Here is a 57,671-nt window from a genome sequence, read left to right as displayed (position 1 = left end):
GATTCATGCCCGGATGGCGCAAAATATCCAGCAAAGAGCCTGCCGCACCGGTTTTTAAATCACTCGCACCATAAACCAAACGTTTGATACGGCTGTGCACCATAGCCCCTGCGCACATTACGCAAGGCTCAAGCGTGACATACAGCGTTGCATTTAGCAGCCGATAGTTTTGCACTATCTGCCCGCCCTGCTGCAATGCCATGATTTCAGCATGCGCGGTTGGATCGTGCCGAGTGATTGGACGGTTCCAGCCCTGACCAATCACCTTATCATCCAGCACCAAAATCGCACCGACGGGCACTTCGCCCTGATCCCACGCTTTTTGCGCTAAGGCTAACGCCTGCTTCATCCAGTAAGCATCATTTAGTTCGCTCACGTGCTCACCTCCATTAATTCAGGGCGCGCATTATACCCTTCTTATCTGAAGTTGCATCTTTGACTTTAATCATAGCGGGCAATCCCTTAGTTCCAGCCAGTTTCACCCTTGAAAGAACGTTTTCTCAATATAGCGGGGAGTGCGCAAAGTTTTACGCGCTCCGTTGGCGTAGTATGCATAAGGCGAAAGCCGTTATTTGATAATCACAAAGGAGATGTATCACGATGTTTGGTCAAACTCGAATGGTAAAAAAAGCGCTGATTGCCAGTGCGCTGCTGATGGCTTCAACTTCACTGTGGGCCGCAGAGCATTGGATTGACGTGCGTACTCCGGATCAGTATCAAGAAACTCATGTGAAGGGCGCGGTGAATATTCCGTTAAAGCAGCTAGATCAGCGTATTAGCGAAGTATCACAGGATAAGAACGACACTCTGCATCTTTATTGCAATACCGGCAATCAGTCAGGTAAAGCAGAGAAAATGCTGCAAAAAATGGGCTACAAAAATGCCGTTAACGAAGGCGGCTTGAAAGACGTTGAAAAAACGCAAACCTTGGTAAAATAATCACACCTTATCCCCTGATGCCAGATAACGACGCCTCAGGGGGTTATCATTTATCCCCCCTCGCTAAAGCACCGTTTACACCCGCGTAAAGATTGGTTAGCAGCGCTAACACGTTTATTTACATCCTTATGTTTATAAATGCCATACATCACACATGCCACAAATATATAAATCATCAATATATTAATTTTGCTATTATTTTATTCCTGCCAAATTTTGAGGAAGATCAGATTTCATCTACCCCTTGGGTAGTATCGTGATTGTTAATTTTCTCACATTAAGGAATGACCCGATGACAACTTCAACCTTCTTTATCCCTTCAGTGAATATGATTGGCGCTGGCTGCCTAGCCGAAGCTGCAACTACGATGAAAGGCTATGGCTACAAGCACGCGCTGATTGTTACCGACAACGTATTGAACAAAATCGGTGTTGTCGCCAAAGTTCAGGCTTTGCTATCTGACATGGGTATTAAGAGCGAGGTGTATGATGGCACCCATCCAAACCCAACGACGATCAACGTCGCTGAAGGCTTAGAGATTCTGCGTCAACATCAAAGTGACTGTGTTATTTCCCTTGGCGGTGGTTCTCCACACGATTGCGCAAAAGGCATTGCACTGGTCGCTGCCAACGGAGGTGACATCCGTGATTACGAAGGTGTTGATCAGTCTGCCAAACCACAGCTACCGCTGATTTCCATCAATACCACTGCAGGCACGGCGTCTGAAATGACGCGTTTTTGCATCATTACCGACGTTGATCGCCACATTAAAATGGCCATCGTGGATAAGCACGTCACACCAATTCTGTCAGTAAACGATCCAGAACTGATGGCCGGTATGCCTAAAGGCCTGACCGCGGCTACCGGTATGGATGCGCTGACCCACGCCGTAGAAGCCTACGTGTCTATCGCCGCTAACCCAATCACAGATGCCTGCGCGCTGAAAGCCGTCACCATGATCAGCCAGTCGCTGCGTCATGCGGTGGAAAACGGCAGCAACATGGAAGCGCGTGAAACCATGGCCTATGCACAGTTCTTGGCCGGTATGGCGTTTAACAACGCATCACTCGGCTATGTGCACGCGATGGCGCACCAGTTGGGTGGTTTCTACGATCTGCCGCACGGTGTGTGTAATGCGGTTCTGCTGCCACACGTGCAGATCTTTAACGCGAAGGTGTCTGCTGCTCGCCTGAAAGATATCGCCGCGGCGATGGGCGTTGATGTGAGCAAGATGAATGACCAGCAAGGTGCGGATGCGTGTATCGCAGAAATCCGTAAACTGGCAAAAGACGTCAACATTCCAGCCGGTTTGACCGAACTGAACGTGAAAGAAGAAGATCTGCCAACGCTGGCAACCAATGCCTTAAAAGATGCCTGTGGTTTCACTAACCCTATTCAGGCTACGCACGAAGAGATCGTCGCTATCTTTAAAGCCGCGATGTAATTACGCTATCTAGCCTCCCCTTTGTACGGGGAGGCTTGTTTTATTCACTCTAACTGCTGTAACTCTCCCGTAGGACTCACACGGAAGCGGTGCTCGCAAAATGACAATAGCGGGTTATCTTGCTGGCTATCACTGTATCCACTGTAAAGTTTAAGCGGCTTACCCAGCTCCTTTTCTAGCTGCACCACTTTTTCCGGCCCTAAACAACGCAGCGTCAGCACCCAGCCACCACGGCGACGCACCATGCGGCTACCGATCATGCGCACCTGATGAATAAAAGGTTCATCAGCATAGACTTGTTCAACCAAGCGCTGAGGAGAACCGGTAATCAACCATACTTCTGCCGTTTGGCTGCTTAAATACTGTTTCAAACGCCCCATGACAACCGGAAAAGGCACCACATCACGCTTAAACACCTGCACAAACTGGCGCTCAAGCGCATTCAACCGCGACTCTCGATGACCAAACGTGATGGCCCAAAGCAGCAGGCTTATTGGCCAGCGCGTTGCTCTTCCCTGAACGATCAAAGCGAAGGCAATCACCGGCAACAGAGGGATCACTAACAGCAGATTTTGTGGCATATGCCAAAGCATAAAGCGTAAAAAGCTGCCGAACATATCTTGCTGATGCAGAGTGCCATCAAGGTCAAAAAAGACCACGCGTTGTGCTTTTGTCGCTGACTGGCTGTCGGTCAAAATGGCTCCTAGGGAAAGCAAAATTCCATCTTCTCGTTTAAATCGGGTCAATTCGTTGAAATGGGTCAACAGTGTTAACGGTACCCAGCATCCCATAAAGATACAACCACGTAGCTAAACTAACGCTAACGCGGGAGGGATAACCCGAGTGAAAAAATTGGTGTATGGCGCGTCAGGGAGTATAATCCTGCGCCCACGCGAGTATTTATCCGCCCCACATTGAGTGGTTTATTTGAAACCGCCCTGCAACGTTATGAGAGAGTTATGGCCCTACTGATCACAAAAAAATGTATCAACTGTGATATGTGCGAGCCGGAGTGCCCGAACCAAGCGATTTCCATGGGAATGGATATTTACGAGATTGATGCAGAGCGCTGCACCGAATGCGTAGGCCACTACGATGAACCGACCTGTATGAAAGTCTGTCCTATCGACAACACGATTATTCGCGACCCAGCTCATCTAGAAAGTAATGAACAGCTGTGGGATAAGTTCGTTGTACTGCATCACGCCGATAAAATTTAAACACTTCAGGGCTGAGCCCTGAAGTGTATTCGTTTATGCTCAGTTTGCGCAGCCGCCTTTAGCATCAAAACGTGGCTGACCGTCAGGAACTAACGCTTTTTCCACCAGACCTTCTTCCATCGATGGCGTTACCGCGAAGTGCCCTTGGATTTCCAAGAATACAGGTTGTCCCGGCTCGGCCTGCGCATGGCTATAGCCTTGCTCCAGCGCAATGTTATTGCTGACAGGGAATTGCTTACCGGTAGCACAATCACGGAAAATCGCCGCATCCGCCATATAAACATACATGCCTTTAAACGTCATTGGCGTGACGGGTAAAGGGGCATCCGTGGCTTTCAAGGTGTAATTCAGCGCGGAATCGATGTCGTTACCGCTGGTATCCAACATCGTCAAGTTATTGCCTTTTGGACGAAAATAGCGCTTATTGCCATCGGTGCCGGTCAGCACTAACTTATCCGCGGTACGCTGCCAACTGCCATATTCCGCAAAAGTTTGATCGCCATCGCGTGCACCACGATAGATCTCTTTCAGTACAAAGGTGCCGTCTTTTTCCAAGAACAGCGACGTATCCATGCCCTCGCAGTCAGCACAAGGCAATACGCCCTGAAAACTTTGCGCCATCGGCTTGAGAGGTTGTTCTACATATTGGGAACGAGCGTTACACCCGAACAGTGCCATCGCACCCGCTGCCAAAAACAGCGAAATAGCCAATTTTTTCACAGTTGTTCTCCTACTGTGGGTCCCTATTATTTTAATCTTCGGTGACATACTAAGCACAAACGCTAATCCGCACTCACCTTGCCACGTAAAGATTTCGTCACCCCACGTCGGGTTTTACTTTCTACCCGCTTACGTTTTGCATTTCGACTCGGCTTCGTTGGGCGACGAACTTTCTCCACCACGCCTGCCGATTTAATTAATTCCGTCAATCTTGCCAGCGCCGCTTCGCGATTCATCTCCTGACTCCGATATTCCTGCGCCTTGATGATAATGACGCCGTCGGGGGTAATCAGATGATGACTCATCGCCAGTAAACGCTCTTGGTACAAAGGCGGTAAACTGGAGCTGCGAATATCAAAGCGTAGGTGAATCGCCGTTGAAGACTTATTCACATTTTGGCCACCGTTGCCCTGCGCGCGGATCGCGGTGATTTCAATTTCGTCATCGCTTACTGAGACGGTGTTGGTAATCTGCAACATCTCAGACTCCCGCAGGCTTCCAGTGATCAAACTGGATTTCAACGTTGTTTTGCGCGTCAGACAGCCAGATTGCGCCTTCCTGTATTGTTGCCTGTAATTCCATGGTGCGGTTAGCAAACTTAGGCAGCAGCGCCATAATTTCGTCGCTAACAAAACGGATAGATAGTGCTTTAAGCCCGCTCAGTTTTGCCTGATTTTGTTGCCACCACACGCGGCCAGCGCGTTCACTATAAGCGTAGAGCACCACTTCCTGCGATAACGAACAGGCTTTTTTAAGACGTTTCTCATCGGGTAAGCCGAGTTCAATCCACAGATCGATACCGTTGTAATCATTACGTAGCCATAATTCTGGCTCATCGTCGGCGCATAATCCTTTGGTAAAAGTCAGGCGCTCGTTTGCATGGCAAATCCAAGCTAAAAGCCGCAGCATCATGCGTTGTTCAGTTTCTGATGGATGCTGCGCCAGCGTCAGGGAGGCGTCATGATAAAAATGACGATCCATATCTGCAATATTGACGTTAGCTTTGTAAATCGTTGCCTTTAATGCCATAAAATCCTCTCGTATAATTGTTAACAGTGTACCGTATCCCCCTTCTGGCAACTAGTCAGAGTGGGACTGTCACGTGTAAAGAACAGATTTATTACATCGCGCAGCAACTCAGCCTGCTTTCTAGTGAGGGCGGCTGTGCTATAGTCGATGAGATAAGCAGAGCTTATCCTCGTGCCGGTTTTTTCAGACTAACCGTCACAGGGATAAGCTTTAGAGGAGGTTAAATTTGCAGCAATATTCTGAGTTAGTACGCCGTATGTACGCCCAGATCGGTAGTGGAGATTTGGGATATATACCTGATGCGTTAGGTTGTGTTTTAAAAGCTCTGGATGAGGTTGCAGCCAACGAAGCGCTGCCCTCTGCCGTTAGGGAACAGGCGGCCTATGCCGCCGCTAACTTATTGGTGAGTGATTATGTCGAAAATTGAAGAGTATCAGCCAATCAACTGTGACGATTACGACAATTTGGAACTCGCCTGCCAGCATCATCTGATACTGGCGCTAGAACTGCGCAACGGAGAGAAGTTGCAAGCCAAAGCCAACGATCTGATTTCACGTAAGCACGTAGAATATCTGGTTATTGAGCAAGACGGCGAGCCACGGGAGTTACGTTTAGACCACATTGCTAGCTTCAGTCATCCTGAAATTGGCACTGTCAACGTAAGCATGTCTTAACCCCTTTCGGCACACCTCTCCATCAAGATAGATTGACGAAACAGATAGACGAAGGGCGATGAGATTTCATCGCCCTTTTCATTATGGTTTCAGACTCGCGTAATAAGCGGCTAAATCGCTGATATCCTGCTCGGAAAGATTGCCAACATAGGCTTTCATCACTTCAGCTTGTCCACCTGAACGCCCGCCGCTTTTGTAATCTTTCAACGCCTGCTCCAGATACATCGCGTTCTGCCCTGCTAAATTAGGATACATCGGCACCGTCACTTTGCCTTCCATCCCGTGGCAAGCCACGCAGGTCATCGCTTTATTTTTGCCTGCAGCCGCATCACCCGCCGCAAATGCAGGCAGAGAAACCACCGCTGTCAGCACTACCGCAGCCATTAATTTTTTCATCATTATTATCTTCCTCGACATTGCCATCACTGTAACCAACGCATCTGTAGCTTGAAGTATGACGGAGATTTATCCTCAACGTAATTGGTACCCCATCACTCAGACGAATCTCCTAAATAATTCGGGCTACAAAAAGGCGGCAAACACGTGACAAATTCGTCAGGAACGAATTTGACCAGCCAGAGGCTGGCCTCCGGTGAGAGGCGGGATGCCTCTCATTCATCCCTAGGAGCTTACGCAAGTAAGTGACTGGGGTGAACGTGTGTAGCCAACGCATTTGTAGCTTGAAGTATGACGGAGATTTATCCTCAACGTAATTGGTACCGTATCAAGGCAGCAAGCGAGCGCATCCCGATGAGCTTACATCAGTAAGTGATTCGGGTAAGCAAGCGCAGCTAACGCCGAGACGGTTTCAAGTACGAAGAGGATTTACATCCAGTCTTTGGTCCAGTGTATATTCCACACCGGCCGATCCGCCATCCCCTGCCCATCTTGGGTAATGAAAACGCCGAGTGCTGCGATTAGCGTTTCACCATAGTAGAGCATAGGCGTTCGTTCACGCTCCCATGGCGGAATGTTATGCTCCTGCCAGATTTTTTTTATCGGGCGTGAATGGCGACGTCCGACGATGCGTAGTGTGCCATGAGCAGCAAAGCGGATTGAGACGGCCTCATCCGTTCTTGGAGCACGCACACATATTCCGCGCTCACCGAGCTGTAGTTCCCCTAGACCATCTGGCAGCGACAGCGTCTCTCGGGGGTCCCACGCGATGACTTCTGTTTTGAGCGAACGCAGCGGAGGCAGCAGGTAAAGATGCTGGCGATAACGGCGAACCTGATTTTTACCGAGTTGAAGCTGCGGCTCTGCGTCTTCGCGTGCGGTTGCCACTTCGTGCCAGAGGCGTTGCAGCTGTTCACGAGTCGGCATCATCACACCAAAGCAGGCGATCCAGCGGCGCAATAACGCGTAGCGTTTGGCTTCTGACATTGGCAACAGACCTTCGATATTTAGCGAGTCATCTTCGCTCATCAGAGACTGTAGCGAGTCTAACAGTAGCTCATCCAGCAGCTGTTCTTGCTCGGCACACAGGCTGGCGCTGCGGGCAACGGCTTCAGGAAAGTGTGGCCAGCGGTTGCGTAGATTTGGGATCACGCGCAGGCGAAGAAAGTTGCGATCGAAGCGATCGTCTTGATTGCTGTCGTCTTCGACCCATTTGAGATCGTAGCTGGCAGCGTATTCTTCTAGCTGGGCACGACTGATATCGAGCAGCGGACGCATCTGTTCGGTGCTGAAAAACGGCATGTGGCTGGCCATGGCGGAAAGTCCGGTTGGCCCACTTCCGCGTTTAAGCGCCAATAAAAAGGTTTCACACTGATCGTCAAGATGCTGCGCGGTCAGCAGGGTTTCGTGATTGCCGATAAGTCCAGCTATCGCGTGATAGCGTGCATCACGCGCGGCGGCTTCAACGCCGCTGCGCTGGGCATCCACTTTAACCCGCAGAACATGCAACGGTACCTGCCATTGCTGGCACACTGACCTGCAGTGATCGACCCATAAATCAGCATAGCGGCTGAGCCCATGGTGGACATGAGCAGCCCGTAGCTGTAGATGAGGGAAGTTCTGCATACGTAACTGAACGAGCGCATGCAGTAAAACGGTGGAATCAAGCCCACCGCTGAAAGCAACCATCAGATGCGAACGCCCCTGAAGTTTGCTGGCAATTCGCATCTGGATTTCTGAGCTATTCATGACACTTTACGGCGCGGTCACCGCCCTGAAAGATTGAATATCAGAACGTTAACCATCCGTTCTGTCGGAAGCAAGCCCTTATTCGCACGACTCGGCGGTAACTGCGTTGCGGCGTACCATAAACATATGACACAGCCAGATCACCGCAACCAGCCCAACGCAGCCAAGCGCGCCCCATGCGATATCGCTAAACACGCTGATATACGCCATCACGGAGTGTGCCGTCGCTTCCCCGCCTTGTTCAAATGAAACTTCGGCGGTTTGATTAGCGATAATACCCGCAAGATAATTGGCTATCGATCCAGTCGCCAACATGTAGATCCCGGTAAGGACGCCCGTCACTCCCGGGATTTTCAGCCTAGTGATCTGTGCCATCGCCACTGGATCGATAAAGAGTTCTGCGCATCCCATCACCGCTAGACCTAAAACGGTTAATGCCATTGAACCTTGGCCATGAACCGCCGCCCAGCGAGCGTTGAAGGTAAGAATGCCGAAGCCCGCGCTGATCAGCGCCAGTCCAAGGGCAAACTTGCCCCAAATGCGCAATATACGGTTGCCGTTGCTATTTTCGCGAACCAGCCAAGCCAGAACAACACCGCTTAGCATGACGGCAAAACCGTTAACCGATTGGAACACCGCCGTAGGAATGGTGAAAGAGAACCATTGGCGATTCACAAAGCGGTCGATGAACAAGCTGATTGAGCTGCCGCCCTGTTGGGCAAACGCCCAGAACAGCGTACCGAGCAGCATTAAAATCACAATTTGCAGCAGGCCTTTACGCTGATCTGGCTCTGCTCGACGATAAATGCTCACCATAATAATAATGGCCGCAGCGCACACCAGCGCCAACGCGTAGCTTGACCAGTCGCGCCAGAAAAGAACCGCGACAAAGAGTGGAGAAAGAACCACCGCCGCCAGCAACCATCCCCAGTTAGGAATGCGCAGCGTTTTATTTTTCATACCCTGATGGTTCACACCAACGGTATGGCGGAAATGTTTGTGTCCGCATAAGAAGATAATCAAACCGGCAAACATGCCGATTCCGGCTAATGCGAAGCCGACGTGCCAGCCATACTGTTCTGCAGCAAGGCCGCAGGCAATGGGGGCAACGATCGAACCAATGTTTCCAGCGGCATACAGCAAGGAGAAACCGCCGTCACGGCGCGGATCTTCAGGAGCATAAAGCTCGCCCAGCAGGCAGCTGATATTGGATTTGAACAGCCCGTAACCACACACGATGATGGCTAAGGCTAAATAGAGAGATGAAGGTGAAACCGCACTAACGCCCAGAACCACATGGCCTAACGTCATCAGAATGGCTCCGGCTATCACCGCCATTCGATTACCCAGCAGCTTATCTGCAAGGATCCCACCGATAATTGGGGTAACGTAAACCAATGAAGCGTAAGCACTATATAGACTGAAAGCGTGGGTGTCGTTATACCCAAGCTGATGGGTGAGATAAAGGATCAGTAACGCACGCATGCCGTAAAAGCTGAAATATTCCCAGATTTGCAATGCTACGACATAGTAGATAGCGCGCGGTTGTGAGGGTGTTTTCATGTCATCTCCCATTTAAGGGGGTTGCATAATAAAAGGGGGCGCCCTTTAGCAGGACGCCCCCTCAGTCAGTCAATTACTTCTGTTCTTTGATAACTTTAACAGTGTAGCGACCGTCAGCCTGACGATATGCACCGTGGATATCAGTTTCAAAGCCTGGGTAATGTGCACCGATTTCGCACAGCATCTGCAAGAATTCCAGAACTGGACGGCTTTCTTCGGTCAACATTTCACCTGGCATTACCAAAGGAACTCCTGGAGGATATGGCAGGATCATGTTGGCATTAACTTTGCCGATCATCTCTTCCAGATAAACTTCTTCAGTCTGGCCACGCAGTTCTTTTTGGAACGCTGCATGTGGGTTCATTACCATGGTTGGCAGCACTTCAAATGCGCGGTACATCAGGTCCGGCAGGTTGTGATGCTGGATCAGCGCATGGATGCCCTGTGCCAAGTCCTGAATACGCATGTTTTCATAGAACTCTGGATCTTCACGATACAGTGAAGGCAGCATGTTCTTAACGCGCAGGTTCAAGTCGTATGAACGTTTGAACTCGGTCAGCGCACGCAGCAGGCTCAGTGCCTTAGTTTTGTCGATACCGATGCTGAACAGGAACAGCAGGTTGTATGGACCTGTTTTCTCAACGATGATGCCGTGTTCGTCTAAGTATTTAGAAACGATAGACGCTGGGATACCGGTATCAGCCATTGAGCCATCTTTCTGCATCCCTGGAGTCAGCAGAGTGACTTTGATTGGGTCCAGATACATGTGGTCGTTGTCGATATCTTTAAAGCCATGCCAGCTGTCTTTGGAATCCAAAGGCCAGCATTTCGCTTCGTCGATACCTTCTGGCTGCCATACGTCGAAGAACCAGCCTTCAGACTCGGAGTTCAGACGTTTGATTTCTTTACGGAAACGAATCGCGCGTTCGATAGAACCGTTGATCAGGCGTTTACCGGCGTTACCTTTCATCATTGCAGCAGCGGTTTCGGTAGAAGCCACGATGCCGTAGTGAGGAGAAGTAGAGGTGTGCATCATGTAGGCTTCGTTGAAGGTTTCTTCGTTGATATCACCTTTAACGTGAATCATTGAAGCCTGAGAGAATGCTGCCAGCAGTTTGTGAGTAGACTGAGTTTCATAAATAACTTTGCCTTCTACACGGCCACCGCTCATACCACACAGGCCTTTGTAGATAGGGCTGAAGTTGGTGTAAGGAACCCATGCTGAGTCAAAGTGGATGGATTTAACGTCCAGCGCTTCTTTGATGTAGTCAGTGTTATACAGCAGACCGTCGTAGGTAGAGTTGGTCACTACGGCGTGAACTGGCCAGGTTGCATTTGGAGTCTGTGCAACGCGTTCAGCGATGGTGTCGTGCTGGAATTCACTCTTAGGAATACCACCCAAGATGCCGTAAGCGTTACGGGTTGGACGGAAGTAGATAGGAGTGATGTCGCTCATCATCATCAGGTGAGTCAGAGACTTATGGCAGTTACGGTCAATCAGAACGGTGCTGCCAGCAGGTGCTGAGTACATACCAACGATTTTGTTCGCGGTAGAAGTACCGTTAGTCACCATGTAGCTGCGTTCTGCGTTGAAAGTACGCGCAATGTATTCTTCAGCTTCTTTGTGTGGACCTGAGTGGTCAAGCAGAGAACCCAGTTCACCCACAGAGATGGAGATATCAGATTTCATCGCGTTAGCGCCGAAGAAATCATAGAAGATGCTGCCCACTGGGGATTTCTGGAACGCAGTACCGCCCATGTGACCCGGAGTACAGAAGGTGTATTTGCCTTCTTTAACGTAGTTGAACAGTGCTTTGGTCAACGGAGGCAGAATTTCGTCGATGTATGCGTCAGTGCTCTGACGGATTTTCTGTGCGATATCCTGAGCTGCGCCCAGTGCGTATTCGAAGAACTCAACGTTCAGACGCAGATCGTTAAGGGTAACATCCAGAGTAGAGTGGGTGTTGGCAAAAGCATAGACAGGCAGATGTTCGTTCATCGCGCTGATTTCTTCGCACAGATCGAGATTATAAGTATCCCAGTCGAAGATAACGCCGCACAGACGTGCGTTGTTGTCGATGAGTTTCAGCAGGTCTTCACGGTCGTTTGGGTAAACAATCTGAAAATCGAGTGCTTCCAGTGCCTTGTGCAGTTCACGGATAGGCTCTTCTTTGAAGTAAACGCCCATGTGATTCAAGATGGCAATAATATTCATACTCTAATTCTCCAGGCAAAAAGCTGGCCCCTCTCTACTTTTCAGTAGAAGTACTTCAAACAGAGAGAGGCTGGATAAATTAATGGTCTTGCTGTGTGTAATCGAGAGGATTACTCAATTCGTTGTGTACGTGGCGGTTAGCCAAGTCACTTATGCGTTGCTGTCTGCGCTAGCTTGTGGTTTGCGTGAGTTCATTTTACGTGCATAGAACATCAGGATAACCAGGCTCACGATGAAGGTACCGGACAGTTCGAATGAACCCGCACCCATCAGAGCGATAAAGCAGAAGCAACAACCCAGAACCGATGCAACCAGGCTCAGCAGGTTTTTCACGTTAACGCCTTCGAAACGAATCAGGTCGATACATGAGTAGAAGTAAGGCAGCATAGTCAGCAGAACCGCGATACCAGTCAGTTCACCGAACAGGTCAGACGCTTTACCGCCGCTGGCGCTCATTACAGTGATCAGAATCATCAGTACGGTCATTTTCACTGCGGCTAACAGCAGGCCTTTCTTAGGAATGCCGTTTTTGTCCAGCTCGCCGTACACTTTAGGGAAGTTACCGTCTTTAGCAGCACGCACACCGGCTTGACCCACCAGCATCATCCAAGAACCTAAAGAGGTTAAACATGCAAATGCGGTGAAAGCAGAGACCACTGGAGCAGCCCAACCGCCAACCATCGTTGAAGCGCTCAGTGCGAACGGTGCACCAGAAGCAGCCATTTGGCTTGCTGGGTAAATACCCGCGATAACCTGAGTTGCTGCGATATAAACGATACCTGCCAGAGCAGTACCTAACATGGTTGCCAGTGGAACGGTACGAGATGGGTTTTTCACCATACCAGTACTTACCGCTGCAGATTCAACACCAACGAACGCCCACAGGCACAGCAGGATACTTTTGATAACCGCGTGGCTATCAGTACCGCCAGAAGTGTTCCAGTTAGCGTGATAAGTAGCAGGGTCAAACCAAGCCCAACCAGCGATAGCGGTACCGATAACTGGAATTAACACCAGAACCAGACCGATAGTGGTTAAACGGCTTACCCAAGTACCACCCAGCATATTCACAAAGGTGAAGATCCATACAATGGCGATGCATGCTGCGCCAGCTGCAATTGGACTATTCAATACTGGGAAGAAAGTAGATAGATAAGAAACTGCGGTAATACCGATTGCTAAATTACCAATCCAGTTTGCATGGTAATAAAGAACACCGGTTTGGAAACCGAATGCCGGACCAATTTCACCAGCATAAGCAATAGGGCCACCTTCCTGAGGATTCTTAGTAGCCAAACGTGCATATACATACGCTAGAGACATTGCACCGATTAATGAAATGATCCAACCAAATATTGCGATGGAACCGAGACTCGCCAGGTTCGCAGGTAATAGTGCAATACCGCTCCCCATCATATTACCAGCTACTACGCCGGTGCAGGCAATTAGCCCGATTTTCTTGCTTGATGACATGGTCAGTTGCTCCTGATTAATTTTCAGAAAAGTCGTATTCACTCATTACCGCAGTTAGGTGTTCGACTTGATGGGATGCATGTTACTGACCGGCAAAATAAAAGTCCTAAAGGTAAAGTTAAATTATCAGCGTGTCCCAAGAAATGACATCTTGATATTTTTATTCACATGATAAAAAAACATCAAGAAACGCAAAATTAAACCATTAAAAACAGCATGTTGACATAAAAATTACCCATGTCTTTTCAAGATAAAAAACTGCATTGCGAAACAAAATTAACACATAATAAGACACAAAAAAACAACACATTTAATGCATATATTTTTCATTGTCAGTAAGGAATTCGAGGAAGGTTTATAATTCTTTGGGGGTAAAAAAAGCCTGCTCCTTTATAAGGGAACAGGCCAGATTAAATATCATACAAATTAATTGTTATCGGAGAAGTCGTAATTCGCTAAGTAAGGGGCAACGCGGATAACATTGGTTTGGAAGACGCCATTTTTTATCCAATCCAAGGTATTATTTCCTGGGCGTAAATTGAAGGCGGTAATATAAGCATCCGCAGCAAGGTTATTTTCCCCTTTCAACTCGTAGACTTTACCAAGTAAGACATAATTTAACCAAGACATCTCTAAATCTATGCCTTTATTAATCATATTAAAGGCTTCATCAACTTTACCCTGACTTAAATAATCGACCGCATATATCTGCTGAACAATCGCGCTATTCTGCAATAAAGGGATCGCCTCAACGTCAGTAATTTCTTTACGAAGAGCGGCGAGATCTGATGCATTAAACGGCTGGTATGAATTCAGCAATATATCTACCAGCGCTTTTTCTGCACGCGCATAGATAAAGTCCGGCGATTGTTTTGTAATCTGGGCAAGTAAGGTACTGGCCTGATTTAATGAATCGCTGTCCCCCTGAATCAAAAGCTGATGTGCCTGATAATAGAGCTGCAGTACCTGACTGTGCTGCGGCACCAGCGTCTCAATTCTTTGTACCATGCTAGAAGGTTGAACCACTTTTAGCGTTTGGAACATGCTATCGATGAAGTCCTTCTGCACCGTCAGCAAATTATCCGTCGTAATAAAGTAGCGTTTCTCCAGCATCACTGAGCTATCAGCGTTATCAATCAGACGCACAGACAAGAAACATTGCTGCGCGCGGTAGTGCCTCTGATTCACAAACTCAATGAACATAGATTTGCCTGAACTACTCGGCCCACCGTAGTTATAGTTGGTTTGATCGTGCACTAAAAACGTTGAATGGGTATTCAAGCCTTGCGCTAGCATTTCACTCAAGCCGACTACGTACGAAAGCTGATTCGTCCAGTTGGTGCAACTGTTCCCACCCTGAATACGGATATCAATATCACGCGGATTCAGCAGCATCGGCGCAGGTGCCACAGGCACTCGCTGGTTAAAAACAGCTAAACCAACAAGCGAAATACACAGCACCAGCGAGGATAGAAATGCTACCCAGACCCAAAAACGTGAACGCCACAGCTTAGATGAACGTTTTTTATCACCCGCATCTGTTGGTACAGCGTCTGGACTGGCCGTTTGGACATGGCTAAGCGATGATTGCTCAGGATGAACATCTGATGTAGGTGCAGTATTCGATATCGCGCTGCCATCTTCCGGCTCATGCTCAATGACCACTTTAACCGGCGTTTGAGTCGGTAAGATAAAATCAGCCCCGCCCTCTTCGCACCAGATAACCGGTTCAACCAGCTTATAACCACGTTTAGGCACCGTCACGATGTACTCAGGCGCGTCAGGTCGCCCGTCTTTTAAATATTTCCTCAGCTCAGAGATACACTGAGTCACCACATGATTGGTGACAATATTACGTTTCCATACGTTATCAATTAGTTCATCCCTGCTTAGTACCGTATCGGGATGATGAGCAAAGTAGCTCAGCATATCGATGAGGCGAGGCTCTAACACTAATAAACGACCATCACGGGTGATCTTATTATCAGCGGCTAAAACCAACCATTCGCCAACGCGGAAAGTTTGCTCTTGCATGGTGTGCTAAGGCTCAGAGGGAAATGGAAAGAAGCGCGCAATAGTAGCACAGCGGGACTTGTTACACAGTAAACCGCAGCATCCTATGCACTTTTGGTATTATATTTTCAGCAATTGGTACTATTTTTCAAGTCATCACTCACTTGATAGAGCTCAAGCGGCAGCCCATCAGGATCAGAGAAAAATGTAAATCGACGTTCCGTATAGGGATCAATGCGTACCTCTTCACAATGCACCGCGTGCTTTTCCAAGTGTTTTACCGCACGATCAATATTATCGACGCTAAATGCCAAGTGGCGCAAACCGCAGGCTTCAGGCCGAGATACTCGAGCGGGAGGCTTGGGAAATGAAAACAGCTCAATCGTATAGTCCCCGTTAAGCGCTAAATCCCCTTTCCAAGAATCACGCTCTGCACGATAAACTTCGCTCAGTAACGTAAAACCTAAAACATCACAGTAGAAAGACTTACTGCGTTGATAATCCGACGCAATAATTGCGATGTGGTGGATTTTATTGAGTTTCACATAGCCTCCAAATGCAAACGATTCTCGGGAAAATTACCCCTTAACCATGTAGAAAGCAATTTTACGCTGACAAAAAGCGCTTCATAAAGTGTAAGCCAAACAAAAGAAACTGAACGAACGATAAAAACAACAAAGCCCGGCATAACCGGGCTTTAGAATGAACATCACTCGTGATGAAGATCAGCAGTAACCGTAGTTCATCAGACGCTGGTAGCGACGATTCAACAGTTCTTCTGTTTCTAACACATCAAGATCGCCTAAATCAGCTAACAGCTGTGCTTTCAGGGATGCAGCAATCGCAGGAACATCGCGATGTGCACCGCCCAAAGGTTCAGGGATAACGGAGTCAATCAGCTTTAGTTCTTTCAGACGCGGAGCAGTAATCCCCATCGCATCTGCGGCTAATGGCGCTTTATCGGCGCTCTTCCACAGAATTGAGGCGCAACCTTCCGGAGAGATAACGGAGTAGGTGCTGTACTGCAGCATGTTAACTTTATCGCCAACGCCGATAGCCAACGCGCCACCAGAACCACCTTCACCAATCACGGTGCAGATAACTGGCACGGTCAAACCTGACATTTCACGCAGGTTACGAGCGATAGCTTCGGACTGACCACGCTCTTCAGCACCCACGCCAGGATATGCTCCTGGGGTATCGATGAAGGTAATGATTGGCAGTTTAAAGCGCTCGGCCATTTCCATCAGACGCAAAGCCTTACGGTATCCTTCCGGCGCAGGCATACCAAAGTTGCGGCGGATTTTCTCTTTGGTTTCACGTCCTTTCTGATGACCAATAATCATCACCGCGCGACCATTCAAACGAGCCATACCACCGACAATCGCCTTATCATCAGCATAGGCGCGATCGCCTGCCAACTCATCGAAGTCAGTAAAGATATGCTCGATATAATCCAGCGTATAAGGACGACGCGGATGGCGCGCTAACTGCGCAACCTGCCATGCACCCAGATCAGAAAATATCTTACGCGTCAGTTCAACGCTCTTATCACGCAGGCGCTGTACTTCTTCGTCGATATTAATATCTAATTTTTCGTCTTGACGGCTGACTGAAGTTAGCGAGTCAATTTTCGCTTCAAGTTCTGCAATCGGCTGTTCAAAATCCAGAAAATTCAGACTCATAGTATTCCTATATTAGTCAAATTCCAGTTCAACCTGTTCATTACCCACTAGAGTACGAAGGTCAACTAGCAGGCGATCTGTCGGCGTTACCCGCCAGGCCGCGCCAAATCTTAACTTAGCGCGTGCATTATCACGTTGATAGTATAAATGCACTGGAATCGTCCCCGACCGATGTGGTTCCAACGAGTCACGGAGACGGTTTAAAAGCTGGTCATCAATTTGCCTGTCAGTCAGCGAGATAGCAAGCCCACGCGCATATTTTTCGCGTGCTTCACTGATGTCCATTAGCTCGCGGGCGATCATTTTAAGCCCACCGCTAAAGTCATCAAAGCTGACCTGTCCGCTGGCTATCAGGATACGGTCTTTTTCCAGCAAATGTTGATATTTATCGAGCGCATCGGTAAATAGCATCACTTCGAGACGGCCGGAACGGTCATCCAGTGTACAAACCCCGATGCGGTTACCCCGCTTGGTGGTCATAACTCGCGCTGCTACTACGAGTCCAACCGCAGTGGTCATTTTGCCCCGATCCGTCGGATGCATATCTTTTAGGCGCATGCCACCGGCGTAGCGCTCTATCTCCTTCAGGTATTGGGTGATGGGGTGTCCTGTTAGGTATAAACCCAGCGTTTCACGTTCGCCATCCAATACCACCTGAGCAGGCCACGGCGCAACGCTGCTATAGGATTTCTCAACTTGTTCAGGTGCTTCGGCCAGCACGCCAAACATATCCACCTGACCAATCGCCTCTGCTTTGGCGTGTTGGTCAGCGGCTTTCAATGCGTCATTTAGCGAATTCATCAGTGCGGCACGATGCGGACCTAAACGGTCAAACGCACCAGACATGATGAGCTTCTCCAGCATACGTCGGTTTAGCTTTTTAGTGTCTGTTCTAGCACACAGATCAAATAACTCTTTGAAATGTCCGCCTTCGTTACGTGCGTCGATGATAGCCTCAATCGGCCCTTCACCCACACCTTTAATCGCACCAATGCCGTAGACTATCTCGCCATCGTCATTCACATGGAAATGATACTGCCCGCTGTTGATATCCGGCGGCAGCACTTTTAGCCCCATGCGCCAGCATTCGTCTACTAAGCCAACGACTTTTTCGGTGTTATCCATATCGGCAGTCATAACCGCAGCCATAAACTCGGCCGGATAATGAGCCTTTAACCAAAGCGTTTGATATGAAACCAGCGCATAGGCAGCGGAGTGAGATTTGTTAAACCCGTAGCCGGCAAATTTCTCCACTAGATCGAAGATTTTAACCGCCAGTTCACCATCAACGCCGCGCGCTTTAGCTCCGTCTTCGAACCCACCACGCTGCTTAGCCATTTCAACGGGATTCTTTTTGCCCATTGCACGACGAAGCATATCTGCGCCGCCTAGCGTATAACCGGCGAGCACCTGTGCAATCTGCATAACCTGTTCTTGATACAGGATAATGCCGTAGGTCGGCTCGAGCACCGGTTTCAGCGACTCATGCTGCCACTGAACGTCAGGGTAAGACACCTCTTCGCGCCCGTGCTTACGGTCGATAAAGTTATCAACCATCCCTGACTGCAAAGGACCGGGGCGGAAAAGCGCCACCAATGCGATCATATCTTCGAAGCAGTCAGGCTTCAGACGTTTGATTAAATCTTTCATGCCGCGCGATTCAAGCTGGAATACCGCTGTGGTTTCCGAGCGTTGCAGCATATCGAAGCTTTTTTTATCGTCGAGCGGAATGGCCGCAATATCGATTGGCTCTTCGCCCGTTTTAGCACGGCGGGCATTAATCATCTCAAGCGCCCAGTCGATAATCGTCAGCGTTCGCAGGCCCAAGAAGTCAAACTTAACCAGACCAGCGTACTCTACGTCGCTTTTATCAAACTGTGTGACAGGGTGATTACCTTCAGAGTCGCAGTATAGCGGCGCAAAGTCAGTAATTTTGGTCGGTGAAATCACCACCCCACCGGCGTGCTTACCGGCGTTACGCGTGACGCCTTCAAGCTTACGCGCCATGTCGATCAGCGCACGAACCTCTTCGTCAGCCTCATAAATTTCTGGCAGCTGCGGTTCGGCCTCAAAAGCTTTCGCCAGCGTCATGCCCGGCTCTGGCGGTACTAGTTTTGATATACGATCGACAAAACCATACGGATGCCCTAACACGCGGCCAACGTCGCGGATAACCGCTTTCGCCGCCATGGTACCGAAGGTAATAATCTGCGATACCGCGTCACGTCCGTACATTTCAGCCACGTGATCGATAACCCGGTCACGTTTTTCCATGCAAAAGTCGACGTCAAAGTCAGGCATGGAAACACGTTCTGGGTTCAAGAATCGTTCGAACAGCAGATCGAACTCCAGCGGATCCAGATCGGTGATTTTCAGCGCATAGGCTACTAACGACCCCGCACCAGAACCACGACCGGGCCCTACTGGTACGCCATTATCTTTCGACCACTGAATAAACTCCATCACGATCAGGAAGTAGCCGGGGAATCCCATCTGGTTGATAACTTTAAGTTCAACCTCTAAACGCTCGTCATATTCAGGACGGCGTTTGGCGCGCTCTTCAGGATCGGGGAATAAAAACTCGAGACGTTCTTCCAAGCCCTGCTTGGATTTTGCCACCAAGAAGTCTTCTGTCGACATCTCGCCAGTCGGAAACTGTGGCAGGAAATACTCACCTAACCGGATCGTCACGTTACAACGCTTAGCAATCTCTACGCTGTTTTCAAGCGCTTCGGGGATGTCGGCAAACAGCTCACACATCTCTTCTTCGCTGCGCATGTACTGCTGAGCGCTGTAGTTTTTAGGCCGTTTTGGATCGTCTAAGGTGAAACCGTCATGGATAGCGACGCGAATTTCATGAGCATCGAAATCACCGGTTTCTAAAAAACGTACATCGTTGGTAGCCACCACCGGAAGATCGCGCTCTTCAGCCAAGGCCACGGCAAAATGCAGATAGCTTTCTTCATCAGGGCGGCCCGTGCGGATAAGCTCCAGATAGTAGCTATCGGGGAAATATTGCTGATAAAAATCAACGCACTCATGCGCTAGCTGCTGGTTGCCACGCAGCAGCATTTTGCCCACGTCACCTTGGCGTGCGCCTGACAGCAATATCAGCCCTTCACGGTATTCAATCAGCCAATCACGGTCGATAACCGGGCCATCGGCACCATACCCGCGTTGATAGGCATGTGAAATAAGCAGGGTTAGGTTTTGATAGCCGGTGTTATTTGCCGCCAATATGGTCAAATGGGAAAGCTCATCGCCCAGCATTTCGCTCTTAACCAATACATCGGCGCCGATAATTGGCTTAATTCCAGCCCCGTGCGCCGCGCCATAAAACTTCACTAGCCCGCACATATTAGTATGGTCAGTAATCGCAAAGGCAGGCATACCCAGCGCAGCCACTTTCTTAACCAATGGGCCGACTTTCGCCAGCCCATCGATCATGGAATAGTCACTGTGAACGCGCAAATGTATGAAACGTGGTTCTGCCATATGTCAATTACTCGTCTAAAAACCTGTTACTAAAGAGGTAAATACATGGGGGCTAATTAAATAAGCCCAAGAACACGTTTAACCGGCCCAAAGCTGCGACGGTGGTGTTCTGTTGCTCCCAACTGCGCTAAGCGCTCAAGATGGAAAGCCGTTGGATAGCCTTTATGCTGTGCAAAACCATAGTCTGGGAACTGAGCATCCAGAACTTGCATTTCACGGTCGCGGGTGACTTTAGCCAAAATAGAGGCCGCACTAATTTCAGCCACACGACTATCACCCTTCACCACAGCCCGAGAAGCCATCGGCAATTTCGGGCAACGATTACCATCGATCAGCACAAAATCAGGTTCGATCGACAATCCCGCAACGGCTCTTTGCATCGCAAGCATAGTGGCATGCAGGATGTTCAACTCATCAATTTCGTGCGGCTCTGCGCGGCCTAAGCTCCAGCTCAACGCTTTCTCAATAATTTCTTCATACAGCGCGTTACGGCGCTTTTCGCTTAATTTCTTCGAATCGGCCAAGCCCACAATCGGACGCGCAGGATCGAGGATCACTGCCGCAGTGACAACCGCGCCAACCAAAGGTCCGCGTCCTACTTCATCAACGCCTGCAATTCGCTGCGCGATAGGATAGACAAAAATGTCACTCACTGAATTGGTGCTCATTGAATTACGGCCTATTGATTAACTTATTGATTAACTAAAGACAGCACCGCATCGGCCGCTTGTTCATCGGCGCCGCAGCGGATACTTTGGTGCAATTCGAGGAAGGTCTTTTGCAAGACTTTAGTGGCTTCACCACCTTCTAACAGCGGCAGTAAAGCAGCGGCTAATTTTTCAGGCTGGCAATCGTGCTGTAGCAGCTCTTGTACCAACTCACGGCGCGCCAACAGATTCGGCAATGAAACATAATCGGTTTTCACCAGACGCTCAGCCAACCAGAAGGTGAACGGTTTCATGCGGTAGCCAACCACCATTGGGCATTTCGCCAGCATACATTCCAGCGCCGCCGTACCAGAAGCTAACAGCGCCGCATCGCTGGCGTACATCGCATTACGTGCCTGTCCATCGAGAAGATGAGCGGTTAATTCTGGTGCAACTTCAGCTTTAATGCGTTCAAACTGTTCGCGACGCTTGGCGTTGACCAGCGGTACAACGATTTCTAATGCCGGATACTTCTCCCGCAAGATCGTCGCTGTTTTTAAGAAGTCAGCACTCAACATTTCAACTTCAGCGCTACGGCTGCCCGGCAGTAACGCTAAACACAATGCATCGGGAGCAATACCCAATGCTTGACGCGCGGCCTGTTTATCCGGGTTGAGCGGCATTGCATCAGCCATCGTATGACCAATGAAACGGCATGGAACATTGAATCTGTCATAAAACGCTTTTTCAAAAGGCAGAAAGGCTAAAACCAAATCGGTTGCCTTGCCAATTTTGAAAACACGCTTCTGTCGCCACGCCCACACTGAGGGGCTGACATAATGAATGGTTCGAATACCTTTCTGCTTTAAGCGGCCTTCCAGCGTGATATTAAAATCGGGCGCATCGATACCGACGAAAACATCGGGCTTTAGCTCAGTAAAGCGTTGGGTCAGTTCACGGCGAATTTTAAGTAGACGAGGCAGGCGTTCGAGAACTTCAACAATCCCCATCACCGCCAGCTCTTCCATTTCAAACCAGGCTTCACAGCCTTCGGCTTGCATCAAAGGACCGGCTACGCCGACAAAACGCGCATTGGGGTGACGCGCTTTCAGAGCACGGATTAAACCCGCACCAAGGATATCGCCGGAGGTTTCCCCGGCGACCAGACCAATCGTCAGCGGACGCGAAACGCGATCCACCGACAACGAGTCAGAGGCTATCTGAGATAACGTCATAGCTTAGCGGATAATGCCGCGAGTCGAACGCTCAAAGAAATCAACGAACAGCTGAACAGCGGGTTGCTGTTTGGCTAACTCGGCAATTTCTGGCTTGGCTTCTTCTAGCGTTTTTCCGCTACGATAGAGGATCTTGTATGCATTACGAATCGCATGCAGAGACTCTTTTTCGAAACCACGGCGCTTCAGGCCTTCAATATTCAGGCCGAACGGCGTTGCATGGTTACCCTGTGCAATCACATACGGAGGCACGTCCTGCGCGACGCCAGAACAGCCGCCGACCATCACATGCGCACCAATCACACAGAACTGGTGAACCGCTGTCATTCCACCGATGATCGCAAAATCATCAACCGTAACATGACCACCTAACGTTGCGTTGTTAGCGAAAATACAACGGTTACCGATGACACAATCGTGCGCGATATGCGCATTAATCATCAGCAAGTTATCGCTACCTACTTTCGTTAGGTTACCGCCCTGTGCAGTACCACGATGAATGGTGACACTCTCGCGAATACGGTTACGATCGCCGATTTCTACGCGTGTAGGTTCGCCAGCATATTTCAGATCCTGATTCACTTCACCAATAGAGGAGAACTGATAGATCTCGTTATCACGGCCAATTTTAGTAATGCCATTGACGACGACATGGGACTTCAGCACGGTACCTTCGCCGATTTCCACTTGGGAGCCGACGTAGCAAAAAGGACCGATATGCACACCGGCACCAATGACTGCGCCGTCTTCGACTATGGCACTTGGATGGATAAAGGCGGTTGGGTCAATCACGTATTAGGCCTCCCGGCTACGGGCACACATCATTGAAGCTTCGCAAACAATCTTACCGTCTACTTTGGCAACACCGTTAAAGCGAGCTACGCCGCGGCGCTCTTTGAGGAATTCAACTTCCAGAATCATCTGGTCGCCCGGCTGAACGGGACGTTTAAAGCGAGCATCGTCAATACCAGCAAAATAGTACAACTCGCCTGGCTCCAGTTTGCCCGCGCTTTTGAATGCCAGAATACCGGTGGCCTGAGCCATAGCTTCTAGAATCAACACGCCTGGGAAAATCGGTTTGCCAGGGAAGTGGCCCTGGAAAAACGGCTCGTTAAAAGTAACGTTTTTCACTGCACGCAGGAATTTGCCTTCTTCAAAATCAAGAACGCGATCCACTAAAAGGAACGGAAAACGGTGCGGCAGTAACTCTAAAATCTCGGAAATATTGAGAGTATGAGTGTCAGTAGTCAAAATACTCTTCCTGTAGGAAAACTAATTGTCATCAACAACACGGCCCGCCTCATGTCCATATAAAGACAATGATGCAGGCCGCAAATCGTTTTATACCCAGTAAAACAGGGTAAATGCCAGGAATATGTATTCACTGACAAAGGTATGGCTTTAGTCGTTAGTCATTAGTGACTTTCTTTTCAACGGCTTTTAGACGCTTATTGATTTCATCAATATTCATCACCAGAGCTGCCGTTTTACGCCATGCCTTGTTGGGTTGCAGCGGAATACCAGAGGAATAAATACCCGGTTCAGTGATAGGACGCATCACCATACCCATTCCCGTTACCACGGCTTTGTCGCAAATTTCCATGTGACCATTGATCACACTTGCACCGCCAATCTGGCAGTAGCGACCAATCTTAAGACTGCCCGCCATGATAACACCGCCAGCAACTGCTGTATTGTCGCCAATCATAACGTTATGTGCAATCTGGCATTGATTGTCGATAATTACGCCGTTGCCAATGATGGTGTCATCCAAAGCGCCACGGTCAATGGTGGTACATGCGCCAATTTCAACGCGATCGCCGATACGTACCGTGCCGAGCTGTGGAATTTTAATCCAATTGCCGCGATCGTTAGCATAACCAAAACCATCAGCGCCGATAACGGTTCCTGACTGAATCAGACATTTCTCACCGATTTCGATTTGATGATAAACGCTAACGTTGGCCCACAGGCGTGTGCCTGAACCAATTTTCGTGAACTTACCGACGAAGCAACCAGCACCAATGATGACGTTGTCGCCTAGCACGACGCCCTCTTCAATAACCGCATTGGCGCCAACAGAAACATTGTTGCCAAGCTGAGCCGTTGCATCAATCACCGCACTCGGTGCAATATCTTTTGCCGGAGCCGGTGTTGTATCCATAATCTGTGCCATCAGTGCATAGGTTAAGTAAGGGTTTCTTACTACCAACGCCGCCGATGTACAGAAAGGCAGATCCGCTTCAGTCAACACCACAGCGCTTGCATTGCAAGCAGCTAATTGTTCACGGTAGCGACTGTTAGATAAAAAAGTAATTTGCTGCGATTTTGCCGAATGCATTGAAGCAACGCCGGTGATGACGATATCGCCATCACCGTGAAGCTCTGCATTCAACTGCTGAGCGAGATCAGCGAGTCGAATTGAAGCCATGCCTTATTTAACCTGTTTCAGCACTTGTGCAGTGATGTCGTTGGAAGAATCAGCATAAGCAACAGCATTTGCATCAATAACCAGATCGTAGCCTTTGTCTTTAGCAACGGCACGAACTGCATCCTGAATGCGGCTCAACAGCTTATTACGTTCTTCGCCCTGACGACGACGGTTATCCTGCTCAAAAGCCTGTGCTTTCTGAGAGAAAGCGTCACGCTGTGCCATGATGTCTTTTTCCATCTTGGTACGATCGCTAGCTTTCATGGTAGAACCATCACGTTGCAGTTTTTGCATTTTTGACTGCAGATCACGTTCCTGGCCCTGCAACTCAGTTGCGCGGCTCTTGAATTCGTTCTCCAGTTGTTTTGCAACGGTTGCACGCTGTGGCAACTGCTGGAAGATGCTGGATACGTTTACAATTGCAATCTTATCAGCAGCTTGTACGTTAGCAGAAACTGCTAATGCCATGCCCAGACCTGCCGCATATAACCACTTTTTCAATTTAGACTCCTTACCATCACCCATATGTGTCGACGACACGTATACCGCATAGGCACCGACCCATAGTGTCTCTCACAACGTCCATTATAAAAGAACGCTCTGAGTGGAACTTATGCATTCTGGCATGGGGACGTATCCCCATGCCTTATACAGTAGCTTTTATAGAGTAGCTTATTACCAAGTCTTACCGATGTTAAATTGGAACTGCTCCGCTTTATCACCGTCGTATTTCTTAACTGGCTGAGCGTACGAGAATACCAATGGCCCCAATGGAGACATCCACTGTAGTGCTAGACCGGCAGAGACACGAATGTTGCTCGGATCGCTGTAGTCAGGAATACCCTGAGAACTACAGGAGGTCGCGCCACAACCGTTGTTATCCCAATTAGTATCCCAAACGGTACCCGCATCCATGAAGATAGAGGTACGCAGAGAATTGGAATATTTCTCACCCACGAACGGCGTTGGCGTAATCAGCTCAAGGCTGGCAACCGCCATGGCGTTACCACCCACCGCGTCATTGTCATCCGTCTTGCTACTATCAATGCTGCCATTCGAATTCAGATAAACCGCTTTAGGACCGATGTTATTCGATTGGAAACCACGTACCGAGCTAGAACCACCGGCATAGAAGTTTTCATAGAACGGCATTTCTTTACCGCCAAGGCCATCACCGTAGCCTAAACGGGAACGCCCCATCACAACCCAAGAACGATTGTCATCCAACGGCAGATAGCTTTGGCTATCGAACGTGATTTTGTAGTATTCGTTATCAGAACCTGGGATGGTCACTTTACCGTTCAGAGATGCTTTCGTACCCTGAGTTGGGAAGAACCCACGGTCAACGTTGTTGTATGACCAACCTAAGGTATACGTGAAGTCATCAGCGGTATAATCAGCTTTCTTAGTATCATCCGGATGCTGGCCCATGGAGTCCAGATAACGCCACATAGCGACCTGTGGCTGCATATCAGACAGGGAGTTATGTACGTAACCCAGACCGGTACGCAACGAGTTATTTTCGTTGATTGGGAACCCTAAGGTGCCATCAAGTCCATAGCTGCTGTTGGTATAGTCAGACAGATCCGCATCATCAGCTTTAAAGTCGTTATAGAAAATACGACCACCCAAGCTCACACCGTCAACGGTGAAGTACGGGTCTGTCATAGACAGTTCAGCATAGGTTTGGTAATCGTTTTTGGTACCGCTAATACCAACGGTATTACCTGTACCCAACCAGTTTTCCTGCTGAACGCCGACTTGGAAGCTAACGCCACTTTCAGTACCAAAGCCCACACCGAAGTTGAAAGTACCGGTGTTACGCTCTTTTACCTTATAGGTGACATCTACCTGATCCGGCGTACCTGGAACACGCTGAGTATCAACATCAACGGTTTCAAAATAACCGGTACGGTTCAGACGTTCTTTACCCTGATCGACCAAGTCGCTGCCCAGCCACGCACCTTCCATCTGGCGCATTTCGCGACGCAGAACAGAATCTTTACTGGTGTCATTGCCTGCAAACTTGATGTTACGCACGTAATAACGGTTACCCGCATCGACGTTCATATGCAACTTAACGGTTTTATCCGCATCGTTGATTTCAGGCTGAGTCTGCACTTTTGGATAAGCATAACCGTAGCGACCGAGGAGTTTCTTAACGTCATCCTCCATCTTGGTCACTTTGGCACCGTTATACAGTTCACCCGGTTCAATCGTGGTCAAGCGGTTGATTTCGGTGCTATAACCCGCCATGTTACCGTTCACGTCAACGCCGGTCAGTTTGTACTGATCGCCTTCAGTGATGTTAATGGTGATGTAGATGCCTTTTTTATCCGGCGTTAAGCTCACCTGAGTAGAATCAATATTGAAACGGGCGTAGCCGCGGTCCAAGTAGAAGCTTCTCAAGGTTTCTAAGTCGCCAGACAGTTTTTGTTTTTGATATTTACGGTCACCAACCAAGTTCCACCAAGGAACTTCGTCGCGCAGTTGGAAACGCGCAATCAACTCTTCGGAGGTGAACGCGTGGTTCCCAACGATATTGATTTGCTGAATCTGAGCGGATTTACCTTCAGTAAATACCAGTTTCAAGTCAACACGGTTACGAGGCAGAGGTGTTACCACCGCTTTCACCGTCGCACTGTATTTACCGACGCTGTAGTAGAAATCTTCCAGACCCTTTTCAATGCTAGAAAGCATTGTGCGGTCCAGAGCTTCGCCTACGCGCACGCCAGAAGCTTCAAGGTTCTGCTTCAGCATGTCGTCTTTTACAGACTTGTTACCGGAGAAGGTAATACTCGCGATCGTAGGACGTTCCTTAACCTGCACGATCAAGTTCTCACCATCGCGCAGCACCCGAACATCTTCGAAGTTGCCGGTCGCATATAATGCGCGAATAGTGTTACTGAGATCTTCATCGCTGACGGTATCGCCAACGCGAACCGGCATGTTAAGTAACGCCGCACCGACGGCGACCCGCTGCAGGCCTTCGAAATGAATATTTTTCACTACGAATCCATCTGCACCGTATACGGTTGCGCTGCCAAACAGCAGCGACGCTATGAGCAACTTTTTCATCGCCATCGTTGTTATGCGTTCTTCCTAACCTAAATCCCGTCCCTTAAAGGCGCGAGAAATCATTGAAGAGTGCAAGCCCCATTAACAACACCAGTAAAATAGAACCGATGCGATAACTGAAGTCTTGAACTCGCTCGGAAACCGGCCCTCCTTTTAGCTTTTCAATCGCTAAGAAGAGCAAGTGACCACCATCAAGTACTGGGAGTGGGAACAGGTTGATAATCCCTAAATTAACGCTGATAAGCGCTAAGAACATTAGGTAATACACAACACCGTACTCCGCTGACATCCCTGCGCCCTGCGCGATCGAAATCGGCCCACTCAGGTTATTCAGCTTCACATCACCAGTAATTAGTTTCCCTACCATAGAGACCGTTAGCTTCATCAATTGCCATGTTTTATCACTGGCCTGATAGATCGCCATAAACGGTCCATATTGTCGAATCGTCTTATACTCGTTAGGCAATGGAATAACTTTCGGCGCGATGCCTGCAAAGCCTTCCATTTTACCCGCACCAACAGCTTTGCTGTCTGGTGTTAACTGCAATGATTGAATATTTCCATTGCGTTCAATATCAAGTGCTATGCTTTCGTTAGGTCTTTCACGGACCTGCTTAACAAAAGTTTGCCAGTTCAATAACGGCTGACCATCGACTTTAACGATCCTATCGCCGACTTGCAAACCTGCTTTCTGAGCTGCTGAATCCTTTTGCACTTCAGCAAGGATCGGCTCAATCTGCGGGCCACGCGGCACGATGCCAAGCGAAACTACCGGATCTTGCTTATCTGGTTCAAACTGCCAATGCGTCAGATCCAGAGTTTTCTGCGTTTTATTGTCACTGCCAAACGGCGCGACTTCAACGGTGGTCTCTTTCGCACCAATTTTACCGACCAGCGCTAAACGAACAGAATCCCAGTCAGGCGTTTCGATACCTGCAACGGACTTTAGTTCCAATCCTGGTGAAATATCTGCTTGGGCCGCTACCGATTGAGGAACAATTTCGCCAATAACCGGACGAACGCTGGGAACGCCAATAACAAACACAAACCAGTAAGCGACTATAGCAAACAGGAAGTTAGCAATAGGACCTGCGCTAACAATGGCCGCTCGCTGCCACACCGTTTTGTTATTAAACGCCTGATGACGAAACTCAGGAGCAACGCTCTCTACGCGCTCATCCAGCATTTTGACATAGCCACCAAGCGGGATAAGAGCCAGCACATATTCGGTACCGCTACGGTCTACACGACGCCACAGCGCCTTACCAAAACCGATAGAAAAACGCTCTACCTTCACGCCACAGCGGCGAGCCACCCAAAAGTGGCCAAACTCATGCACCGTGATCAACACCCCAAGCGCCACTAAAAACGCAATCAGGCTCCAGAGTATATTGGTCATTGGTAAGCTCCCTGTCTCAAGCGGACTAGTAAAACACTAACAGCATAAGACATGCAAACACAGGTACTGCCGCAGTCAAACTATCAATACGGTCCAGAATGCCGCCATGACCGGGAATTAAATGCCCGCTGTCTTTAATGCCGGCTTCGCGTTTGAACATGCTTTCGGTTAAATCACCCAGCACCGAAACCAATGCGGCCACAATAGAACAAATCAGCAGCGTAGTTGGCACTATGGCGAGCGGCGCGTACAAACCAAAGCCCCACGAAATTAGCGCTGAGGTAATCAAGCCACCGATGAAGCCTTCCCACGTTTTACCCGGAGAAACCTTTGGTGCCAGCTTGTTCTTACCAAACAGTTTGCCAAACATGTAGGCACCAGAATCTGCGCCCCATACAAGGAACATCACATACAGCAGCCACCATGCCCCTTGATAGTGATTGGCGTCATAGCCGTGTTGACGTAGCGCAATCATTCCCCAAAAGAATGGAATGATAGTCGCTGCACCAAAAACAATTTTGAGTACGCGAGAGTGTTTCCACCATCCCGCGGACTTGGGATAAAACAGCACCAAAAACAGCGCAACAATCCACCAAACAACCGACGCCCACAGCGAACCTGCAATTAACGGCAGGTGCACGCTTCGATTAAACTCAGGCAGACTCAGCAACATCGCGGCTAGCACCAGACCGCAGATCACTGCGCCCCAGATACGCTGCGAATTAGATGTGAACCCAGCAAGTTGTCCCCACTCCCAAGCGGCTAGCATACATATGACTAAGGTCACAATGGCAAAACCAACGGGAGGTAATAAAAACAGCGCCGCAATGACAATAGGCACTAAGATCAAAGCAGTAATAATGCGAGACTTCAGCAAGAGATCCCCCTAAGACGCATCTGATGCGTTGATAGGTGTAGTGCCTCCGAAGCGGCGCTCGCGTTGCGCAAATGCATTAAGTGCACCTTCAAAGGTAAGTTCATCAAAATCAGGCCACAGCACATCCGTGAAATAAAACTCGGAATATGCGATTTGCCACAGCAAAAAGTTGCTGACCCGATGCTCTCCACCGGTCCGAATGACAAGGTCAACCGGAGCCAGATCGTGTAAGCAAACTTGCTGGCTCAGCAAGTCCTCAGTGATATCTTCAGGTTGAAGCACTCCTGCCTTAACCTGCTCGGCCAGCGTTTTCACGCCCTGCATGATATCCCATCGCCCACCATAATTAGCGGCAATATTTAACGTTAGCCCATCATTATTTTCAGTTAATTGCTCAGAACGACGAATACGCTCTTGTAAGCGCGAGCTAAAACGGCCGATATCACCGATGATTTTCAGACGTACATTGTGCTTATGCAAGCTTTTCACTTCGCCGTCTAATGCCCGGATGAAGAGCTCCATTAGCGCGCTGACTTCCTGCGCAGGGCGGTTCCAATTCTCACTACTAAACGCATACAACGTTAACGCCTTGATGCCATGGCTAACTGCAAAACGTACGGAACGACGTACCGATTTCACCCCAGCTTTATGGCCAAATACACGCATTTTGCCCTGACGCTTCGCCCAACGGCCATTGCCGTCCATAATGATAGCGACGTGCTGTGGACCACAGACTATCTCGTCAGTCATTGGTGATTGAGTGGAAGACATACGTGTAATCAATTCCTCAAAAGCATGGCGCCGAAGTAAGCGGCAACATCAAGCTCACCTTGCCCATGCGACATCAATTGCACAAACTGAACCGAGTATTAAATAACCAAGTGTTTAATGCGCAAAAAAGCCGTGTACTAGTCACGGCTAACCAATTAATCAGCAGCAAAATCAAAATACTTAGCGCACTAAATATCTCGCCCCACCGAAAGTTGTCGCAAACTATATCATTTCACCTGAACCGCCACAAACTACCTACACAGGGAATAGCAGATCTATATTAGGAAGTTCGCACTCAACCGTATTGTCATTTCACGCGCTTGGCGGTCAATATCCAAGACTTCTGCAATGCTTTGCGGCTCACAACACGTCAATGCCGACAAAACGTCCTGATTTAGCGCTGCAATATCGGTGAAACGAATTTGCCCACGTAAGAACGCATCCACTGAAATTTCGTTCGCCGCATTCAACGCGGTTGTCGCTGCCTGCCCTGCTCGCGACGCGTCTATCGCCAGTTGCAAACAAGGATAGCGCACCATATCAGGTTGCTCGAACGTAAATGAGCCAATTTTGCAGAAATCGAGAGGTTCGACACCGGTTTGCACACGAGCTGGATAAGCCATCGCATGGGCAATCGGCGTGCGCATGTCTGGCGAACCTAGCTGGGCAATTACGCTACCATCACGGTAACGCACCATAGAATGAATGACGGATTGAGGATGAATTATTACCTCCATCTCGGACTCTGAGGCATTAAACAACCAACGAGCTTCGATGTACTCGAGTCCTTTATTCATCATGGTGGCAGAATCGACGGAAATCTTACGCCCCATCGACCAGTTTGGATGCGCACAGGCCTGATCGGGCGTGACCGCACCAAAATCGCCCATCGGCAATTGGCGGAATGGTCCTCCTGAGCCGGTAAGAACAATACGCGATATGCCGTTCTCATTCAGTGAGGCAAAGCCAAGATTCTTTTGTACAGCCTCGGGCAAACTCTGAAAAATCGCATTATGCTCGCTGTCGATAGGCAACAGCTGAGCGCGACTCTGTTTCAGCGCATCCATAAACAGACGTCCACAGGTCACTAACGCCTCTTTATTGGCCAGCAAAACCTGCTTATTGGCTTTAATCGCGGCCAGCGTCGGCAAGAGGCCTGCTGCGCCAACAATGGCAGCCATCACCTGATCAACCTCATCCAGCGCGGCTAAATCGCAGGCAGCCGGCTCGCCAGACATCACCTCGATGCCGCTAAGCCCTGCGTCTTGTAAGCGTTGACGAAGCATCTGGGCAGCATGGTCATCAGCCATAGAAACATAGCGCGGAGCGAACTCAACGCACTGCTGGAACATGACTTCGACGTTTTTACCTGCCACCAGCGCGGCAACTTTAAATTTATCAGGATTTGCTCGCACCACAGCCAGTGTACTGGTGCCAATGGAGCCGGTAGAACCAAGAATAGTCAGTTGCTTCATGAGGGGTCTTCTGAATAACTGTTTAGAACAGGAGATGCATCAGTCTGAAACTAAGACGACGGATTGTCTATGAGAATTAGCCCGCCTTCAGCAACAGCCTGAGGTTTCTCGGATAGCCTAAAAAACAAAAGCGCCGCCGGGGCGACGCTTTTTTCAAGCCGGTGAGGAATTAAACCTCCATCAACTCTTTTTCTTTGTCAGCTAATGCAGCGTCGATCTTTTTGATCATTACGTCAGTCATTTTCTGCACTTCGTCTTGCGATTTACGATCTTCGTCTTCGCTGATCTCTTTATCTTTCAGCAAAACTTTAACTTTATCGTTCGCATCACGGCGTACGTTACGAACAGACACACGGCCCTGTTCAGCTTCAGCACGAACCAGTTTGATCAGGTCTTTACGACGCTCTTCGGTCAGCGCTGGCAATGGAACACGGATAACCGCGCCCGCAGACATTGGGTTTAAGCCCAAATCAGAAGCCATGATCGCTTTTTCTACCGCAGCAGACAAAGAACGATCGAACACGGTGATCGCCAGTGTGCGAGAGTCTTCAGCAACCACGTTAGCGACCTGACGCAAAGGCGTAGCAGATCCATAATATTCTACAGAAATACCATCCAACAGGTTCGGATGAGCACGACCCGTACGGATCTTGTTGATGTTTGACTTAAATACTTCAACGCATTTGTCCATGCGCGTTTCGGCATCTTTTTTGATTTCGTTGATCACGTTGCGAACCCTTGAAAACGGTTAATTAAACTGGCGCTTCGTCTTGAGAAACGCCGATATATTTTCAATCAAGCGTAACTGGCAAGAAAGCCTGACGCAATATTCATCGAGTAAAAATGACGCGTAAGGCTCTCACGTTCGTAGAGCGCCGTTATGCTCCAAATTATTTGGAGATCAGCGTGCCTTCTTTCTCACCCATAACGACACGACGCAGAGCACCTGGCTTATTCATATTAAATACACGAATCGGCAGGTTATGGTCACGAGCTAAGGTGAAAGCGGCCAGATCCATAACTTTCAGTTCTTTTTCCAACACATCTTGATAGGTCATTTGATCGAACAGCGTGGCATCTGGGTTGGTGACCGGATCGGCTGAGTACACGCCGTCAACTTTGGTCGCTTTCAGCACCACGTCAGCTTCGATTTCAATACCACGCAGACAAGCTGCGGAATCAGTCGTGAAGAATGGATTACCAGTGCCGGCAGAGAAAATCACTACGCGGTTGTTACGCAGCAGGCTAATCGCTTCTGCCCAGCTGTAGTTATCGCACACGCCGTTAAGCGGAATAGCAGACATCAGACGCGCGTTCACATAGGCACGATGCAACGCATCACGCATTGCCAAGCCGTTCATCACGGTAGCTAGCATCCCCATGTGATCGCCAACAACGCGGTTCATGCCCGCCTGCGCCAGACCTGCGCCACGGAACAGGTTTCCGCCGCCGATGACAACACCGACTTGAATGCCTAATTCAACCAGCTCTTTAACTTCCTGAGCCATACGATCCAGTACGCTTGCATCGATGCCGAAACCTTCTGCACCTTGCAGGGCTTCACCGCTAAGCTTGAGCAAGATACGCTGATATACGGGTTTGGAGTTAGTTGCCATGATGTTCTGTCCTAAGAAGCAGTCAATAAATAGTCGGAGGTATTTCAATGCACGGTCGTAACCGATCATTGGGATACATTCTAATGCTGGCTGGGATACTTAATAGTGTAAACCTTTCTACGTTGGCTAAGGGCTATGCGCCTAACGTTTCCAGATAAAACAATGGAACCACCCTGCGGCGGTTCCATTTGAAGGCGATTAAGCGCCTTTAGTCATTGAAGCAACTTCTGCAGCAAAGTCTACGGTCGCTTTTTCGATACCTTCACCCACTTCGAAGCGGATGAAATTGGTAACGTCAGCATTGTGCTCTTTCAGCAGCTGACCAACAGTTTTGCTTGGGTCCATAACGAAAGCTTGACCAGTCAGAGAAACTTCGCCGGTGAATTTCTTCATGCGGCCTTCAACCATTTTCTCTGCGATTTCTTTCGGCTTACCAGACTGCATCGCGATGTCCAGCTGAACCTGGTACTCTTTTTCTACTACTTCAGCAGAAACGTCTTCTGGTTTAACGAATTCAGGCTTGCTTGCAGCAACGTGCATAGCCAGTTGCTTAGCCAGTTCTTCATCAGCGCCAGTAGCAGCAACCAGAACACCAATGCGAGCACCGTGCAGGTAGCTAGCCAGTACATCGCCTTCCAGAGAAGAAACGCGACGAATGTTGATGTTTTCACCGATTTTAGCAACCAGTGCAACACGCTCTTCTTCGAACTGTGCTTTCAGTACTTCAACGTCGGTGATTTTGCCTGCAAACGCAGCGTCCAGCACTTTCTCAGCGAATGCCTGGAAACCACCGTCTTTAGCAACGAAGTCAGTCTGGCAGTTAACTTCCAGAATCACACCGTAGTTGCCTTCAATCTTGGTTTTGATCACGCCATCAGCAGCAACGTTGCCTGCTTTTTTCGCCGCTTTGATCGCGCCAGATTTACGCATATTTTCGATTGCCAGCTCGATGTCGCCTTGGGCCTCGGTCAGCGCTTTCTTACAATCCATCATGCCTGCGCCAGTACGTTCACGCAGTTCTTTTACCAGGGCGGCGGTAATATCAGCCATTGTATTTTCCTCGGTGGTCTCGTCGTGAAGAGCGAACCTCACGGAGACAGGTTCTCTCGTCTAGGGATTGGTTCTTTATATCGCCGTGATGTTAAAGGCGATTTTTACAAAGAAAGGGGGGGCCATAAAGGCCCCCTAACCAACATATTTTAATACCTGGTTAATAAGGGCTCAAATTTTGAGCTTGCCTTATTATTCAGCTTCTACGAAGCTTTCTTCCGCTTGGGAAACCAGATCCTGAGAACGGCCTTCACGGACAGTTGCCGCTACAGCGCTCAGGTACAGGTTTACTGCACGGATTGCGTCATCGTTACCAGGGATAACGAAGTCAACGCCGTCCGGATCGGAGTTGGTATCAACGATAGAGAATACCGGGATACCCAGGTTGTTGGCTTCTTTAATCGCGATGTGTTCGTGATCAGCATCAACGACGAACAGAGCGTCAGGCAAGCCGCCCATGTCTTTGATACCGCCCAGGCTGTTTTCCAGCTTGGCCAGTTCACGATTGCGCATCAGCACTTCTTTTTTGGTCAGCTTATCGAAAGTGCCATCCTGAGACTGAACTTCCAGATCTTTCAGACGCTTGATGCTCTGACGAACGGTTTTCCAGTTAGTCAGCATGCCACCCAACCAGCGATGGTTCACGAAGAACTGATCGCAGCTGTTCGCAGCTTCTTTTACCGCTTCGCTTGCAGCGCGTTTAGTACCAACGAACAGGATTTTGCCTTTACGAGCAGAAATCTTCTGCAACTCAGCCAAAGCTTCGTTGAACATTGGAACAGTTTTTTCAAGGTTGATGATGTGAACCTTGTTACGAGCACCGAAGATGAAAGGCTTCATTTTCGGGTTCCAGTAACGGGTCTGGTGACCAAAGTGTACACCGGCCTTGAGCATATCGCGCATGGAAACAGTTGCCATGATTAAACCTCTATATAAAGTTTGGGGTTAAGCCTCCACATATCCCATGAGCCGACCCGGCAAGGCATGGTCCGAAGACTCATCCTGCAAGGCACCCCGGCGCACGTGCCGATATGTGTGTGTTGTTGTCGTTTCTTTGCAAAGAATACAAATAACACAATTGAGATTTACAGCTTCCTTATCAACGCCCCTGCATTGAACAGAAGGAATAGAAGATATAGGAACTGCGGCGCGCTTTATACCATAAACGAGCCATAGACTCCACCTTTTGTTGCATTTTGAGCCCACGGCTATCGTAGGATTTGGCAGCGGTTCCGAGGACTGTTAACATGTTCAGCAATTGATTCTCATTGTCGATTTCACGACACCTGCGGACACATACTTCATGGCAATTTCAATAAAAACACCTGAACAAATCGAAAAAATGCGCGTGGCTGGACGACTGGCTGCGGAAATCCTAGAAATCATCGAGCCGTACGTTGTTCCTGGTGTCAGCACCGGTGAGCTTGACCGTATCTGCGACGATTACATTACCCAAAAACAGCATGCGATCTCCGCTTGTCTGGGCTATCACGGCTATCCAAAATCCGTTTGCATCTCCGTGAATGAAGTGGTTTGCCACGGCATTCCTAGCGACGAAAAAATCTTGAAGAACGGCGACATCGTCAACATCGACGTAACCGTTATCAAAGATGGCTGGCACGGCGATACTTCAAAAATGTTTATCGTGGGTGAACCTACCATTCTGGGCGAACGTCTGTGTCGCATCACGCTAGAAAGCCTCTATCTGGCACTGAAAATGGTAAAACCAGGTATCCGCCTGCGCACTATCGGTGCTGAAATTCAGAAATTCGTCGAATCATACGGCTTCTCCGTGGTGCGCGAATACTGTGGTCACGGCATCGGTGAAGTGTTCCACGAAGAACCTCAGGTTCTGCATTACAATGCCGACGACGGCGGCGTGGTACTGCAAAAGGGCATGACTTTCACTATCGAACCTATGGTTAACGCCGGTGATTACCGCATCCGCACCATGAAAGATGGCTGGACGGTAAAAACTAAAGATCGCAGCTTGTCCGCGCAGTATGAGCATACTATTGTGGTGACTGATAACGGTTGCGAGATTTTGACACTGCGTGAGGAAGAGACCGATCTCCCACGCGTTATCGTTCACGAGAACGTATAACCCATCGCTTAACGAGCGAGTCATCATCTCAAGCCGGCTTATGCCGGCTTTTTTTATGTTCTGCGTTTAACTCGGCGACAACGGGAGATGCCCATGCCCATTTTACCTTCAGCCACATCCGAAACCACCACGGAGCCGCTGATCCAGCCGCCCTCCCCTGACAATTTTGCCGCATCCGATCTTGAGTGTGCGCCGCTGAAGCTGTCGCTTGAACGCTTCCAACAATGGATGGCCGCCGCATTTCAGGCTGGCGAATCGGCAGAATCGTTGATTGCCGCCCGAACGCTCTACATCGACCGACTGCTAACGCGTCTATGGATTCACTTGGGGTTCAAAGAACGTCAGGGCATGGCGCTCATCGCCGTGGGCGGCTACGGGCGTGGCGAACTGCACCCGTTGTCTGATATCGACCTACTGATTTTGAGTCAGGATCCGCTTAATGAACAAGACGCACAGCGCATCAGCGAACTCATTACCCTACTGTGGGATTTAAAGCTCGAAGTGGGGCATAGCGTCCGTACGTTAGATGAATGCGTTCAGGAGGGGCTTTCAGACCTTACTGTTGCCACTAACCTGATTGAATCACGCCTAATCTATGGCGACGTTGCACTGTTTCTCCACCTGCAAAAACAGATTTTCAGCGATGAATTCTGGCCATCGCCCCAGTTCTTCGATGCAAAAATTCAAGAACAAAAAGATCGCCATCACCGCTACCACGGCACTAGCTACAACCTTGAGCCTGATATAAAAACCAGCCCAGGCGGCCTGCGTGATATTCACACTTTGCTTTGGGTTGCTCATCGCCATTTTGGCGCGACATCCATGAATGAGATGGTCGGTTTCGGCTTTCTTACCGAGGCAGAACGCGACGAATTGAATGAATGCCAAAGCTTTCTGTGGCGTATCCGCTTTGCCCTGCATTTAGTCTTGAACCGCTACGACAACCGCCTGCTGTTCGATCGCCAGTTTAGCGTCGCCCAACTGCTTGGGTATGAAGGCGAAAGCAACGCTCCAATCGAACGCATGATGAAAGACTTCTACCGCATGACACGCCGTGTGGGCGAACTCAACCAAATGCTGCTACAGCTGTTTGATGAGGCAATTCTGGCGCTCGGAACCAATGAAAAGCCACGCCCTCTGGATGAAAACTTTCAGCTACGCGGCAACCTGATTGATTTGCGCGACGCCGATACTTTCATGCGCGATCCGGTCACCATCTTGCAGATGTTTTATGTGATGGCCAAAAATCAGGAAATACAGGGGATCTATTCCACCACGCTGCGCCATCTTCGCTATGCGCGCCGTCATCTGGCCCAGCCGCTGTGCGATCTGCCCGAAGCCCGTAAACTGTTTATGGCGATATTACGCCATCCGGGGTCAGTGAATCGCGCCCTACTGCCAATGCACCGCCATAGTGTTCTATGGGCCTATATGCCGCAGTGGGGAAAAATCGTCGGCCAAATGCAGTTTGACCTGTTTCACGCCTATACCGTGGATGAACACACCATGCGCGTCCTGCTGAAACTGGAAAGTTTTGCGGATGAAAATACCCGCCAGCGGCATCCGCTGTGCGTAGAGCTCTATCCTCGCCTCCCTCAGCCTGAATTACTGCTGCTCGCCGCGTTATTTCACGATATCGCCAAGGGGCGCGGCGGTGATCACTCGATTTTAGGGGCTCAAGACGTTATCGAATTTGCTCAGCTGCACGGGCTTAATTCACGCGAAACTCAGCTTGTTTCATGGTTAGTGCGCTGTCATCTGTTGATGTCAGTCACGGCACAGCGACGCGATATCCAAGATCCCGCCGTTATTCAACAATTCAGCGCCGAGGTGCAGAGCGAAACCCGTTTGCGCTATCTGGTTAGCCTGACCGTTGCGGATATCTGTGCCACCAATGAAACGCTGTGGAATAGCTGGAAACAGAGCCTGTTACGCGAACTCTATTTTGCGACTGAAAAACAGCTGCGCCGCGGGATGCAAAACACCCCGGATATGCGCGAGCGCGTGCGCCATCACCGTTTACAGGCCTTGGCATTATTGCGCATGGATAATATCAACGAGGAGTCGCTGCATTACATTTGGAGCCGCTGCCGCGCCGACTATTTCCTGCGCCACAATCCTAATCAGCTGGCATGGCACGCTCGCCATCTGCTCAAGCATAACGCCAGCAAACCGCTGGTATTAGTGAGCCATCTCGCCACTCGCGGCGGTACCGAGATTTTTATCTATAGCCCTGATCGACCTTATCTGTTTGCCGCCGTGGCGGGAGAATTAGATCGTCGTAATTTGAGCGTACATGACGCGCAAATCTTCACCAATCGCGATAACTTTGCGATGGATACCTTCGTGGTGCTCGAGCCCGACGGCAGCCCACTGGCACAAGATCGCCATGCCACCATCAAACATTCGCTGGAACAGGCGCTCACGCAACAACACTATCGCCACCCACGCACACGACGCCCGTCAGCAAAACTGCGCCATTTTACCGTACCGACGGAGGTCAGTTTCCTGCCGATGCACAATGAGCGCAGAAGCTATATGGAACTGGTGGCGCTCGATCAGCCGGGATTATTAGCGCAGGTGGGAGAAGTATTCGCCGAGATGGGGCTGTCACTGCACAGCGCCCGAATCACCACCATCGGCGAGCGGGTTGAGGACTTATTTATTCTGGCAGACGGCGAACGTAAAGCATTAAGCATTAAAATGCAGGCAGAATTGGCTCAGCGGTTGACAGAAGCCCTCGATCCAACCGATAAAGGGTAATGTATTTGTTACGATTTATACCCAAAATAATTCGAGTTGTAGTTAACATATCTACAACTCGAAATATGCAGGGGATATGTCAATTAAACTTCGGGAATAGAACAGCATGCAGCAGTTGCAAACACTTATTGAAAACGCCTTTGAACGCCGCGCAGACATTACTCCGGCTAACGTAGACAGCATCACGCGCGAAGCAGTTAATCAGGTTATCGCTCTGTTAGATTCAGGTGAACTGCGCGTCGCAGAAAAAATTAACGGCGAATGGGTCACTCATCAGTGGCTGAAAATGGCAGTGCTGCTCTCCTTCCGCATCAATGACAACAAACTGATGGAAGGCGCTGAAACTCGCTTCTACGACAAAGTCCCAATGAAATTTGCCAACTATGACGAAGCACGCTTCCAGCGTGAAGGCTTCCGCGTAGTACCACCGGCCAGCGTTCGTCAGGGCGCATTCATCGCACGTAACACCGTGCTGATGCCTTCTTATGTCAATATCGGCGCGTACGTTGATGAAGGCTCCATGGTCGATACATGGGCTACCGTGGGTTCTTGCGCGCAAATTGGTAAAAACGTACACCTCTCAGGCGGCGTCGGCATCGGTGGTGTTTTAGAGCCGTTACAGGCGAATCCAACCATCATCGAAGATAACTGCTTCATCGGCGCGCGTTCAGAAGTGGTTGAAGGCGTTATTGTTGAAGAAGGTTCAGTCATTTCCATGGGCGTTTATCTGGGTCAAAGCACCAAGATTTATGACCGTGAAACCGGCGAAGTACATTACGGCCGCGTACCGGCTGGCTCCGTGGTTGTTTCTGGCAACTTGCCGTCTAAAGATGGCAAATACAGCCTGTACTGTGCGGTTATTGTTAAGAAAGTTGATGCCAAGACACGCGGTAAAGTTGGTATTAACGAGCTGCTACGCAGCATCGACTAAGAGAGTGAACATAGCGGGCAACGAGCCCGCTATTTTTTTATCAGTTACTTTACGTCGACGGTAATTTAATCGGTTCTGCCATTTAGTCTATATTTCATCTTCTCATGAAAAATATCAAAAGGTGCCGCTATGTATGACAATCTAAAAAGTCTGGGGATTAATCAACCCGAAGAGATTGACCGCTACAGTCTTCGCCAGGAGGCCAACAACGACATTTTGAAGATTTATTTCCGTAAAGATAAAGGCGAGTTTTTTGCCAAAAGCGTGAAGTTTAAATATCCACGCCAGCGTAAAACCATCGTGGCAGATAACGCAGGGCAAGGTTACAAAGAGATCCACGAGATTAACCCGAACCTGCGTTATGTAATTGATGAACTGGATCAGATCTGTAAACGCGATCAGGTTGAAGTCGATCTTAAACACAAGATCTTGGACGATCTGCGCCACCTTGAAAGCGTGGTCGCGAATAAGATTGCCGAGATTGAGGCGGATCTTGAGAAGCTGACGCAGAAATAAGGCGGGGCAACTTCTATCGCCTTGCATCTTATATGTAAAAGCAGTGAAAGATTTCATCCGCTTCATACTCTGTTTGTTTTGGGAAAGTTTCGCCCGCTTATTGGCAATATTCTCCCATATAACTACGGATGAAAGCGGTCAAGCAAGGCGGCTCAATCGCCGCCGCCTTGCATCTTATATGCAAGAACCGTGAAAGATTTCGTCCGCCAACGAGCACTTGCGTTTCTATGAAGCCACTGTTGTAGGCGTCCGATGAGAGCCCCGTTGCGCGGGGGCTCTCAACTCGCGCGCTTTTACCGAGTCGTTTGACCGACCGGTCTCGGAGCGCACATCCTGTGCGCCCTCAACCTGCCACCAGCATCCCTGCTGGCGGCTCTAAAATGCATTCCTTAAACATAAAAAAGACAAAAGACAAAAGACAAAAGACAAAAGACAAAAGACAAAAGACAAAAGACAAAAGACAAAAGACATTTTGTCTTCTTATCTTTTAAATTGTTTAAGCCTTGGTTGATAGAGCCGCCGGTACAGGGATGTACCGGCGGAGTTTGGGGCGCCCTGGATGGGCGATACCAAACCGTAGCGGAGATGGCATCTCGGATAAAAGCGCGAGGATTGAAGGGGCGCGCGCTGGCGCCCCTCATCGTACGCCTTCAGCAATGTATCCATGTAGCTCGGTATTAATAGGCGGACGAAACCTTACGCGAAGGCCTCATAAGCGAAGGCCTCATAAGCAAAGGCATCATAAGCAAAGACATCATAAGCAAAGACATCATAAGCAACACGCTACTTGCAGCCTACTTAATCAACTGCCCCCACTTCTCCACCCACGGCCCCGTGACCACTTCGGGCTCGGCATCAACCTGAGCATCCACTTCCAGCAACTCGCCAATGCGCGTCGCTTTTTGCTCCTGTAACAGTTCATCGAATTGATGACCTGCACCACAAAAATGGGTGTAGCTGCTATCGCCTAATGCAATCACGCCATAGCGCAGTTCAGGCTGATAGCCGACGTCGTCTTTCACCGCACGAAACAGAGGAGCGATAGAGTCCGGCAAATCACCCTGCCCGGTGGTGGATGTCACGATCAATGCATAGTGATTACGGTAGAACTGCCACTCTTCGAGCGTACCTTCCTCAAACAGTTTGACTTCGTGTCCCTGCGCTTTGAGGATATTCGCAGCCTCTTCTGCCGCCATCAATGCGTTGCCATATACCGTTCCAACGAAAATACCAACCTGAGCCATGATGCTTTCCTTCTTCTTAAGAATTTACGCTGACGTCATTTTGGCTATCGTGAACGCAACTCTCTGGAAACTCAACCCTTTCAAGATGAGGGAGATAACTTTGCCAGCCAAAATGCGACATCATGCGCTGCCAGCGATCGTCAAGCCCTGCCTGTAAACAGAGTGGCTCTCCGGTTACAGGATGATCGAGGCATAGCTCACTCGCATGTAGCATCAAACCAGAACAGGAAAAATGTTGCACCATGGCACGATTTTGTCGCAGGTCACCATGTTTAGTATCGCCAATAATCGGGTGACGTAAATGTGACATATGACGACGCAGCTGATGCTTACGTCCGGTTTCTGGCTTTAGTTCCACCAGGCTGTAACGTGCAGTTTGATACTTGCCGACGGCAACGGGCATTTCAACCGTGGCTAACGAACGGTAATGACTCACCGCCGTTTGTGGCGCTTTATCAGGATCGGCAAACTTATCTGCAATCTTGTCCAGCTCTGGCGTTAACGCATAATCAATTACCGCTTCGCCTTCAAGGTAGCCGCGCACCACCGCATGATAAGTCTTATTCATCTCACGCTGCTCGAACTGTTCTGACAGCATACGGGCGACGTCGCTGGAAAGCGCCATCAGTAGCACGCCAGACGTCGGACGATCGAGACGATGTACCGGAAACACATGCTGACCAATCTGATCGCGCAGCGTTTGCATCACAAACACGGTTTCATGACGATCGAGCCAACTGCGATGAACAAGCCAGCCCACCGGCTTATTCACCGCAACCAAATGTTCATCCTGATAAATAATATTCAGCATCAATTGGCTTCTTCTTGGTTCAGCATACTGTCTAGCTCTTGGAGCAGAACGATCAATGGCAGAACTTCCAGCAAACGATCCTTAAATGCCATTTCAAAATAGGGGGCAATAGCAAAACGGCGCGGTAATGGCGCGCTGTTATCAATCAACGCAAACATACGCGGTAGCAGGATCCATTGCAGCCACTGCTCAGGGCTCATGGTGTCCACGCAAAAAGGCTCTTGACTCTCAAAGGCCTGAGCATCAGGTGCACATTCTTGAGACAAATCAAGGCTGTCTAACTGTTGCTCTATTCTCAGCAAATGCTGTCTGACTTCAGCGTATTCACTCATGCTTTTCTCACTTATGTCTACAGGCGGGATATAAAATGGGGGCAAAGAATAGCATTGAAGCTCGCACGTCCCAATAGGCTAACGTGGTTAAGCAGTCTCTGAGCAGTAAAGGTGTATCGCTATGGTTTAATAGTGCAAGTAATGAGAAGGCGTTAAATCACTGATGAAGAATAAAAAGCATTGGCGATGGGCAAAAAAAAGGGCGTACTGTTTTTACACAGTACGCCCGGTTCGTTTTATAGCAATCCAGCTACTCATTGTGCTCCCTGCTCATCCATGAAAACTTTTCCGTACGGCTATCCATTTCCCGACAATCCGTCGTATCGTCCAACTTTCATCCTGACGTTTCATCCTGCATCATCCTGATGCTGTTCCTCAGTCTTCCTGACCCGCCTGTTATCCTAACTGGCTCTCAATCTCCGTCCTGGAGGTGTCCCTGACTTCATCCTGAAGTATCCTTGGCCAACATCCTGTGGCACATCCTTTATCACTCTTCCTGAGCGTGTCCTTCACTTCATCCTAAAGCAACATCATCCTGATGTGTCCTGCTCCAACCGTCTTCCCTTCCGGTGAAGCTAATATCGCTTATTCTTAGGCTTAAAACAATGAGCCTAATTGGCTCACATTTGGCTTACACGGTAAAAATCCGCAAGAAAATAATTTTACTTATTGATTTTTATATAAAAAATAAAAACAACCTACACAATATCTGCACTAATAAGCGATATATCCTACACGCCTTGTGAGAGATCTCTTACACGGTGACGGGCAGCCGTGTAAGCCAAATTTACTTAAAAACGACAGGTTGTAGACGAGACAGGAATTCTGACAGCGATTCGGCCAGCACTTCACGCTGTTTACTGCCAAACTGTTCAAGCAGAACATTACCGGTAAGGTTACATAGCGAGATCAGCTGTAGCTCGGAATCGGTGGTGGCAAGGAAGAGTGTTGGGGGAAGTTTTAACCGACGCTGAGTCACTAAATGTCCGATCTGATTTTCTTGCAAACGCAGCAAGTCATCCTCGCTCCACACCTGCACCAGATCTAGCGCTAAATCACCCAATACCGCGCTCATATCACCCGCATACTGCGAGGTGAAAAAGGGAACGATATCCTCATGCAGCTGAATATCCAAAGCGCGGGAAATACCGCTTAGACCATCAGAAACGGCCGCAGGCTGCGGTTTCCAGTACACCTTTTCGTTGTCGGTATGCACTACGCAGGGTGAAGCAACACCATATAACGCTTCGCTATAGGGAAAATCACCGCTTTCACGCTGCCAGTTGTCAATAAAACGCTGGGTAAACTCCGCTAGCGCGGCAGAAACATCATGCACCATGTTTTCTCTCACTAAGGTAAACTGTAGGGTATTCACTGATTGTACCGTTCTTATTCGAATATAGGCCACATAATGTCATACCAAGATCATCAGGCCCTTGCTGGCTTAACGCTCGGCAAAGCCACTGAATACCGCGACAGCTACGACGCTTCGCTGCTTCAGCCCGTTCCTCGCAGTATGAATCGTGAACCTCTGGGACTTTATCCTGATTCACTGCCTTTCACCGGCGGCGATATTTGGACCCTGTATGAGCTCTCATGGCTTAACGCCAAAGGCCTGCCGCAGGTTGCGATCGCCGATGTGGAATTGGATGCCTTTAGCCAGAATTTGATTGAATCAAAAAGCTTTAAACTTTATCTCAACAGCTTCAATCAAACGCGCTTCGCTAGCTGGGATGACGTGCAAACCACGCTCCAACGCGACTTATCACACTGTGCGCAAGGTGACGTACGCGTACAGCTGATGAAGCTTGATGACGTTGAAGGTCAGCCAATTGCCGCCTTCAGTGGAGAATGCATCGACAATCTCGATATTGAAATCGATAACTACGAATTTGACGCTGATCTGCTTAAGAACGCCGCTAATCAACAGAACGTGGTGGAAGAAACATTGGTGAGCCACTTGCTGAAATCCAACTGTTTAATTACCCATCAGCCTGACTGGGGCTCGGTGATGATTCAATACCGCGGCCCAGCCATCGATCGTGAAGCGCTGCTGCGTTATCTGGTTTCTTTCCGCCATCACAACGAGTTCCACGAACAGTGTGTAGAACGTATCTTCTGCGATATCCAGCGCTTTTGTCAGCCCGAAACGCTCAGCGTTTATGCTCGCTATACGCGCCGCGGTGGCTTGGATATTAATCCTTGGCGCACAAATACGCCGTTCGTTGCACCAAAAGGCCGACTGGTTCGCCAATAGGCTTCGCAAAAATGGCAAATCATTACGCGCGCTTACGTAAGAGTGTTGGCAAAAGTCAAAAGACAACGGTAAGGTGTTTGCAGGACGCAAAATGCACGAGTTCACAATAAGCTATTGATGAATCAAGCAACCTATCAGGCCTTGAGCATAAATAGGCTATCGGCTCAGAATGCTAAATCTGTAAGGTGAAAGCGTGCATTAATACAGTAGCAAAACGTATCAGGAACAACGGAATTGAGCCTGCCTAACAATAGACAGGACTCGTTATTCCTGATGCCATCGCGGTAACCGCATCGGTAGATGTATAGGAGTGACTTTGATTACACATATCAGCCCGCTTGGGTCTATGGATTTATTGTCGCAGCTTGAAGTCGACATGCTAAAGCGCACGGCAAGCAGTGATTTATACCGCCTATTCCGCAACTGCTCCCTCGCCGTACTTAACTCCGGCGCACAAACTGATAACAGCAACGAGCTACTATCGCGCTTCGAAAATTTTGACATCAACGTACTACGTCGCGAGCGCGGCGTGAAACTGGAATTGGTTAATCCGCCTGAAGACGCTTTTGTCGATGGGCAGATCATTCGCGCTCTACAGGCCAACCTATTTGCCGTGCTGCGCGATATTCTGTTTGTTAACGGACAGATGACCAACACCGATCGCTATCCACATCTGGATGCCAAAAGCCCAGTACATATCACCAACATGGTATTTTCGATTCTGCGTAACGCCCGCGCCCTGCACGTTGGCGAAGAACCGAACATGATTGTGTGCTGGGGAGGGCATTCCATTAACGAGATCGAATACCTGTACGCACGTAAAGTGGGTAACCAGCTAGGACTGCGCGAGCTGAATATCTGCACCGGCTGCGGGCCAGGCGCAATGGAAGCGCCGATGAAAGGTGCCGCCGTTGGACACGCCCAACAACGTTACAGAGAAAGTCGCTTTATCGGTATGACCGAGCCTTCCATCATCGCCGCCGAGCCGCCTAACCCGCTGGTGAACGAACTGGTGATTATGCCGGATATTGAAAAGCGTCTGGAAGCCTTCGTTCGCTTTGGTCATGGCATCATCATCTTCCCTGGCGGCGTGGGGACGGCAGAAGAGCTGCTCTACCTGCTAGGCATTCTGATGAATCCAGAAAACAAAGATCAGGTTTTACCGCTGATCCTAACTGGGCCAAAAGAGAGTGAGGATTACTTCCGCGTGCTGGATGAATTCATCATGAGTACGCTGGGCGAAACAGCACGTAAGCATTACACCATTATCATCGACGATCCGGCTGAGGTCGCTCGCCAGATGAAACGCGCCATGCCGAAAGTAAAAGAGAACCGCCGCCAAACCGGTGATTTCTACAGCTTTAACTGGTCGATCAAAATTGCGCCAGATTTGCAGCTGCCGTTTGAGCCGACACACGCAAACATGGCCGCGCTAAATCTGCATCCTGACCAACCGCCTGAGCAGTTAGCTGCAGCGCTGCGCCGCGCATTCTCAGGCATTGTGGCGGGTAACGTGAAAGAAGTGGGTATTGCCGAGATTGAAAAACATGGTCGGTTTAAGATCCACGGCGATGCAAAAATGATGCAGCACATGGATCATCTGCTGCAAGGCTTTGTCGCACAGCATCGTATGAAGCTGCCGGGAACCGCCTACGAACCTTGCTATGAAATCATTAAGTAATTAACCATTACTTTATGCAGGGCGGTCGAGTTACCGCCCTTTTTCTTTTCCGAATAATTATAACCATCATGCAAATACACCTTCTGATCGTTGACGCCCTAAACCTCATCCGCCGCATTCATGCCGTTCAGGGTTCGCCCTGCGTTATTGCTTGCCAACATGCGCTACAGCAGCTGTTGGCGCACAGCCAACCAACCCATGCCGTGGCCGTTTTTGATGAAGACGATCGCGATAACAGTTGGCGTCATCAGGCCTTACCGGACTATAAAGCCGGCCGTAGCGCCATGCCTGAAAACTTAGCCGCAGAAATGCCCGCCATCCGTGAGGCGTTCAATAAATTAGGCGTACAAAGCTGGCATTCGGCAGGTAATGAAGCGGATGACCTCGCCGCGACGCTGGCATACAAAATTGCGCAAACGGGAAATCGCGTGACGATCGTCTCCACGGATAAAGGCTACTGTCAGCTGTTAGCCCCTACCATTCAAATCCGTGATTACTTCCAAAAACGCTGGCTAGATTTACCTTTCGTGAAAAAAGAGTTCGGCGTAGAACCACAACAGCTCACAGATTACTGGGGACTGGCAGGGATCAGCAGCAGCAAGATATCCGGTATACCCGGCATTGGACCAAAAGCAGCGGCTACGTTACTTAACGAATTTGGCTCGCTGGCCAATATTTTTGAACAGATAGAAAGTGTGCCAGATAAATGGCGCAAGAAGTTGGAAGAACACAGGGAACAGGCGGAGCTGTGTAAGAAAGTCGCCACGCTACAAACCAATCTGACGATCAGCGGCAACCTGCAGCAGTTGCGTTTGCCGTAGAATTGACCACCAGTTAAAACTTCCCTCTCCTAACCTTCCCTTTCTCAAGGGAGGCTAGGAGAGGATCAATTACTTAGCTATTATTACTATTCTTCAACTGCATACGACGGTTAAGTTCACGCTCATCGCGACGGCCTGGGATCGCGCCCCAGATGCGACGCACGTGCACCGTGATTTCTTCACGATCGTGGTAAAGCTGTTTAGCTGCGATTTGAGCATTAATCCCGTTGTCTTTCAGCGTTTGCGCCAAAATAGACAGGTTTTGACTCACTTCTTCATAACGCTTTTTCATCGGCAACTTCAGGTTGAAGATAGCTTCACGGCACCAGCCATTCACCAGCCAACGCGCGACCAAACTTGAAACCTTCGCCGGTTTCTCAACCATGTCACATACCAGCCAATCAACGCCGTTGGTATGCGGTGGCTCAAATTTAAAACCATCAGCTTTATGGTGTGTAACCTGTCCGGTATCCATCAGGCTGGGTGCCATTGGACCGTTATCGACTGAATGCACCCACATGCTGCGTTTCACCAATTGGTAAGTCCAGCCACCGGGGCATGCACCCAAATCGACCGCTTTCATACCCCCAGCAAGACGCTCATCCCACTCATCGTGCGGGATAAACACGTGCAGCGCTTCTTCCAGCTTCAGCGTTGAACGGCTTGGCGCATCCGATGGGAATCTCAGACGCGGGATCCCCATATAGAACGGCGAGTTGTTATTGCTATAGGAATAACCCACATAGCAGCAGCCCGGCGCAATAAAGAACACGTGCACCACGGGGCGGTGCGCATTTTCGTTCTTCAGCAAGATCTTTTGCTCACGCAGCGCAGCGCGCAGCGGTACCGTGAACTTGCGGCAGAACTTCATCAGCTCTTTGCTTTCATTGGTATCCGGAACTTCAACGCGCAGTTCACCGGCACCTTCAATCACGTTCATCAGCATTCCGACAATCGGCGAAACGCGATCGTCAGTCGGCAAATCTTTAAGCAACTCACCCACCACAATCATCTGACGAGCAAAAATCAGCTCACGGAATGGCAAGTTTTTGGCGAGCTTGTCGGCATCTTCATACTGATAGCATTCGAAGGTCACATAGCCGCTATTTTCTTTAACTCTTGGAAAACCAAAGACTTCAAGAGCCGCAGCTTTCTCGGTAATTTCTGCTGCGCATTCTTTTTCGAATCCTGGGCGGCAATATAAAGCTAATTTATTCATGGCGTTCCGCCCTTTTCCTCATGCGTAAGGCACCTACTAACATCAAAGCCCAACCTACTAAAAAGCAAACGCCGCCGATAGGTGTGATGTACACCCACAGTTTAAGATGCGACAGCGCCAGACAATAAAGACTTCCACAAAACAACACGGTTCCCAGAGCCAATAACGCACTGCTCCAATAGAACCACAGATTTTTACGACGCTGCATTAAGGCTGCCAGCCCTAAAATTGCCAGCGTATGGATCCCCTGATACTGCAATCCAGTATGCAGCCAATCCATCTCAGCAGCACCCAAGGTTCGGCTCAAGACATGTGCGCCAAACGCCCCCAGTGCAACAAAAACGAAACCGCTGATCGCGGCAAAAATCATCATTGAACGACTACTCATTCCGATTACCCTGTATTAAGCCGTGTGCATGAATACTTATCATCGGCAAGCGATGCTTAAGATTCATAACGAAAACGGAATTTTTCCTGCTCACTCGCCGCACGCGCGAGGATCCACTGACGGAATGCCGCAATTTTCCCCAGCTCCGCCTGGCTATCCTGACAGACCAGATAAAATGAATTCTTACTGATGAGCACATCGTTAAACGGACAAACCAGACGACCGGCTTCGATCTCGGTTTGCGCCATCACGTTATTCACTAACGCAATACCCTGACCATGCACCGCAGCCTGAACCACCATCGCGCTGTGGCTGAAAATAGGTCCCTGCTGAACGTTAATATGCTGTAGCCCTAATTGACGGGTATAGGCTAACCAGTCTCGACGCGACGTATCGTGCAGCAGCGTATGATAAGCCATATCGGCCGGATCTTTTAGTGGATGTTCGCCCAATAATAATTGCGGTGAACAAACGGGGAGCAAATACTCAGCATACAGACGCTCTACGCGCAGTCCCGGCCAGTGCCCTCGGCCATAAAAAATAGCAACGTCAACGTCATCGGCCAGCTTGCCTTCTTCGCGATCGACGGCCTGAATACGCACATCGATGCCCGGATAGGCAGAATTAAAACCCGAAAGACGTGGAACGAGCCATTGAATGGCAAAACTTGGCGGCAGGCTAACGGTTAATGCGCCTTTGGCGCTACGCGCCTGTAGCTTACGCGTTGCCTCATTAAGGGATGAGAAAATTTCTTTGATATCGAGGTAATAGCTTTGCCCTTCTTCCGTCAGTAACAAAGATCGATTACGGCGACGAAATAGCTTCAGCCCAAGGAAATCTTCCAATGATTTAATCTGATGACTTACCGCAGCCTGAGTAACAAACAGCTCCTCTGCAGCCTTGGTAAAGCTGAGATGTCGGGCTGCCGCATCAAACACGCGCAGTGAGTTTAGTGGTGGTAATCGTTTAGACATGGCTGGACACTTTTTATCAAACGGTTGCAGATAATTAACCGTTTATTTACCCATTAGTTTTTTTTATCCGAGCCATTATAAATTGTCCGTTGAGGATAGGCCAGCAAATACCTATAGTGACGCCACTTCCCGAGCCGGAACGAAAAAGTGTTTGTGGATTTGGTTCCTGAATACTTTTGGCTTTGTGGTTGTGATGTTGTGTTTGCAAGTTGTCTGACGATTTCAGACATAGTAGCTAGGCTACTGTTTTTTCACTTCCTGTACATTTACCCTGTCTGTCCATAGTGATTAGTAGCACCGCAATTTGCGGTGCTTTTTTTTATCTAAAAACGCCGACCGAAGTCAGCGTTTTTAGATTTACGACGTTGATTTTAATAATCAAATTAATTGCTTTCAGTCATTTCTTTAACGTCGTTACGGTTAATCTGCTGCTGATTGCCGTTAGCATCTTTGTAGCTAATCATTCCGGTTTCGTTATCCACCTGAGGTTTACCATCGCTCACAATAGTGCGACCATCGTTGGTATGCATGACGTAATTGCTTGAACAACCAGCCAATACGAAGGTAAACATCACGGCGGATAAAACAGCACCTAATTTCTTCATGATTTACTCCTTGCAGTTTAAAATGCGCTACTAAACGCTCTTTTTATCTCCGGCACATTCATTTGCCAGTAGTTAAAAGCATAACAAGCTATTTCAGCTTTGCCAGAAAACTGCCGGATTATTCAGATTAATCTGTCACGCCCCCGCTGAGCGTGACAACTAAGCGGCCCGCAATGAGGAATTATTCCGCATGACATCCTTTAATTATTCAGCCTTTCGCGGCCACTTCCCTGCACTTTCAACAAAAGATAACGAGCAGCATGCGGTCTACCTCGACAGCGCAGCAACCGCACTTAAACCTCAAGCACTACTTGAAGCCACCCAAGCGTATTACGCTGGCAGCGCCGCTACCGTACACCGCAGCCAACATCAGGCTGCTCTGCGTTTGACTCAGCGATATGAATCGGCTCGTCAGCAGGTTGCCCAGCTTCTCCATGCTCACAGCGCAGACAGCATTGTTTGGACTAAAGGAACCACCGAAGCCATCAACCTCGTAGCGCAAAGCTATCTGCGCCCCGTTTTACAGGCCGGTGATGAAATTCTGGTAAGTGAAGCAGAGCATCACGCTAACTTGATACCGTGGCTGATGGTGGCTGAACAATGTGGCGCTAATGTCGTTAAGCTGCCGGTCAACCGACACGGGCTACCGGATCTAAAACAGTTACCGGCCCTACTCACTTCGCGCACCAAAATGATAGCCTTGGGGCAAATGTCGAACGTTACCGGCGGATGCCCCGATCTACGTTACGCGCTAGAACTGGCGCATCAAAATGGCACGCCAGTTATGATTGATGGCGCGCAAGGCGTGGTACATCATCCGCTTGACGTCGCCGATCTTAACGTTGATTTTTATGCTTTTTCTGCTCATAAGATGTATGGCCCAACGGGGCTTGGCGTGCTGTACGGTAAACTAGAATTTCTCGCTCAAATGCACGCATGGCAGGGCGGTGGGAAGATGCTAACCAAAGCCGGATTTGACGGTTTTATCGAACAAACCGTTCCTCACCGTTTCGAAGCAGGAACGCCCAACATCGCCGGAGTTATCGGATTTTCCGCGGTACTTGAATGGTTAGAACACGTCGATTTAGCCGCTGCGGAAGCTTACTGCGTCTCGCTGGCCGAACAAGCAGAACAACAGCTTAGCCAGATTAAAGGGTTTATCAGCTACCGTGCGCCTAAATCCGCGCTGCTGGCTTTCAATATTGCAGGTATTCACCACAGCGATTTAGTCGCTTTGATAGCTGAGCAAGGCGTAGCGTTACGCGCTGGCCAGCATTGTGCGCAGCCGTTGATACAGGCATTGGGCATTACCGGTTCGCTCCGTGCTTCATTTGCGCCCTATAATTGCCCTGAAGACGTCACCGCGTTGGTAAAAGCGGTAAACTATGCGCTATCAATCTTGAACGACGAGGATTTTGCATGATTTCCCCCCATCCTTTTGGCCGGACATTAACGCCAGAAATGTTAGCCGCACGGTTTGAATCTCTAACGCTTTGGGAAGATCGCTATCGCCAAATCATTCTGCTCGCACGTGAGCTCCCTGCGCTTCCACCTGAACTGAAGCAGCAAAAAACCGAGCTAGCAGGCTGTGAAAATCAAGTGTGGTTAGGTGGAGAATTACTTGAGGATGGGACGATGCATTATTATGGCGACAGCGACGGGCGGATCGTCAAAGGTCTGTTGGCAATCTTGCTAACGGCGTCAGAAGGCAAAACGCCGCAGCAAATTATGGCAAGCGACCCGCTGGCGCTATTTCAACAGCTCAATATTTTGGAACAGTTAAGCTCTTCGCGCGCCAGCGGTTTAAGCTCGCTCGCCGCTGGGATCAAAAAAATCGCGCAAAGCTACCTGTAATCATGACGGCTGAGCAGCCATGCGCTCAGCCTTAGCCAGCATTTTCTTAATCGCATGCGCCACGGCAACAAAACCAAAGGTTGCCGTCACCATCGTGACCGAGCCAAACCCAGAGGCGCAATCCATACGTTTAGGCCCTTCCGCAGTGCTGCGAGAAGCACATACGCTACCATCAGGCTGTGGATAGACCAGCGGCTCGGTCGAGAACACGCAGTCGATACCTAACTTACCTTTACTATTTTTCACCACGTTGAAATCATTCTTCAAGCGCTCACGCAGCTTGGCCGCCAGCGGATCTTGAATGGTTTTCGCCAAATCGGCGACTTCAATACGCGTGGGATCAATTTGCCCGCCCGCGCCACCGGTCGTCACAATCGGGATTTTAAAGCGACGGCAATAGGCTAACAGCGCCGCTTTTGGCCGCACGCTATCAATGGCGTCGATAACATAGCTAAAGCGGTTATCAATCAGCTTATCAACGTTATCTGGCGTAATAAAATCATCGATGCAGGTGACCTGACACTCTGGATTGATCTCACGAATACGGGCAGCAACCACTTCTGTTTTCGCCTGACCCACGTTGCTGCGCAGCGCATGGATCTGCCGGTTGGTGTTTGTCACGCAAACATCATCCATATCGATCAACGTAATAGCACCAATCCCCGTGCGAGCTAACGCTTCTGCCGCCCACGATCCCACGCCGCCAATACCGATAACGCATACATGAGCCTGAGAGAATACGCCCAGCGCCTGCTGACCATACAAGCGAGCAATACCGCTAAAACGCTGCATATAAGCGTCGGAAAAAGATGCTGTCATTGGATTTATTACCTTAGAAATTCTTGATACGGCCTCTCGCTGACCGACGAGCAGCAAACGGCTCATCGGTCGGCGAGGGAAAACAATAAAATAGGTTATCTATTATAAGCGCTGAACAACGGCCCACCGCTTTGCGGGGTTTTCAGCACCCAGACACGGCCATAGTGATTATAGAAACCAGCCGCATGTCCTGCTTCTGGGCCAATGCCCTGATAGATGTCGAAGTGTTGGCCTTTAATTGCACCACCTACGTCCAGAGCCACCATCAAGCGCATTTCATATTTGCCAGTAAACTTACCCTGATTATCCAGCAATGGCACTTCAGCCAACAGCGTAGAACCCGCGGGGATCAACGAACGATCTGATGCAACGGATGCTTTTGCCACTAAAGGCACACCGCTTGCCCCTTTCACCGGCGCATACATCTCAGGTTTGAAGAATACGAAAGAAGGATTTTGCTCCAGCAGCTCGCGAACTTCAGCGGCAGAATGATTATCCGCCCACTTACGAATCGCCTGCATCGACATATCTTCACGCGCGACTTCACCGCGATCGATCAGCACTTTGCCAATACTGCGGTAGGCATGACCGTTTTTGCCAGAGTAACCAAAGAAGGTCAATGGGCGACCATCGCCGTAGTCTACATAGCCACTGCCCTGCACTTCCATCATGAAGTTATCCATAATGGAGTTGCTATAACCGATTTCCAGATTGCGGTTATCCAGCGCGCCGGAGTAAATAGCCGAGCGTTCCGGCAGGCGGCGGTTCTTTCCTTTACTCGGCATGCGATACAACGGGTGCTGGAATTCACCCTGACGCGTATAACGCGCTTCAATCACCGGCGTGTAATAACCCGTGAACTGCACGTTACCAAAATTATCCATCCCTTCCATTTGATAAGCGTTCAACCCAAACTGGGAAAGCTGACGCGTATCGGCTCCGGCTCGTAACCAGTTGGTCACCGCTTGGAAAGTGTCGGTGTTTCTATTATAGAGAGAAGGCGATGCACGTTGGATTGCGGTGAGCTGATCGGAGAAATCCTTTCCGTTAACCGGTTTTCCTTTAGCATTCGGCCTATTAACGAGCTCTAACGGATCGTTAATCTTCCCATCCTTATACTGCTGACCCTTATCTGTTGGACGCGACGAACATCCCGCCAGCAATGCTACCAACAGTCCACCTACTACATATTGACCCCAACGACCTTTCATTTCACGCTCTCTAGAAACCAAATAACCACCGCGGCACGATAACAAACCCACAGCCTGAAAGGAATTCTCCTCTCTAAAAAAACGCTAAGATGCCGATATCGATTAAAAAGGACACTTAATGATTAAAAAACATGCATCAAATTGATAAATGAGTGATGTTAGTCAAAAAAATCTTGCATCAAATTCTATCGAGTGTATAGTTCGCCCTCATCGGACGCGGGGTGGAGCAGCCCGGTAGCTCGTCGGGCTCATAACCCGAAGGTCGTCAGTTCAAATCTGGCCCCCGCAACCAATCCGATGAAAGAAGTAAATAGCAGTACATAAAAATATAAAAAGTAGTAACCGGACGCGGGGTGGAGCAGCCCGGTAGCTCGTCGGGCTCATAACCCGAAGGTCGTCAGTTCAAATCTGGCCCCCGCAACCAATTTTCATACTGAAATAAATAAGCACCTTAACGGGTGTTTTTTTATGTCTAAATTTTGCCTCCCCTCTTTATCCATTGAAATCAATTCCAAACACTTTCTATGCACCATTTGGTGAAAGGTTTCGTCCGCCAATCAACAAATACATTTCTATGAAACCACTGGCGTAGGCGTCCGATGAGAGTCCCGTTGCGCGGAACTCGCGCGCTTTTTGCTGAGTTGTTTGGCCGACCGGTCTCGGAGCGTACATCCTGTACGCCCTCAACCTGCCACCAGCATCCCTGCTGGCGGCTCTAAAATGCATTCCTTAAACATAAAAAAGACAAAAGACATTTTGTCTTCTTATCTTTTAAATTGTTTAAGCCTTGGTAGAGAGAGCCGCCGGTACAGGGATGTACCGACGGAGTTTGGGGCGCCCTGGATGGGCGATACCAAACCGGAGCGGAAATGGCATCTCGGATAAAAGCGCGAGAGTGCAGAGACCACGCGCTGGTGGTCTCTGCCCGTACGCCTTCATTTATGATGGCACAGGGTAATTCGGTATTGATAGGCGGGCGGAACCTTACACCACGGCGCGATAAACGAAAGGCAGACGGAATACTACACAGCAAGTACATGAACGCCCATTCCTTACCGCCTCGCCAACTCCCCACCATTTGCAAAGTAAGCTTTAATACCGGCCAAAATAGATTGAGCAACCTGTTGCTGGAAAGCGCTGGTACGCAGTTTACGCTCTTCTTCAACGTTACTGATAAATGCGGTTTCAACCAGAATAGATGGGATATCAGGCGCTTTCAGCACCGCAAATCCGGCCTGCTCCACGCTGTTTTTATGCAATTTGTTCACGCTGCCCATGTTTTTCAGCACTTCTTTGCCAAACTTCAGGCTATCGTTCACCGTCGCGGTCTGCATTAAGTCAAAAATCGTGTGGTCGAGGTATTGATCGCCACTGCGGCTAACTCCACCGATTTCATCGGATTCATTCTGGGTTTGAGCCAAGAATCGTGCTGCCGCGCTGGTTGCGCCCTTGGTCGATAGTGCAAATACTGAAGAACCACGGACCGAGCGGCTGGTAAAGGCATCGGCATGAATCGAAATAAACAGGTCAGCGCGCTGTTTGCGCGCCTTCGCCACCCTGACCTTCAATGGAATAAAGACATCTTCATTACGCGTCATATACACGCGCATATTGGGCTGTTTTTTAATCAATGCGCTTAGACGACGGGCAATTTGCAACACGATATCTTTTTCACGCGTCTTATTTTTACCAATTGCTCCCGGATCTTCACCACCGTGCCCAGGATCAAGCATGATAACAATCGGTCTATCGCGCCCGGCTTTACCTTTTTGCGGCCCTTCCGGCGGTAAACTCTTTCCTAAATCGCCTTTATTGTAATCTTCCAGCAAAGCCAGCAGCGGATCGTTTTCCGCCGCGCTCGTACCTTGCGCCGGATAAAGATCGACCACCAAACGGTTTTTAAATTCGGCAAACGGCGCTAGGGTAAACAGCTTCGGGCTGATTTCC

54 protein-coding genes and 2 tRNA genes (2 of these 56 cut by a window edge) are annotated in these 57,671 nt (G+C 49.3%); 16 read left to right on the top strand and 40 right to left on the bottom strand.

Annotated features, from left to right (window positions below):
• Window positions 1–376 carry the 5' portion of a tRNA adenosine(34) deaminase TadA gene (tadA, locus tag BN1044_RS17210; RefSeq protein ID WP_072309703.1) on the bottom strand. It extends 137 nt beyond the left edge of the window, so the window shows 376 of its 513 coding nt (coding positions 1–376); it begins with the start codon at window positions 374–376; its stop codon lies beyond the left edge, outside the window.
• A 242-nt stretch (window positions 377–618) separates the two neighbouring features.
• Here tadA and pspE point away from each other — a divergent pair, with 242 nt between their 5' ends.
• Window positions 619–939 carry a thiosulfate sulfurtransferase PspE gene (gene pspE / locus BN1044_RS17205; RefSeq protein WP_025800196.1) on the top strand — a complete coding sequence of 107 codons (321 nt, stop codon included), beginning with the start codon at window positions 619–621 and terminating at the stop codon, window positions 937–939.
• Window positions 940–1,231: 292 nt separating this feature from the next.
• Entirely contained in the window at window positions 1,232–2,383 is a 1,152-nt protein-coding gene (yiaY, locus tag BN1044_RS17200) for an L-threonine dehydrogenase (protein WP_072309702.1), read from the top strand.
• 44 nt (window positions 2,384–2,427) lie between these two features.
• On the opposite strand, the gene yfhb is transcribed toward yiaY, so the two are convergent.
• A complete protein-coding gene (gene yfhb / locus BN1044_RS17195) occupies window positions 2,428–3,078 on the bottom strand; it encodes a phosphatidylglycerophosphatase C (RefSeq protein ID WP_081329611.1) in 651 nt (216 codons plus the stop codon).
• Between the two features lie 264 nt (window positions 3,079–3,342).
• Between yfhb and BN1044_RS17190 the strand changes: the two genes are divergently transcribed.
• Window positions 3,343–3,603, top strand: a complete 261-nt coding sequence (locus tag BN1044_RS17190; RefSeq protein ID WP_025800199.1) for a YfhL family 4Fe-4S dicluster ferredoxin — start codon at window positions 3,343–3,345, stop codon at window positions 3,601–3,603.
• Between the two features lie 39 nt (window positions 3,604–3,642).
• Here BN1044_RS17190 and nlpE read toward each other — a convergent pair whose 3' ends face one another.
• From nlpE to BN1044_RS17175, 3 genes are all read right to left on the bottom strand, one after another.
• On the bottom strand, window positions 3,643–4,323 hold the full coding sequence (gene nlpE / locus BN1044_RS17185) for an envelope stress response activation lipoprotein NlpE (RefSeq protein WP_072309700.1): 681 nt from the start codon (window positions 4,321–4,323) through the stop codon (window positions 3,643–3,645).
• Between the two features lie 62 nt (window positions 4,324–4,385).
• Entirely contained in the window at window positions 4,386–4,802 is a 417-nt protein-coding gene (arfB, locus tag BN1044_RS17180; RefSeq protein ID WP_040047108.1) for an alternative ribosome rescue aminoacyl-tRNA hydrolase ArfB, read from the bottom strand.
• 1 nt (window position 4,803) lies between these two features.
• A complete protein-coding gene (locus BN1044_RS17175) occupies window positions 4,804–5,352 on the bottom strand; it encodes a YaeQ family protein (protein ID WP_072309699.1) in 549 nt (182 codons plus the stop codon).
• A gap of 226 nt (window positions 5,353–5,578) precedes the next feature.
• Between BN1044_RS17175 and BN1044_RS17170 the strand changes: the two genes are divergently transcribed.
• On the top strand, window positions 5,579–5,779 hold the full coding sequence (locus BN1044_RS17170) for a YaeP family protein (RefSeq protein WP_008814496.1): 201 nt from the start codon (window positions 5,579–5,581) through the stop codon (window positions 5,777–5,779).
• Window positions 5,766–6,026 carry a Rho-binding antiterminator gene (rof, locus tag BN1044_RS17165; RefSeq protein WP_025800203.1) on the top strand — a complete coding sequence of 87 codons (261 nt, stop codon included), beginning with the start codon at window positions 5,766–5,768 and terminating at the stop codon, window positions 6,024–6,026. The genes BN1044_RS17170 and rof overlap by 14 nt, the downstream gene beginning before the upstream one ends.
• Before the next feature lie 81 nt (window positions 6,027–6,107).
• Here rof and BN1044_RS17160 read toward each other — a convergent pair whose 3' ends face one another.
• From BN1044_RS17160 to rpsB, 24 genes are all read right to left on the bottom strand, one after another.
• Window positions 6,108–6,425, bottom strand: a complete 318-nt coding sequence (locus tag BN1044_RS17160; RefSeq protein ID WP_081250283.1) for a c-type cytochrome — start codon at window positions 6,423–6,425, stop codon at window positions 6,108–6,110.
• Between the two features lie 426 nt (window positions 6,426–6,851).
• Window positions 6,852–8,171 carry a tRNA lysidine(34) synthetase TilS gene (gene tilS / locus BN1044_RS17155; RefSeq protein WP_072309698.1) on the bottom strand — a complete coding sequence of 440 codons (1,320 nt, stop codon included), beginning with the start codon at window positions 8,169–8,171 and terminating at the stop codon, window positions 6,852–6,854.
• Window positions 8,172–8,249: 78 nt separating this feature from the next.
• Window positions 8,250–9,734 (bottom strand): dipeptide permease DtpD, encoded by a 1,485-nt coding sequence (gene dtpD / locus BN1044_RS17150; protein WP_072309697.1) that lies wholly within the window; start codon window positions 9,732–9,734, stop codon window positions 8,250–8,252.
• A gap of 73 nt (window positions 9,735–9,807) precedes the next feature.
• Window positions 9,808–11,949: a lysine decarboxylase CadA gene (locus tag BN1044_RS17145; RefSeq protein ID WP_072309696.1), complete on the bottom strand. Its 2,142-nt coding sequence runs from the start codon at window positions 11,947–11,949 to the stop codon at window positions 9,808–9,810.
• A 150-nt stretch (window positions 11,950–12,099) separates the two neighbouring features.
• Window positions 12,100–13,422: a cadaverine/lysine antiporter gene (gene cadB / locus BN1044_RS17140; RefSeq protein ID WP_072309695.1), complete on the bottom strand. Its 1,323-nt coding sequence runs from the start codon at window positions 13,420–13,422 to the stop codon at window positions 12,100–12,102.
• A gap of 426 nt (window positions 13,423–13,848) precedes the next feature.
• Window positions 13,849–15,456: a lysine decarboxylation/transport transcriptional activator CadC gene (gene cadC, locus BN1044_RS17135; protein WP_072309694.1), complete on the bottom strand. Its 1,608-nt coding sequence runs from the start codon at window positions 15,454–15,456 to the stop codon at window positions 13,849–13,851.
• A gap of 107 nt (window positions 15,457–15,563) precedes the next feature.
• A complete protein-coding gene (locus tag BN1044_RS17130; RefSeq protein ID WP_072309693.1) occupies window positions 15,564–15,980 on the bottom strand; it encodes a VOC family protein in 417 nt (138 codons plus the stop codon).
• 180 nt (window positions 15,981–16,160) lie between these two features.
• Window positions 16,161–17,120 carry an acetyl-CoA carboxylase carboxyl transferase subunit alpha gene (accA, locus tag BN1044_RS17125; RefSeq protein ID WP_025800211.1) on the bottom strand — a complete coding sequence of 320 codons (960 nt, stop codon included), beginning with the start codon at window positions 17,118–17,120 and terminating at the stop codon, window positions 16,161–16,163.
• Window positions 17,121–17,132: 12 nt separating this feature from the next.
• Window positions 17,133–20,615 carry a DNA polymerase III subunit alpha gene (dnaE, locus tag BN1044_RS17120; protein ID WP_072309692.1) on the bottom strand — a complete coding sequence of 1,161 codons (3,483 nt, stop codon included), beginning with the start codon at window positions 20,613–20,615 and terminating at the stop codon, window positions 17,133–17,135.
• Between the two features lie 56 nt (window positions 20,616–20,671).
• On the bottom strand, window positions 20,672–21,268 hold the full coding sequence (rnhB, locus tag BN1044_RS17115; protein ID WP_072309730.1) for a ribonuclease HII: 597 nt from the start codon (window positions 21,266–21,268) through the stop codon (window positions 20,672–20,674).
• Between the two features lie 38 nt (window positions 21,269–21,306).
• Entirely contained in the window at window positions 21,307–22,497 is a 1,191-nt protein-coding gene (gene lpxB, locus BN1044_RS17110) for a lipid-A-disaccharide synthase (protein WP_072309691.1), read from the bottom strand.
• A 3-nt stretch (window positions 22,498–22,500) separates the two neighbouring features.
• Window positions 22,501–23,289, bottom strand: a complete 789-nt coding sequence (gene lpxA, locus BN1044_RS17105; RefSeq protein WP_061553608.1) for an acyl-ACP--UDP-N-acetylglucosamine O-acyltransferase — start codon at window positions 23,287–23,289, stop codon at window positions 22,501–22,503.
• 3 nt (window positions 23,290–23,292) lie between these two features.
• On the bottom strand, window positions 23,293–23,748 hold the full coding sequence (gene fabZ, locus BN1044_RS17100) for a 3-hydroxyacyl-ACP dehydratase FabZ (protein ID WP_025800216.1): 456 nt from the start codon (window positions 23,746–23,748) through the stop codon (window positions 23,293–23,295).
• A 157-nt stretch (window positions 23,749–23,905) separates the two neighbouring features.
• Entirely contained in the window at window positions 23,906–24,928 is a 1,023-nt protein-coding gene (gene lpxD, locus BN1044_RS17095) for a UDP-3-O-(3-hydroxymyristoyl)glucosamine N-acyltransferase (RefSeq protein ID WP_025800217.1), read from the bottom strand.
• Window positions 24,929–24,931: 3 nt separating this feature from the next.
• A complete protein-coding gene (gene skp, locus BN1044_RS17090) occupies window positions 24,932–25,429 on the bottom strand; it encodes a molecular chaperone Skp (RefSeq protein WP_025800218.1) in 498 nt (165 codons plus the stop codon).
• A 174-nt stretch (window positions 25,430–25,603) separates the two neighbouring features.
• Window positions 25,604–28,012 carry an outer membrane protein assembly factor BamA gene (bamA, locus tag BN1044_RS17085; RefSeq protein WP_072309690.1) on the bottom strand — a complete coding sequence of 803 codons (2,409 nt, stop codon included), beginning with the start codon at window positions 28,010–28,012 and terminating at the stop codon, window positions 25,604–25,606.
• Window positions 28,013–28,049: 37 nt separating this feature from the next.
• A complete protein-coding gene (rseP, locus tag BN1044_RS17080) occupies window positions 28,050–29,405 on the bottom strand; it encodes a sigma E protease regulator RseP (RefSeq protein WP_040047098.1) in 1,356 nt (451 codons plus the stop codon).
• Window positions 29,406–29,430: 25 nt separating this feature from the next.
• Window positions 29,431–30,282: a phosphatidate cytidylyltransferase gene (cdsA, locus tag BN1044_RS17075; RefSeq protein ID WP_072309689.1), complete on the bottom strand. Its 852-nt coding sequence runs from the start codon at window positions 30,280–30,282 to the stop codon at window positions 29,431–29,433.
• 9 nt (window positions 30,283–30,291) lie between these two features.
• Window positions 30,292–31,053, bottom strand: a complete 762-nt coding sequence (ispU, locus tag BN1044_RS17070) for a (2E,6E)-farnesyl-diphosphate-specific ditrans,polycis-undecaprenyl-diphosphate synthase (RefSeq protein WP_072309688.1) — start codon at window positions 31,051–31,053, stop codon at window positions 30,292–30,294.
• Window positions 31,054–31,328: 275 nt separating this feature from the next.
• Window positions 31,329–32,528 carry a 1-deoxy-D-xylulose-5-phosphate reductoisomerase gene (gene ispC / locus BN1044_RS17065; RefSeq protein WP_072309687.1) on the bottom strand — a complete coding sequence of 400 codons (1,200 nt, stop codon included), beginning with the start codon at window positions 32,526–32,528 and terminating at the stop codon, window positions 31,329–31,331.
• Window positions 32,529–32,697: 169 nt separating this feature from the next.
• Window positions 32,698–33,255 (bottom strand): ribosome recycling factor, encoded by a 558-nt coding sequence (frr, locus tag BN1044_RS17060; protein WP_025800224.1) that lies wholly within the window; start codon window positions 33,253–33,255, stop codon window positions 32,698–32,700.
• Window positions 33,256–33,418: 163 nt separating this feature from the next.
• Window positions 33,419–34,144 (bottom strand): UMP kinase, encoded by a 726-nt coding sequence (gene pyrH / locus BN1044_RS17055; RefSeq protein WP_020303583.1) that lies wholly within the window; start codon window positions 34,142–34,144, stop codon window positions 33,419–33,421.
• A 198-nt stretch (window positions 34,145–34,342) separates the two neighbouring features.
• Window positions 34,343–35,194: a translation elongation factor Ts gene (gene tsf / locus BN1044_RS17050; RefSeq protein WP_025800225.1), complete on the bottom strand. Its 852-nt coding sequence runs from the start codon at window positions 35,192–35,194 to the stop codon at window positions 34,343–34,345.
• 192 nt (window positions 35,195–35,386) lie between these two features.
• Window positions 35,387–36,112 carry a 30S ribosomal protein S2 gene (gene rpsB / locus BN1044_RS17045; RefSeq protein ID WP_025800226.1) on the bottom strand — a complete coding sequence of 242 codons (726 nt, stop codon included), beginning with the start codon at window positions 36,110–36,112 and terminating at the stop codon, window positions 35,387–35,389.
• Window positions 36,113–36,497: 385 nt separating this feature from the next.
• Between rpsB and map the strand changes: the two genes are divergently transcribed.
• The 4 genes from map (at window position 36,498) to BN1044_RS17025 (ending at window position 41,508) form a co-directional block, all read left to right on the top strand.
• A complete protein-coding gene (gene map / locus BN1044_RS17040) occupies window positions 36,498–37,298 on the top strand; it encodes a type I methionyl aminopeptidase (protein ID WP_072309686.1) in 801 nt (266 codons plus the stop codon).
• A gap of 93 nt (window positions 37,299–37,391) precedes the next feature.
• A complete protein-coding gene (glnD, locus tag BN1044_RS17035; protein WP_081329610.1) occupies window positions 37,392–40,061 on the top strand; it encodes a bifunctional uridylyltransferase/uridylyl-removing protein GlnD in 2,670 nt (889 codons plus the stop codon).
• A gap of 106 nt (window positions 40,062–40,167) precedes the next feature.
• Window positions 40,168–40,992 (top strand): 2,3,4,5-tetrahydropyridine-2,6-dicarboxylate N-succinyltransferase, encoded by an 825-nt coding sequence (gene dapD, locus BN1044_RS17030; RefSeq protein ID WP_040047095.1) that lies wholly within the window; start codon window positions 40,168–40,170, stop codon window positions 40,990–40,992.
• Between the two features lie 129 nt (window positions 40,993–41,121).
• Window positions 41,122–41,508 (top strand): DUF3461 family protein, encoded by a 387-nt coding sequence (locus BN1044_RS17025; protein ID WP_008814520.1) that lies wholly within the window; start codon window positions 41,122–41,124, stop codon window positions 41,506–41,508.
• Between the two features lie 794 nt (window positions 41,509–42,302).
• On the opposite strand, the gene BN1044_RS17015 is transcribed toward BN1044_RS17025, so the two are convergent.
• From BN1044_RS17015 to syd, 4 genes are all read right to left on the bottom strand, one after another.
• Entirely contained in the window at window positions 42,303–42,752 is a 450-nt protein-coding gene (locus BN1044_RS17015; protein ID WP_072309684.1) for a flavodoxin, read from the bottom strand.
• A 16-nt stretch (window positions 42,753–42,768) separates the two neighbouring features.
• Window positions 42,769–43,563 carry a tRNA pseudouridine(65) synthase TruC gene (gene truC, locus BN1044_RS17010; RefSeq protein ID WP_072309683.1) on the bottom strand — a complete coding sequence of 265 codons (795 nt, stop codon included), beginning with the start codon at window positions 43,561–43,563 and terminating at the stop codon, window positions 42,769–42,771.
• A complete protein-coding gene (locus BN1044_RS17005; protein ID WP_072309682.1) occupies window positions 43,563–43,895 on the bottom strand; it encodes a YqcC family protein in 333 nt (110 codons plus the stop codon). The genes truC and BN1044_RS17005 overlap by 1 nt, the downstream gene beginning before the upstream one ends.
• A gap of 787 nt (window positions 43,896–44,682) precedes the next feature.
• On the bottom strand, window positions 44,683–45,234 hold the full coding sequence (gene syd, locus BN1044_RS17000; protein ID WP_072309681.1) for a SecY-interacting protein: 552 nt from the start codon (window positions 45,232–45,234) through the stop codon (window positions 44,683–44,685).
• Window positions 45,235–45,303: 69 nt separating this feature from the next.
• Here syd and queF point away from each other — a divergent pair, with 69 nt between their 5' ends.
• From queF to xni, 3 genes are all read left to right on the top strand, one after another.
• Window positions 45,304–46,152, top strand: a complete 849-nt coding sequence (gene queF, locus BN1044_RS16995; protein WP_139130968.1) for an NADPH-dependent 7-cyano-7-deazaguanine reductase QueF — start codon at window positions 45,304–45,306, stop codon at window positions 46,150–46,152.
• A gap of 316 nt (window positions 46,153–46,468) precedes the next feature.
• Window positions 46,469–47,833, top strand: coding sequence for a nucleotide 5'-monophosphate nucleosidase PpnN (gene ppnN / locus BN1044_RS16990; protein WP_072309679.1), 1,365 nt, complete (start codon window positions 46,469–46,471; stop codon window positions 47,831–47,833).
• Between the two features lie 68 nt (window positions 47,834–47,901).
• Entirely contained in the window at window positions 47,902–48,654 is a 753-nt protein-coding gene (gene xni, locus BN1044_RS16985) for a flap endonuclease Xni (protein WP_072309729.1), read from the top strand.
• Window positions 48,655–48,727: 73 nt separating this feature from the next.
• Here xni and rlmM read toward each other — a convergent pair whose 3' ends face one another.
• From rlmM to BN1044_RS16965, 4 genes are all read right to left on the bottom strand, one after another.
• Window positions 48,728–49,873 carry a 23S rRNA (cytidine(2498)-2'-O)-methyltransferase RlmM gene (gene rlmM / locus BN1044_RS16980; RefSeq protein ID WP_072309678.1) on the bottom strand — a complete coding sequence of 382 codons (1,146 nt, stop codon included), beginning with the start codon at window positions 49,871–49,873 and terminating at the stop codon, window positions 48,728–48,730.
• Window positions 49,866–50,261 (bottom strand): DUF423 domain-containing protein, encoded by a 396-nt coding sequence (locus tag BN1044_RS16975; protein WP_172625155.1) that lies wholly within the window; start codon window positions 50,259–50,261, stop codon window positions 49,866–49,868. Before BN1044_RS16975 ends, rlmM begins: the two co-directional genes overlap by 8 nt.
• 56 nt (window positions 50,262–50,317) lie before the next feature.
• Window positions 50,318–51,235, bottom strand: a complete 918-nt coding sequence (locus BN1044_RS16970) for a transcriptional regulator GcvA (RefSeq protein ID WP_040045320.1) — start codon at window positions 51,233–51,235, stop codon at window positions 50,318–50,320.
• Between the two features lie 383 nt (window positions 51,236–51,618).
• Window positions 51,619–51,840 carry a YgdI/YgdR family lipoprotein gene (locus tag BN1044_RS16965; protein WP_004094379.1) on the bottom strand — a complete coding sequence of 74 codons (222 nt, stop codon included), beginning with the start codon at window positions 51,838–51,840 and terminating at the stop codon, window positions 51,619–51,621.
• A gap of 190 nt (window positions 51,841–52,030) precedes the next feature.
• On the opposite strand from BN1044_RS16965, the gene csdA reads away from it, so the two are divergent.
• Together csdA and csdE are read left to right on the top strand one after the other, a co-directional pair.
• Window positions 52,031–53,263: a cysteine desulfurase CsdA gene (gene csdA, locus BN1044_RS16960; protein ID WP_072309677.1), complete on the top strand. Its 1,233-nt coding sequence runs from the start codon at window positions 52,031–52,033 to the stop codon at window positions 53,261–53,263.
• Window positions 53,260–53,694, top strand: coding sequence for a cysteine desulfurase sulfur acceptor subunit CsdE (csdE, locus tag BN1044_RS16955; protein ID WP_072309676.1), 435 nt, complete (start codon window positions 53,260–53,262; stop codon window positions 53,692–53,694). The genes csdA and csdE overlap by 4 nt, the downstream gene beginning before the upstream one ends.
• On the opposite strand, the gene tcdA is transcribed toward csdE, so the two are convergent.
• Together tcdA and mltA are read right to left on the bottom strand one after the other, a co-directional pair.
• A complete protein-coding gene (gene tcdA / locus BN1044_RS16950) occupies window positions 53,695–54,513 on the bottom strand; it encodes a tRNA cyclic N6-threonylcarbamoyladenosine(37) synthase TcdA (RefSeq protein ID WP_072309675.1) in 819 nt (272 codons plus the stop codon).
• A 95-nt stretch (window positions 54,514–54,608) separates the two neighbouring features.
• Complete coding sequence (gene mltA, locus BN1044_RS16945; RefSeq protein ID WP_072309728.1) at window positions 54,609–55,724, bottom strand: murein transglycosylase A; 1,116 nt, start codon at window positions 55,722–55,724, stop codon at window positions 54,609–54,611.
• Window positions 55,725–55,939: 215 nt separating this feature from the next.
• Here mltA and BN1044_RS16940 point away from each other — a divergent pair.
• Window positions 55,940–56,016, top strand: a tRNA-Met gene (locus BN1044_RS16940).
• 55 nt (window positions 56,017–56,071) lie between these two features.
• Window positions 56,072–56,148: transfer RNA gene (locus BN1044_RS16935), tRNA-Met, on the top strand.
• 628 nt (window positions 56,149–56,776) lie between these two features.
• Here BN1044_RS16935 and amiC read toward each other — a convergent pair.
• A protein-coding gene (gene amiC, locus BN1044_RS16930) for an N-acetylmuramoyl-L-alanine amidase AmiC (protein WP_072309674.1) crosses the window boundary here: on the bottom strand, window positions 56,777–57,671 show its 3' portion. The gene runs 356 nt beyond the window's last position; the window shows 895 of its 1,251 coding nt (coding positions 357–1,251); its start codon lies beyond the right edge, outside the window; the stop codon is at window positions 56,777–56,779.

The organism is Hafnia alvei, assembly GCF_900095695.1.
Taxonomy (GTDB): Bacteria; Pseudomonadota; Gammaproteobacteria; order Enterobacterales; family Enterobacteriaceae; genus Hafnia; species Hafnia alvei_B.
The sequence above is the reverse complement of the archived record's forward strand: the minus strand, read 5'-3'. Positions and strand labels throughout refer to the sequence as shown.

Coding starts and splice junctions, on each gene's coding strand:
- mltA (WP_072309728.1), bottom strand. CDS start 55,724: ATGAAAGGTCGTTGGGGTCAATATGTAGTAGGTGGACTGTTGGTAGCA.
- csdE (WP_072309676.1), top strand. CDS start 53,260: ATGATTTCCCCCCATCCTTTTGGCCGGACATTAACGCCAGAAATGTTA.
- rpsB (WP_025800226.1), bottom strand. CDS start 36,112: ATGGCAACTGTTTCCATGCGCGATATGCTCAAGGCCGGTGTACACTTT.
- accA (WP_025800211.1), bottom strand. CDS start 17,120: ATGAGTCTGAATTTTCTGGATTTTGAACAGCCGATTGCAGAACTTGAA.
- truC (WP_072309683.1), bottom strand. CDS start 43,563: ATGCTGAATATTATTTATCAGGATGAACATTTGGTTGCGGTGAATAAG.
- yiaY (WP_072309702.1), top strand. CDS start 1,232: ATGACAACTTCAACCTTCTTTATCCCTTCAGTGAATATGATTGGCGCT.
- ispU (WP_072309688.1), bottom strand. CDS start 31,053: ATGTCTTCCACTCAATCACCAATGACTGACGAGATAGTCTGTGGTCCA.
- ispC (WP_072309687.1), bottom strand. CDS start 32,528: ATGAAGCAACTGACTATTCTTGGTTCTACCGGCTCCATTGGCACCAGT.
- BN1044_RS16975 (WP_172625155.1), bottom strand. CDS start 50,261: ATGAGTAGTCGTTCAATGATGATTTTTGCCGCGATCAGCGGTTTCGTT.
- cadB (WP_072309695.1), bottom strand. CDS start 13,422: ATGTCATCAAGCAAGAAAATCGGGCTAATTGCCTGCACCGGCGTAGTA.
- BN1044_RS17025 (WP_008814520.1), top strand. CDS start 41,122: ATGTATGACAATCTAAAAAGTCTGGGGATTAATCAACCCGAAGAGATT.
- dtpD (WP_072309697.1), bottom strand. CDS start 9,734: ATGAAAACACCCTCACAACCGCGCGCTATCTACTATGTCGTAGCATTG.
- bamA (WP_072309690.1), bottom strand. CDS start 28,012: ATGGCGATGAAAAAGTTGCTCATAGCGTCGCTGCTGTTTGGCAGCGCA.
- lpxD (WP_025800217.1), bottom strand. CDS start 24,928: ATGGCTTCAATTCGACTCGCTGATCTCGCTCAGCAGTTGAATGCAGAG.
- dnaE (WP_072309692.1), bottom strand. CDS start 20,615: ATGGCAGAACCACGTTTCATACATTTGCGCGTTCACAGTGACTATTCC.
- rlmM (WP_072309678.1), bottom strand. CDS start 49,873: ATGAATAAATTAGCTTTATATTGCCGCCCAGGATTCGAAAAAGAATGC.
- BN1044_RS17005 (WP_072309682.1), bottom strand. CDS start 43,895: ATGAGTGAATACGCTGAAGTCAGACAGCATTTGCTGAGAATAGAGCAA.
- pspE (WP_025800196.1), top strand. CDS start 619: ATGGTAAAAAAAGCGCTGATTGCCAGTGCGCTGCTGATGGCTTCAACT.
- BN1044_RS17015 (WP_072309684.1), bottom strand. CDS start 42,752: ATGGCTCAGGTTGGTATTTTCGTTGGAACGGTATATGGCAACGCATTG.
- glnD (WP_081329610.1), top strand. CDS start 37,392: ATGCCCATTTTACCTTCAGCCACATCCGAAACCACCACGGAGCCGCTG.
- xni (WP_072309729.1), top strand. CDS start 47,902: ATGCAAATACACCTTCTGATCGTTGACGCCCTAAACCTCATCCGCCGC.
- BN1044_RS16970 (WP_040045320.1), bottom strand. CDS start 51,235: ATGTCTAAACGATTACCACCACTAAACTCACTGCGCGTGTTTGATGCG.
- rof (WP_025800203.1), top strand. CDS start 5,766: ATGTCGAAAATTGAAGAGTATCAGCCAATCAACTGTGACGATTACGAC.
- BN1044_RS17190 (WP_025800199.1), top strand. CDS start 3,343: ATGGCCCTACTGATCACAAAAAAATGTATCAACTGTGATATGTGCGAG.
- BN1044_RS16965 (WP_004094379.1), bottom strand. CDS start 51,840: ATGAAGAAATTAGGTGCTGTTTTATCCGCCGTGATGTTTACCTTCGTA.
- lpxB (WP_072309691.1), bottom strand. CDS start 22,497: ATGACGTTATCTCAGATAGCCTCTGACTCGTTGTCGGTGGATCGCGTT.
- map (WP_072309686.1), top strand. CDS start 36,498: ATGGCAATTTCAATAAAAACACCTGAACAAATCGAAAAAATGCGCGTG.
- arfB (WP_040047108.1), bottom strand. CDS start 4,802: ATGTTGCAGATTACCAACACCGTCTCAGTAAGCGATGACGAAATTGAA.
- BN1044_RS17175 (WP_072309699.1), bottom strand. CDS start 5,352: ATGGCATTAAAGGCAACGATTTACAAAGCTAACGTCAATATTGCAGAT.
- BN1044_RS17160 (WP_081250283.1), bottom strand. CDS start 6,425: ATGATGAAAAAATTAATGGCTGCGGTAGTGCTGACAGCGGTGGTTTCT.
- dapD (WP_040047095.1), top strand. CDS start 40,168: ATGCAGCAGTTGCAAACACTTATTGAAAACGCCTTTGAACGCCGCGCA.
- tcdA (WP_072309675.1), bottom strand. CDS start 54,513: ATGACAGCATCTTTTTCCGACGCTTATATGCAGCGTTTTAGCGGTATT.
- tsf (WP_025800225.1), bottom strand. CDS start 35,194: ATGGCTGATATTACCGCCGCCCTGGTAAAAGAACTGCGTGAACGTACT.
- cadC (WP_072309694.1), bottom strand. CDS start 15,456: ATGCAAGAGCAAACTTTCCGCGTTGGCGAATGGTTGGTTTTAGCCGCT.
- rseP (WP_040047098.1), bottom strand. CDS start 29,405: ATGACCAATATACTCTGGAGCCTGATTGCGTTTTTAGTGGCGCTTGGG.
- tilS (WP_072309698.1), bottom strand. CDS start 8,171: ATGAATAGCTCAGAAATCCAGATGCGAATTGCCAGCAAACTTCAGGGG.
- BN1044_RS17145 (WP_072309696.1), bottom strand. CDS start 11,949: ATGAATATTATTGCCATCTTGAATCACATGGGCGTTTACTTCAAAGAA.
- csdA (WP_072309677.1), top strand. CDS start 52,031: ATGACATCCTTTAATTATTCAGCCTTTCGCGGCCACTTCCCTGCACTT.
- syd (WP_072309681.1), bottom strand. CDS start 45,234: ATGGTGCATGATGTTTCTGCCGCGCTAGCGGAGTTTACCCAGCGTTTT.
- pyrH (WP_020303583.1), bottom strand. CDS start 34,144: ATGGCAACTAACTCCAAACCCGTATATCAGCGTATCTTGCTCAAGCTT.